The organism is Dawidia soli (genome assembly GCF_018598185.1).
Classification (GTDB): Bacteria; Bacteroidota; Bacteroidia; order Cytophagales; family Cyclobacteriaceae; genus Ohtaekwangia; species Ohtaekwangia soli.
In genome coordinates this window covers 1-57,671 of sequence record NZ_JAHESC010000013.1, presented here as the reverse complement: position 1 = coordinate 57,671, position 57,671 = coordinate 1, and the positions used below count along the sequence as shown (strand labels likewise).

Here is a 57,671-nt window from a genome sequence, read left to right as displayed (position 1 = left end):
TACACGCGCACAAGAAGACTGCTTCGTTTTTGCAGGAAGTGAATAGCACGGATTTCGACACAGCAGAGCGATTTCATATAATCCAAAGCTGGTTGCAGGCATTTCTTCAAACACAGTCTGTTGCCGTCGATGCGCAATACGTCGATGAGGCGGGTTGCCTGCTTCTTTTTAAGAATCATGCTTACAGAGAGCGGGCGGCGGCGGATAGCATGGACCTGACCGGACTAAAGGGCACGCATGCGGTGATTCACGGTGATGGGATATATTCCCTGAGCTTTCATCACTTCGTAAAGAAGATGCGAGACTATTTTGATGCGGTCGTCCCGGCATTCATCTCGTTCAACCAGCTCAAGGAGCAGCTGGCGCGGGACTATCGTCAGCAGTTAAAGATCAGTGAATTGGAGCCGAAAGTATTGAGCTCGTTTGTTCGTAACCGTCTGATCAACGAAGTATACTTTCCCCTGATCGGCGCCAATCTTGCCAAACAGATCGGCGCTGCCGGTGATGACAAGCGCACGGCACGCATGGGCATGTTATTGCTGGTCTCGCCGCCGGGCTATGGAAAGACAACGTTGATGGAGTACCTGGCGAAAGCAATGGGCCTTCACTTTGTGAAAATTAATGGCCCTACCATCGGACACAGGATCACGTCCATTGACCCCCAGGAAGCGACCACATCGGGCGCGCGGGCGGAGCTGCAGAAGGTAAACCTTTCGTTTGAAATGGCCGACAACGTGATGTTATATGTCGACGACATTCAGCATTGTAGTCCCGAGTTTCTGCAGAAGTTCATTTCGCTGGCCGACGGTCAGCGGAAAATGGATGGTATTTTTGAAGGCGAAAGCAAAACCTATGATCTGCGGGGCAAACGCTTTTGCGTGGTGATGGCCGGCAACCCGTATACCGAGAGTGGTGAGCAGTTTAAGATCCCGGACATGTTGGCAAACCGCGCAGATGTCTATAACCTCGGCGATGTGATCGGAAGCTCCGATCAGCTGTTCAAACTCAGTTTGATCGAAAACTGTGTCGCCGAGAGCCGATACCTGCAGCGCATCAGTAGCCGGAGCTTCGACGACCTGTACAAGCTCATCGGTCATGTCGAGACGGGCAGCGACATGTTGCCTGAATTGGAGGGGAATTATAGCCGGCAGGAAATAGATGATGCCGTGGCAGTCCTCCGGAGCATCGTACGGATCCGGGATGTGGTGATGCTCGTGAATCAGCAGTACATTGCGAGTGCCGCCATGAAAGATGCCTACCGCACCGAACCAGCCTTTAAGTTGCAGGGGTCATACCGGAATATGAATAAGATGGCGGGCAAAGTGGTTCCGCTGATGAATCTCGAGGAAGTGAATACCTTGATTCTTGCCCATTACGAAGGGGAGTCTCAAACCCTGACATCGGATGCAGAAGCCAATCTGCTTCGACTAAAAGAGATTGCAGGTTTTCAGAACGACCAGGAGAGAAAACGCTGGACGCAGATCAAGGAAATCTTCATAAAGAATAATAAGTTTGGAATGCTGAGCGAAAACGACACGTCGGGTCAGATGCTCGTCCAGTTGAGCTCGTTTAATGAACACCTCGAGGCGATTGCAAAAGCAATTCAGAGAAAACCATAACAGTCAGGACGATTTGGCCGCATGTTGATAAAGGAACATACACTTCAATACTGGCTCGATAACTTTTACGGATTCGGATCCTGGAACTCGCCCGTATGGTTTATCGGGTATGAAGAAGGTGGAGGCGATCTGCCGGAAGAAGTGGCCGAGAAGTTCGATTATTTCCATAACCTGAGGGCAGTCGAACCTCCCGCGCTTTGCGACCTCCGCGACCTGTACCGGCATGTAGCATTCCGAACGGATGGGCCACGCGCCAGCATGTTCGCTACGCTCTACGACTACAGGTTTGGCGACCATGCCATTTTGCACGGCATCTGGAAGAACCTGATTGCTTTTGCGCACGGCGGCCAGGGCAGAGCGCTGCCGGACCTTCTCGACTATCAAAAGAACGATTTCACCCGTACCTCCGAAGCGTTGATCGCATTGTATCCACTCCCCAGCCCGCACAACCACGCCTGGTACTATAGCTGGCTGGACCTCCCGCAGAAGAGCATGCTCAAAACACGGAAGTTATACGAGGAGCAGGTATATCCGCACCGCATACAAACCATCCTGGCCAAAATTCAGGAACACAAGCCCCCGGTGGTCCTCTTCTACGGCATGAATAATATTAACCAGTTGAAACGATCCATCCAGGAGTTTTTCGGGCAGGCCGAATTCGCCATGGTGAAAGGAACAAAACAGGAGATCCCGCAGCACCACAGGGCCGAGATCCCCGGCACGACCATAATCGTGACCACGCAGATTCCCGCGCTGAAGCATAATCGCGCGGACAGCGGTTTTGATTGGGCGAGGTTTGGAAGAAGCCTCTAATGACCGGTGTTACTTCAACAACCACCCGATCACGTCTCCCATAAACTCGGCGCACTGGTAGTCGTTCACGCCCTCCCAGCTGGTCATGTACAACGATACCATGCCTTCGCCCATGGCAATGATCTTGCCGCCCCCGGTTGTTTCTGCGTATACTCCGAACGGATTCTCCTCGGTCGCGTTGTTATAGGCGAAAGGTTTACCACCTTCTACAAGACGCGCACCGTGCGCCGGGATGGAATACTTCGTCTTCGTGACCACTCCGGGTTGGGAATGCCCGCCAGACGCTTTGTCGGGGTTGTCGGTTTTAAACGTGATACCAAAGGGGGTAACGATGTCGTTTACGTTGACCTGTGCCAGCGTGCCCCAATAGTCCTCGTCCATCACGATAAACAACGAGCCACCTTTCTTGATAAATCGTTCGATCGCCTTGCATTCGTCAGCGGTATACTTCACGGAAGGGGCGTGGATGAAAAGCAGATCGCCTTCGGCGAGCGCATCCGTAGAAATGTTTTTTTTCAGATAACCGATCGATGCGTCGTGGGCGGAGCCGTTCCTGGTGAGCTCTCCGGTCATGTAGTTCAGCCGGTCGGTAGGGACAAGCTCCGTAGAGATCTTGTCGGCAGGGTCGCTGTAGAATCGCTGGCCATGGCCGACGTCGACCAGGATCTTTTTGTTCTGCGCCAATAGGTTCGTGCAGGCGAAGATCAACGCCGCTACGGTAAGGATGGACGGGGCAAGGGATTTCATGGTAATTGGTTTTGAGAGGACAGTCAAGAACCATACCGTAGATCTATACAGTTTTTCAGGCGTAGACAGTGTTTAGCACGTCCGGCTTGTTCGGAATCGGGCGGAGATCATCCGCTGGCGGGCAGATGAAGTATGCCCTAGAGCTGTTCCAGTATATGCAGTACCCCGCGGTCGTCGTTGCTACGGGTCGTGAATTTAGCGGCGCTCTTTACTTCCGGATGGGCATTTTCCATGGCAAAACTAAAGCGGGCCTCGCGCATCATTTCGAGGTCGTTGAGGTAGTCGCCAAAGACCATGGTGTGCTCGGGCGCGATTCCGAATTTTTTCTGAACGACATCCAGCGCCTTGCCTTTGTGCGCCAGCTTGTGCGAAAGATCCAGCCATACGTTGCCCGACACTTTTACCTGCAACGCATCCCTGTATTGCGCGAAGTGTGGGTACGTGTTCTGCTCGGTGCCGGAGAGGTCGCAAATAGCGATCTTCAGGAATTCATCGCCCTCGACGTTTAGGAGGTTGTCGACGACCGCGTATTTGTCGTAATACATGGATAACCGTGCGACAAAGGCCGGGTCGTTGTTGTCTATATAGGCGCTGTTCTTGCCGCAGAGGATCGTCAGTACGTTCGGAAGCTCTTTTGTGCGCCGTAGGAGATCCCGGGTAAGGTCCGCATCCATCGGCTGGACGTGAAGCTCTTTTCCCCGATGCATCACATAGCTGCCGTTCTCGGCAATAAAGATGATGTCGTCCTGGATGCCCGGAAAGCAATTATACAGGTTGTGATACTGCCGTCCGCTGGCCGCGGAGAATAAAATGCCCCGGGACCGCATGCGATCGAAGATCGTAAAGAAATCGGGGCTGAGTTCGTGTTTGGTGTTGAGCAGGGTGCCATCCATATCGGAGGCGACCAGTCTTACGGATGAATAGTCCATACGTGCTTATGCCGCTACTGCCTTGGCTACTTTGCGATACGTGAAGGCGTGGTAGACGTGTCTTCTGGCGAAACGATCGGGGGAATCAGCGTTCAGGAATTTCAGATAGATACTGCGGGGCACACCGAAGTATTCGAAGGCGCTGCCATCCGCGAAAGAGACTTGAAGTGTCTGGCCCTTGTATTGAAAATCCACCATCTTTGAAGAGGTGATAACCGCTGTATACTCCTCCAGGTTCTGCGCTTGCGTTTCGGGGGCCACGCTCACTAAAAAATGATATGCCTCAATGAATGTCTTGCTTTTTTCTTCGGCCGCGGCTTTCTCTTCGTCGGACTGGAATTTATCCGGATGCCAGTCTTTCATGAAATTGCGGTAAACAGTCTTCAATTCCTTCAAATCGGCCGATTTATCAACGCCCAAAAGCCGCCTGTATTCGATTATACGTTTCATTGCGGCGCGAAAATAAGACATTTTTCATTACCATCAATCGGCGTGTTCCGGCGGTGGAATGCTGCCGACGGGTATTTCCCTGGCAACACGGAAGGAAACCAACCTGGATTCCAAACGACCCGGCGAAACGTTTGTATTTAACGGAGAATGTTTGCTTTTCTACCGCGGCAAAAATAGCTTGGAGGATATTTGTGCCGCAATGGATTTATCCAGATTCTATTTCATTAACAATTCAATAGGGGAGCTGCTCAGCGGAAATGAGATCGATTTTTTGAAACAGTCGGTAGTGCAAAAGCACTATTCCAAAGGGCAGAACATTTATCGCGAAGGTGTGTACCCGAAGGGCGTTTTTATCCTGAACAAAGGGAAGATCAAGATCTACCAGGAAACTTTCGAGGGAACACAACAGATCATGAATATCCATGTACAGGGTGAGATCATTGGGTATCGCCCGCTCTTATGTGGAGACAGATATCCTGTGACCGCCACGGCCATTGAAGATTGTAAGATATCGTTCATTCCCAAAAAACAATTTTTGCAGGCACTCGGCAAATCCTCCCTGCTTTCCAATATGCTGCTCAAATTTCTAAGCAATGAATTTACCGTTTGGGTAAATACCATTTCGAATTTGAAGCATCGAACCGTGAAAGAAAGATTGTTTTTGAATCTGTTGATATTGATTGAGAAATACCGGGGAAAGAAAAAGTGGCCCGTGGAAGTCACATTGTCGCGTGCTGATCTGGCTGCGTTGATCGGAACGTCAAACGAGACCCTGGCCAGGCTGCTGAAAATCCTTAAAGATGAAAAGTATATCTCCGTAAGAGGCCGGACCATTGTTATACAAGGCCAGCCTCAGGAAGATAGGATCCGGAAATCCTTGAGCGGGCTGTTTTAGCCGCATGCCGGCGTCAGCTCTTTTTCCGGAGTAGATTGACGCCATTGCGTAATACCGATCGCGCCTTTGCACTCATATAAATGTGCTTCTCTTTGTTATTCTCTTCTTTAAGCCGTTGCTCAAAAACATGCAGTATATCCCGGCTCGATACAACACCCAGGAACTTGCGTGACGCCCGGTCTTCGATCGATAACGTATCCTGGCCGGTTTTTAGGATAAACTCGACCGCCAGTTGCAGGGAATTGTCGCTATACAAAGAAGGAAGCTTGTGCCGGATCAACGACTGAACCGGATTTGCGTCGTCGGACGTCGGCCTAAATAGCGCCTCTTTTGAAATGACACCGATCTTTTCCTGGGTTATATCGTCCACCACGATAAATACGTTGTGGGCATACGCCGCTCTATTCTCCTGAAACAACGCCTTAACATTTCCGATCGTTAACGCCCCCGAAACCAGGGGAGTCTTGTTTTCAAGGACCATGATATCGCGGATGGATTGCGTTTCCAGGAGATCGGGATAATAGCTATCCGGTAGCCTGATCCCCCTGCGATGGATCTTCTCGGTCATAATGGTTGTCTTCATGAAAATGAAAGAAACCAGGTACGAGGCAACACAGCCGGCGATGAGGGGAAGCAAGGTGCTCTCCTGCATGGTCGTTTCCATGGCAAATACGATGGACGTTAACAATGCCCGGGCGGCACCGGCAAAAAGGGCGGCCATACCCACCAGCGCGGCCAGGGGAAGCATGATATTGACCTCGGGGAAGTAGTATTGGCCCAGCATGCCCAACAGGCATCCCAGGGAACTTCCAATGGTCAGTAACGGTGCCAGCGTACCGCCCGATGTTCCGCTGCCCAGGGCGATCGCCCACGAAATAAATTTCCAAAAGCAAAGAGAAACGAGTAAGCTGATGGAAAGCTGACCGGACAATGAATGTGTTATGTTTTGATACCCCACACCGAGCGTATCGGGCGCAAATATCCCGATGGCGCCAACGGCAATTCCGCCGAGGGCCGGCCACCACATCCAGTGTATGGGCAGGCGTTCGAACAGATCTTCAACGATGTAGATCGCTTTTGTAACAATAACGGAAGCAAAGCCGATGATCAAACCGATGATAGAGTAGGCCACAATGGCCCCCGTTGACGCCTGCCCGATCTCGGGCATGGGGAATGTAGGTGTAACCTCAAAGAGCAGAAAATGCATGCATGCTCCCGTGACGCACGCAATCATCACCGGAATAAAGCTCCGCGAGGAAAATTCAAACAGGAGTAGTTCGATCGCCAGGAGGATGGCCGCGAACGGAGTTCCGAAAATGGCGGTCATCCCCGCCGTTGCGCCGGCCGCGAGTAAGACCTTTCGCTCTTGCGCAGTGATATGAAGCGTTTGTCCACAGAATGAACCCAGCGCACCGCCGGTCGAAATAATAGGCCCCTCTGCGCCGAAGGGCCCGCCCGTGCCGATGGAGACAGCGGCGGAAAGCGGCTTTAGAATAGTGATCAGTGGATGGATTTTGCTTTCTCCCTTCGCTATTTTTTCCAACGCTTCCGGAATGCCGTGTCCGCGAATAGCGGGAGATCCGAATCGCGCCATGATGCCAACAATTAATCCACCGAGTGACGGGATCAGAACGATCCAATACCCCAGCGAATTTTCGGATGGCGAAACCTCGTGAAAGGAAAAACGACCGAAGAAGGAAAGTTGCGTAAAAAGCGCGATCAGCAACACCAGCCCTTTTGCAATAAACCCGACAATGATCGCATTGACCAGCGCCAATCCTGAAATGTATAGGGTGCGTCTTACCTTTTTTCGATATTCAAATGCATCGATATGGGCTTTGGTAGTTTCTGTAGCCAATGAAAAGATTGATTAAGCTCGTACTGGGGTGAATGAATTGACAAAGTTATTCCGCGTTGGAAGTCTTAAATTTGACATAAGTCAAAATTGATAAAATATAGTGTACGCCTCGACCCAGCGAGGCTGTTCCTGCCGTTATTGGAAAGATTTCGTTAATTTTCCTCAAACAGATAGCAATGAACAAACCGAAAATGCAGTCATGGCGGCAGATTCATTAGATCCGCTCCTGACCCGGCGTCAAATGCTGGGAATAGCCGGCATGGCCGGTTTGGCATCGTTGACGGGTATCGCGGCCGATGCTGCTCCACAACTCGCGCAAAAAAGACCGCGCATCGCCTGTCTCGTTACCTATTGGGGCGCGACCCGATCGCATGCAGACTGGATCATCACCAAGCTGCTCGACGGCTACTGGTGGCAGGGAGCGCACACGCCCTCCCGCGTAGACGTCGCGTCGGTGTATATTCACCAACTCCCCGAAAGCGGACTGGGACAGAAAGTATGCAGATCGAAGAACATTCCGATCTTCCAGACGGTGGGCGAAGCCGTAACGCTCGGCGGGAAAGAGCTTGCCGTAGACGGTGTTGTCATTGTCGCGGAACACGGCGAATATCCCACCAATCTCAAAGGACAGTGGATGTTGCCGCGCTGGTGGATCTACCAGCAGGTGATCCGGGTCTTTGAGCAGAGCAAGCGATCGGTGCCGGTATTCAACGACAAGCACCTCTCCATCAGTTGGGACGAAGCAAAGTGGATGTTCGACAAATCCCGCGCGCTGGGTTTTCCACTGACCGGTGGCTCGTCCATTCCTACCTATTTCCGTAAGCCCGACATCGAACTGGAGATCGATACACCGCTAAAGGCATCGGTCGTGGTGGGAGACACGGCGGATGAGGGAGCCCTGTTCCACTGCGTGGATGTATTACAGGCATTTGTAGAACGCCGCAAGGACGGTGAGACAGGCGTCAAAGCAGTGCAGTGTATCCGCGGACCGGAAACGTGGACGTGGACCGAACGCAACCCCTGGGCGGCGCGGTTGCTGGACGCCGTACGGACGAGCTTTAACCTCAAGCCCGGGCACTTTCAGGAAATAGCGACACCCAACGTGTGCATCGTGGAGTATAATGACGGCACAAAGGCAGCCGTGTATTTCGGCCGCGATGTAGGGTGGACCTATGCCGGCGAGATCGAAGGACGCAAAGACCCGGCAATCGTTTCGATGCTGGGCTGGGCCGGGCCATTCTCGCAATACCACGCCTCCAATTCCCAACCGCACTGGATCACCGAAATGATGGTGACCCGGCAGGAACCGTTCAACGCTGAGCGACTGTTGCTGTCCACCGGCATTGTGGCCTACAACATGGAATCCAACTGGGAGAACGGTCGCTATTCCGCCGTCGGTCGCCGCATAGAGACACCGTTCATGAATATGAAGTACCGATCCACACGCGGCGCGCAACACAGCCAGGGCGAGCGGCCGCCGGATACGCCCTATATCCGGGGCTTTACAGAGTAGACCCCCGCGTCATCACAGAAATAGAAACGATAAAAGCATGAAACGCAGAGACGTTATTAAAAGCTTAACCCTGCTGCCGGTAGCCGGCAGTGTTTTTCCCGTACAATCGCTGGTGGCGGCCCCGGTCGCCGGAAAAAGTCTTCCGTTGGATCCGCAGGATAAACCCATGCCGGCGCTGCATCGCGAAGCGTTTGTCATGGATGGCCACATCCACGTCATGACCCGCGAGCTGCTGATGAAAACCGACATCGGCAAGCGTTATCCCGACGGCAACATCGATCTGCCCCGGGCCAAAGAAGGTGGTATAGATGCGATGTTCTTTTCGGTATATACGCCCGAGCACTATTATCCCGGCAGGTTCGAGATCAAGAATACATTCCGCGTGGTCGAGCTGGCGCTGGATCAGATCCGGAAAAACAACAATGCCGTAGAGCTGGCGCTCAACGCCACGGACATCCAACGGATCAACAAAAAAGGAAAGATCGCTGTATTCCTGGACCTGGAGGGCGGCTATGATCTTCACGGCGACCTGAATCTGCTGCGGGCCCTGTACCGACTCGGCCTGCGCTCCCTGCAATTAACAGCCCACAATACCACGAACGCGTTTATCGATGCCTGCAACGACGTCTATACCTGGGGTGGCATCAACGAGCACGGCAAAGCGGTGATCAAAGAAATGAACGACCTGGGCATGGTCATCAACGTAGCGCACGCATCCAACGATGCCATTCTTCAGTCGGTCGCCGCCAGCCGTCACCCCGTGATCTATAGTCACGGCGGCTTTTACAAGATCGTGGATCATCCCCGTTGCATTACAGACGAAGCGGCAAAAGCGATTGCCGCAAAGGGTGGTGTGATCGGTATTCACTTCGGCAGCCTGTTTAACAATCCCAAATACTGGGAGTGGCAAAAACCGAACAATCCCATCAAAGTACAACCTGTACCGCAGCCGGCCACCCCGCGGATCTTCATGTCGCAGGCTACCGACAAGACCATTGAAGACATCGATCAGGAACTGTTGAAAGAAGTTCCTCTGAATTTCAGAGGAACCATCCCCGACGAATACTGGATGCACGTAGACCAGCTGGCAAAGGTGATCGACTATGGCGTGAACCTGGTGGGAGAGGACCACATCGCGCTGGGTTCCGACCTGGACGGCGGGCCGGAACTACCCCGGGAGATGAAAGACATCAGCGACTATCCGCAGATTACCATCGCCCTGCAAAAGCTGGGGTACAGCGACCAGCGGATCAAAAAGATCCTGGGCTTAAACTGGCTCCGGGTCATTCGCCAGGTAACAGAAGGCAGGTAACGACACTTTTTCGACAGGCCGAATTGAGCCAAAGAGGGGGTCTTTAAAGCATTTCACGGTAATTACCCTTATTTTCGTACAATATTCTCTGAACTTTGGCCTAAAATCGAACAAAAAATTACTAAACTTGGGCCTAAAATCAAACAAAAAACGGCTAAAATTGCACCTAAAATCGAACAAAAAATAATATATTTGGGCCTGGATCCGAACAGGATTCATATAAATCAGGCCGGTTTTCCAAACCATGTTTTCTCGAAATATTCAGCATCAGCTTAAAAATTGGAAAGGCAACCCCGATCGGAAACCTTTACTCTTGCGGGGTGCCCGTCAGGTTGGGAAGACTACGGCGGTCAGGCTTTTTGCCGAATCATTCGACCAATTTATTTACTTGAATCTCGAGAAGCCGGAAGATGCTAAGCCATTTCGTGATTTTGACAACATCGAAAAGCTCATCGAAGCGCTCTTCTTTTTGAAGGATAAGGATCGGAGTATTAAGGACACACTGATTTTTATAGATGAGATCCAGGAGGAGCCCAGGGCCATCGGATTGCTCCGGTATTTCTACGAGGAGTTCCCCGATTTATACGTTATCGGTGCCGGATCGCTCCTCGAAACCGTCCTGGATGAATCGGTTAATATACCGGTAGGTCGTGTTGAGTACCTGGTTGTTCGCCCGGCGTCGTTCAATGAGTTCCTCGGGGCGATGGGCGAGTCAGCCGCCGCGAGCCAGTTTGATATCGTGCCGCTGAATGACTTCGCGCATGATAAGTTGTTACAGCTGTTTCACACGTATGCGTTGATCGGTGGCATGCCTCAGATTGTACGTCATTATGCAGAGAACAGAGATCTTGGGGCGTTGACGAGAATTTACGAATCGCTCATCGTGTCCTATATCAACGACGTTGAGAAGTATGCCCGAAATGCGACCCTCACCCAGATCATTCGCCACTGTATTACAGCCGTCTATATCGAGGCAGGTTCGCGGATCAAATTCCAGGGCTTTGGAAATTCGCTGTATGGCCGCCGGGAAGTGGGAGAGGCTTTGCGAACGCTCGAGAAAGCGATGCTCATTCATTTGGTATATCCGACGGTCCACACCGAATTGCCGATACGCCCTGACCTAAAAAAATCGCCTCGCCTTCAGGTCCTGGACACGGGTATGCTCAACCATTTTGCCGGTCTGCAAAAATCTGTGCTGGGGGCTACCGACCTGGAGGTGGTGTACAAGGGCATGATCGCCGAGCATATTGTGGGGCAGGAAATCCTGGCCTCACGGTTCGAAGTGCTTCGTGGACTGAGCTTTTGGGTGCGTGACAAGGCAGCCAGCACGGCGGAGGTCGACTACGTTGTAGCGTATGAAGATATGTTGATTCCGGTGGAAGTGAAATCGACTCCGACAGGCGCACTACGTTCGCTTCACCTTTTTATGGACCATGTCGATCATCGTTTCGCTGTGAGATGTTACCCGGGACAACTTCGCATTGATAAAATACAAACACAAAATAGCAAAGAGTATTTTTTACTTAATCTTCCGTATTATCTGTCGTTTAAACTTGATGCGTACATTGAATGGTTTGTTAATAGTGATCCGGAATCAGTAACGGGGAAATGACGCCCCGGGGATACACTGTCTTCTGTTTAAATATTCTCCAGGCATTGATGGGCAATGAGTTGCGCGGGGTTGGGAACGTTGATATTTATCAGTATTTGTTTTGAACGTGTTTTCTTAGCTTTGTGCAATGCCTGCCATGGAAGAGAAGATAGAACACGCCACAATTACCTACGATGTAGAAAAGCTCCGGGCCGCACTGGCCACGCATTTACGCAATCAGTTGCCCGCGGACGCCTGGACCTGGTTAGAGGAACGCGCATCGCTGGTTTCAAAAGCCGGGAACATCCAACAATTTGTGATAGGCTTTTCAGCCATGCCACGCAAGACGGGCAAGAAACCCCTGACCCTTTCTGAAGCTGAACAGTCCGCGCTGCAAGTGATCCGGCCCGGATTAACGATCCGTCACTGGACCATCGACCGGCTTAGCCGCGTGTGGCTGATGCTGCACCTCGATACCACCGACAAAGAGCAGTATATCGCCACCATCGAAAATCTCTTCCCCACCGCCGAGATGAACGAGCTGGTAGCACTATATTCGGCCTTGCCGCTGCTGGCCTATCCCGCCGCGTGGCGTGCGCGTTGCGCCGAAGGCATTCGCAACAACATCGGCGACGTGCTGGAGTCGATCATGTGCGACAATCCCTATGCCTCCGAAAACCTCGACGAGCCGGCGTGGAACCAACTGGTATTGAAAGCCATCTTTACCGAAAAGCCCATCCACCGCATCGTCGGTCTCGACGCCCGCGCCAATCAAACACTGGCCCATACGCTGTCGGACTTTGCGCATGAACGCTGGGCCGCACACCGCCCGGTGCCACCCATGCTGTGGCGTTGCATCGGCAATTTCATCGACGAGCGGATCTTCCCCGACATACAACGCATTGCGTATTCCGAAGTCAATGCCGAGCGCGAAGCCGCAGCCCTTGCCTGTGCACAGAGTAACTATAAGCCTGCCCGTGAGCTCGTAGACAAAGCTGTCGATCTCAAAGCCATCCTCGACAGCGGCGCGACGTGGGACAAACTCGCGCAATGAACCTTGAATATTCGATCCTGAATCCTGAACTTTGAATCTTTAAACCACATCCTTATGTGCAGCAGTCACGAACTATCCGAAAGAAATCTGGAGCCTCGCGTCGACATGCCCCTGTACCTCGAGAGCATCAAAGGCATGAAATTCTTCGACCCGCACGTGCACATGACCTCGCGCACAACCGACGACTACCAGGCCATGGCCGACGCCGGCGTGGTGGGGCTGATCGAGCCCGCCTTCTGGCTGGGGCAGCCGCGCACCGGGGTGGCGACGTTTAAAGATTATTATAGCAGCCTCATCGGCTGGGAGCGCTTCCGCTCGTCACAGTTCGGGATCAAACATTATTGCACCATCGGCCTCAATTCACGCGAAGCCAACAACGAACCGCTCGCCGAGCAGGTCATGGAGATCCTGCCGCTGTTTATTTACAAAGAAGGCGTGGTGGGCATAGGCGAGATCGGCTTTGACGATCAGACCGCCGCCGAAGAAAAATTCTACCGCGCGCAACTGTTGCTAGCAAAAGAAGCGTCGTTGCCGGTACAAGTACATACACCGCACCGCGATAAAAAACGCGGCACCCAACGCAGCATGGACATCGCCCTGGATTGCGGGCTCGCCCCCGGCATAGTCATCATCGATCACAACAACGAAGAGACGGTACAAGAGGTGCTGGAGCGCGGCTTCTGGGCAGCGTTCACCATTTACCCCTTTACCAAGATGGGCAACGAACGCATGGTAGAGGTTGTAAAGAAATATGGCCCCGAGCGCATCATGATCAACTCCGCCGCCGACTGGGGCATCAGCGATCCGCTGGCCGTGCCCAAGACCGCCGCGCTGATGAAACAACACGGCATCTCCGACGAGGCCATTCAACTTGTTACCTATAAAAATGCCATCGCAGCCTTTGGTCAGAGCGGTCAGCTGAACGAAGCTGATTTTGCCGGCGCGCAACAGATCGATCAAAGCCAGAAGTTCGAAGGCAACACCGTACTGCGCGGCGGCCAGCAGCCCCGGGTAGACAAAGATTCGCTCATCATCCGCTGACATGAAAAAACCTACGGGCTATTTGCGCCTCATGCGCCCGGCCAATATCGTTACCGCCGTGTCGGATATCCTGGCCGGTGCGGCCCTCGTGGGATATGCCGGAATGGGTGACCAGCACCCGTCTTCATCGCTGTCGCTGGGCTGGCTGATCCTTTCCACCATCGGGCTGTATGGCGGCGGCGTAGTGTTCAACGATGTGTTTGACGCCGCGCTCGACCGGGTAGAACGTCCCGAGCGGCCCATCCCCAGCGGGTTGATCTCCGTGAAGGAAGGCGCGTTGCTCGGCAGCATCCTGCTGATCGGCGGCATCGGAGCGGCCTTTATGTTTTCGCCTCTTTCGGGAGCCATTGCCGTTGCCATTGCAACGGCGGCGCTGGTGTATGACAAGTGGGGCAAACACCACAACGTTCTGGGGCCGTTGAACATGGGCCTCTGCCGGGGCCTCAACCTCTTGCTGGGCATGACCCTGCTACCGGAAACGATCACACACGTGGGCTTCCTGACCATCGTTCCCCTTTTTCCAATACTGTATATTGCCGCCATCACCATGATCAGCCGTGGCGAAGTACACGGCGGCAAAAGCAACACCATTCTTGCTGCAGCCGGTTTATACGCGGTTGTCATCGTAGCCATCGCCACCTTGTCGATCACCCACCAGGCCTATTACGCCCTCGCATTCCTTGCGCTGTTCATCGCATTGATCTTTCCGCCGTTGGTTCGTGCCTTTCACGAGCCCATCGGCCCCAACATCGGCAAGGCCGTCAAAGCCGGCGTGCTGGCATTGATCATCATGAATGCCAGTTGGGCCGCCGCGATGGGAGCCATTTTCCTGGCCATAGGCATTGCTTTGCTGCTGCCGGTGTCGATTGTACTGGCCAGGCTGTTTGCCGTTACATAAGCCCAAAGGCCTCTTTTTGACGGCAAATACGCCCTTTCTGTGCCGTTGGCCGTGGGTCGCTGGATTTTGCCGTGGACGGTAAATCGGGGGACGCTGATTTTTCCTATTTTTAGCGCCTCATTAAGGGAGGGGGACCTATCTATGGAGTTTTTGCAGCAGTCGTTCAGTGTCCGGTTCGATTACAAAGTATTTTTTACCACACATCTTTTCAGCACCGAAAATCCCGGCTTCCGGGACTTTCTAACCGTCGAAAAACGATCCGAGATCCCACCCAAGGTACTCGTTGTGCTCGACGACCAGGTACTCGCGCATCACCCGCGCCTGATCGAAGACATCAAAGCCTATTTCAAGACCGTTGCCAACGTGCACCTGGTGGAGGACGTAGTCATCATCCCCGGTGGTGAAGCAGCCAAGAACGACGAGAAATTGTTTTACAAGATCGTCGATGCCGTAAACGATTATAAGATCGACCGGCATTCATACCTCGTCGCCATCGGCGGAGGCTCTATCCTCGACCTGGCCGGTTACGCCGCCGCGGTATCGCACCGCGGCATACGCCACATCCGTATACCCACTACGGTGCTGTCGCAAAACGACTCCGGGGTGGGCGTGAAGAACGGTATCAACTTTTATACGAAGAAAAATTTCCTCGGCACGTTTGCTCCACCCGTCGCCGTGTTTAACGACTATCATTTTCTGACGACGCTCAGCGACGTGGACTGGCGTTCCGGCATCTCCGAAGCCATCAAGGTGGCGCTCATCAAGGATGCCACGTTCTTTCACTGGCTGGTAGACAATGCCGCGAAGCTCGCCCAACGCGATATGCCCGCCATGCAATACCTGGTAAAGCATTGCGCCGACCTGCACATGCAGCACATCCGCAGCAGCGACCCGTTTGAGCAGGGCTCGTCACGCCCGCTCGACTTTGGCCACTGGAGTGCACACAAGCTTGAGCAGCTCGCGAAGTTCAACATCCGCCACGGCGAGGCGGTGGCCATCGGCATCGCCCTCGACACAGTATACTCACACCTGAGCGGACGACTCACGCGCGAGGCAATGGATCAGATCCTGCAGGTGATTGAAACGCTGGGGCTGCCCATCACGCACCCGCTGCTGGAAGTGACCGGCGACAACAGCCCGCTGCTCAAAGGCCTCGAAGAATTCCGCGAGCACCTCGGCGGCAAGCTCACCATCACACTCCTCAAGGGCATCGGCCAAGGCGAAGAAGTACACGAAATGGATGGCGCGCTGATACAACAAGCCAGCGAATGGCTGAAGAATAAAAAGTAACGATCATGCAGACATCGGCGGGACATCTGACCTACTGTACCAATATACATGCCGGCGAAAGCTGGGAAGATCACTTCGCAGCGCTCCGGCAGAATATACCCGGCATCAAAAAACGCATCCGCGCCGACGCCCCCTTCGGCATCGGGCTGCGCTTGTCACATCAGGCCAGCCTTACGTTGCAGCAGCCCGACGCCTTGCGTGCGTTCCAGGATTGGCTGCGCCAGGAAGACTGCTACGTGTTTACCATGAACGGTTTTCCCTACGGAGGCTTTCACCACACCCACGTAAAAGACCAGGTACATGCGCCCGATTGGACCACGCCCGAACGCCTGGCCTACACGATACGGCTGTTTGATATCCTGAAAGAGCTCGTCCCTGCTGGCATGGAAGGTGGTATCTCTACTTCGCCGCTGTCCTACAAATACTGGCATCCTGCCACGCAATATCCCGAAGTCTTTAAAAAGACCACGGGACAGATCCTGGACGTTGTTCGTCACCTGGTCGGTATCCGCCGCGACACCGGCAAGCTGCTGCACCTGGACATCGAGCCAGAACCCGATGGACTGCTGGAAAGCGGCCCGGAGTTCTTTGACTGGTACGATCAATACCTGCTGCCGATGGGCAAGACGTATCTGCAGGCGCACGCCGGCATGGACGCCGCCGCGGCAGAAACAGCCATCCGCGACCACCTGCAGCTCTGCTACGACGTGTGTCACTTTGCCGTAGGATATGAAGATCACGCCACCGTCGTGCGGCAACTGCGCGAAAAGAAGATCAAAACAGGCAAGATCCAGATCAGCGCGGCGCTGAAAGCCGACATGCCAGCCGATAAAGACAAACGAGCCGCCGTCATACAGGCCTTCCGCCAGTTTAACGAATCGACATATTTACACCAGGTGGTGGCCCGCCAGGACGACGGCACGCTCAGGCGTTATCCCGACTTGCCCGAAGCGCTGGCCGATGCCGGCAACGCCGGTACACGCGCCTGGCGCTCGCACTTTCACGTACCCCTGTTCATCCAGGATTACGGGCTGCTGCGTTCCACACAAGAAGATATCCGGCAGGTGCTGACGATCCAGGGGGCTACACCCTTTACAGGCCACCTGGAAGTAGAAACCTATACCTGGGAAGTATTACCCGAGGCACTCAAAGCGCCCTTGTCCGAATCCATCCTGCGCGAAATGGAGTGGGTGATCAGTTTTATCAATAAAGCGTAAAGACATGCAGAAAACCGTAGTGATCGATATCGTGGGGCTGTCCACCGGCCTGATCGGCGACCACACCCCGTTCCTCAAAAAATATACACAAGCCAACTTCGTACAGACCATCGCGCCGATGCTGCCCGCGGTGACTACGGCGGTGCAGTCTACCTACGTGACTGGCAAATGGCCCAGCGAGCACGGCATCGTAGGCAATGGCTGGTACGATCACACCGACTCGGAAATCAAGTTCTGGAAGCAGTCTAACAAGCTGGTGCAGGCCGAGAAGATCTGGGACAAGGCCAGGCGTCTCGATCCCACGTTCACCACTTCCAAAATGTTCTGGTGGTATAATATGTACTCCACCGCCGATTACTCCGTCACACCACGGCCCAACTACCTGGCCGACGGCCGCAAGATGCCCGACTGCTATTCGGAACCAGCCGCGCTGCGCGATGAGCTGCAAAAAGAGCTCGGCACCTTCCCGCTGTTCCAATTCTGGGGACCCGGTGCCAACATCAAGTCCACGCAATGGATCGCCGACGCCTCGGTGATCACCGACAAAAAGTATAATCCCACGCTCACACTGGTCTACCTGCCACACCTCGACTACTGCTTGCAGAAGTTTGGACAGGATTTCCACCGCATCGCCAAAGAGCTCGGGGAAATAGACCGGGTAGTGGAACAGCTCGTGACGCATTATACCAAAGCAGGGGCACGCATCATGCTGCTGTCCGAGTATGGCATTACCAACGTCGATCAACCTGTGTACATCAACCGCGTACTGCGCGAAAATAACTGGCTGGGTATCCGCGTAGAGCGTGGCCTGGAGCTGCTCGATGCAGGGGCCTCTAAAGCCTTTGCCGTAGCCGACCACCAGATCGCGCATATTTATATAAAGGACTCCGCGTTGGTCGGCAAAGTTAAAAGCGTGGTGGAAAAGATCCCCGGTGTAGAGCTCGTGCTGGACAAGCAGGAACAAAAGGCTTACCACATCGATCACGAACGCTCCGGCGACCTGGTGCTCATGGCCGATGCCCGCAGCTGGTTTTGCTACTATTATTGGATGGACGACAGCAAAGCACCGGATTTCGCGCGGTCGGTCGAAATCTTTAAGAAACCTGGCTACGACCCCGTAGAAATGTTCATGTCCTCCAAGCTGCGCGCAGCCTACAAGTTGCTGCGTAAAAAAGCGGCACTGCGCTACGTCATGGATGTAATTCCCCTGGATGCCACGCTCATCAAAGGCTCGCACGGCCGGGTAAATACACCCGTCTCGGCGCACCCGGTGCTGATCACCGACAAAGCCCTGGCTAAAAAGGAACTGATGCCCGTAGAAGTATACGACGTCATCGGCGATTATCTGGGCATATAGCGTCTTTATTTGTTATAGCGATAGATCCATTCCGTCGCGGGCCGTCCTGGGCCCTGCGACCTGAACTCGTGGTATTAAATCTTAATGAGCGTATGCAGGAGATTAGTATCGAATTTTTGAAAACCGTGCTTTTGTCAGATTTTCCTTCAGGGTCTTCCATTAACTATCATACGGGAAGATTTTTTGTTGTCGGAGACGACTCGACAAATCTGCTCGTGTTGGACCATGCTTATCAGAAGATGGGTTCCGTTCATCTCTTCGACCACACCGAAAAACGTATTCCGAAGGCCGACAAGATCGATCTGGAGGGCTCAACCATCATCACCAGCGAAGGGGTTCCCCATGTATTGGTCATTGGTTCAGCCTCGCGCAAGAACAGAAGACGCATATTGCTCATTCCGTTGTCTGCATCCGACACACCGTCAGTAGAGCACACGATCTACAAGACAAAAACATTTGTGAAACGATTGGAGTCTTTAGGGATCGAAGAAACAAACCTGGAAGGCGTAACCGTTGTCGAAGATCATCTCTTGCTGGCGAACCGGGGTAATCACGAGCATCCCGAAAATCACCTGATCAGAACACGTCCCAATTTTTGGGAAGATCAGGAACAGGTATTTATTTCCGCGCGCCCCATATCGTTCCCCACCAAAACTGCCGGCCAGTTCGTAGGCGTCTCCGAACTATGTTACGTGCACGAGCTGGACCTGCTGCTCCTGACATTATCGACCGAAAACACATCCAACAGCTTTGATGACGGCGCCATTGGCGATAGTTTTATCGGCCTGCTGTCAGGAGCAACCGCCATGCTACGGGAAGAATGCCCGGTCCAGCTTGATCAACTAATAAATCTCAGCGACGTTAATACTTGTTTTAAAAACGAAAAAGTGGAGGGCATCTGTGTCGAGTCGGTAGCGCCAGATGGCCTGCTGATACACCTCGTTTCCGACAATGACAAAGGCGAAAGCAGGTTATTCAAGATCAGGCTACACCTGACCCTATGAGCTGCCACGTACTGTGTCCGCCCGCATCTGGCGCCGGTGTTAAGCACCGATCCGCCAGCTGGCGGAGTGGGTGCGTCACCGGTGCCACGTATGGTGGCGGTCTCCGACCGCCTTTCCGCCCCGCTTATTTTATCAGGTACCGCTCCGTCCACGTACGGCTGGAATCATTCACCCGTATCAAATACAATCCAGGCGACACCGCCGGCAATGTTACCGAGATCTTTGAATCAGTAACACGATATTCATCACTCATCATGCGCTTGCCCTGACCATCCAGGAAAGACAGCGAAACCTTCTGCGCGGTAGGATTCACCCGGATGGTAACATCGTTCGGCTCCCCACTCTTCCCCGGAACGGGATACATCACCACATGACCTTCCTCCGAAGAGAGAATTTCCGTCCCTGCCACCCGCGCCAAAGGAGCACCGGGATAAAGCTGCGACGCCGGTACAACCTCTCTCACCTGCAGTACGCCTGACCATTCCAGCTTGGCTTTCGCTCCGTACGCATTCTCATAATACTCCATCCGGATATCATACTTTTGTCCGGCGTTGAGCAAGATGGTTCCATATACGGTAGAGCCGCCATCATCCTTCCATTTATTGATAATAAGCTGATTGTTTACCCAAAGCCTTCCGCCGTCATCGTTTGTGATGTAGAAAGTATACTCCCCGGAATAGCGCGGTTGAACCTGCCCCGTCCACCGGGCAGAGAACTGGTCGGCATTGACCCCCGTGGCAGGCGACCCGGACGCCCAGTCAAAATTGACCACGGCATCGGTACGCGTGAGCACCGGCGTTTCGAAATTCATCCCATTGAAATAATTGCCCGTCAGGCCGGTCCCATTGCCATTCACCGGGGCGACATCGGGCATGAGGTCCATTTTCCAGCGTTGGGCGTCGTTGTTCGGACCGTCGTGCCACTGGCCTACGTTGGTGCCGGGCTCTGCGCTGTTATTCGATACATCCAGGCACTGCGTGGTGCCCTTGTGCGTCAGCTTAACATAGCTGCCGATCAGGTCGATCTTCCACCGTTGCGCGTCACCGCCCAGGTCGTTGTACTGCTGTACATTGGCACCGGCGGTGCTGCTGTTGCCGTCGACATCCAATACCATCGGCGTACCTTTATGACGCAACTTATAATGACCGTCCGACTCCAGCGTAACATACCAGCGCTGGGCATCGTTCGTGTTGTCTGTCCATTGATGTACATTGGCACCGGCGGCGCCGCTGTTGCCCGCCACATCCAGGCACTGATTAGTGCCCTTGTGCGTGAACCGGTATAAACCACCCGACACGATCGGAACCTCGATCAGGTCCAGCCTCCAGCGCTGCGCATCGCTGTTGTTATCCAGGTGCTGCTGCACATTGGCATTGGGCTGATTGCTGTTGTTGACCACGTCCAGACATTGGTTGGTACCTTTGTGTGTGATCTTGAAATATCCGTCCGACATAGCCTCCAGTTTCCAGCGCTGGGCATCGTTCCCCAGATCGGTATACTGCTGCACGTTCGCATTGGATTGATTGCTGTTGTTGACCACGTCCAGGCATTGATTGGTGCCCTTGTGTTTCAGCTTATAAAATCCATCGGACTCTAACGTTATCACCCACCGCTGTGCATCATTGTTACTGTCCGTATACTGCTGCACATTCGCACCGGGCTGACTGCTGTTGTTGACCACATCCAGACACTGGTTGGTGCCCTTGTGCGTCAGTTTATAGATCCCGCCCGAGACGATGGATAACGGCGGGCAGGAATTATCGGGTATTCTCGGCACCACACCATAGTTTGTCATGTTGACATTATCGATCAACCCCGCGTCGTTAAAATACATCCGGTCGATACAAACCTTCCGCTCGCCACCGAGGCCGTTTTCATAACGATGGTAGATGATATAATATTCGTCGCAGTTCCCGATCTTCAGAACCGAATGATGGCCAGGTCCTTTGTCTTCGCTGTTGGATTGTAAAATAACGCCGCGATAGGTCCATGGGCCGGTAGGAGAGGACGCCGTAGAATAGCGAACATTGTAGGTGTCGTTATACCAGGCACCGTTGGAGTACATCATATAGTAGATGCCGTTTCGTTTCACCAGGAACGGAGCTTCCGTATAGCCCTGCGGCGTGATGTTCGTCGGCCCCGTAGCCAGTGAGATCATGTCGGGATTCAGTCTTCGAACCACCATCTGCGCCCCGGACGATCCCCCGTAGTAGATATAGGCCTGTCCGTCATCGTCCACGAACACCATGGCATCGATGATGTCGTTCGTGTAGGGGTCGGTTCCGATGAGGGGAGACCCCAGGTCGGTAAAGGGCCCGATCGGCGTATTCCCCACCGCGACACCTATTTTTACTTCCGCGGTATAGTAGAAATAATACTGGTTGTTCCTAAACGCGACACCCGGCGCCCAGCCATTGTTCTCAGCCCAGGTACATTGTGGACCGATGTCGAAGATCACCCCCTCATCCTTCCAGTTTGTCAGATCGAGGGACGAATAGGCATGAAACTTTTTCGTGTCCACGGACGTCGTGTAGATATAGTAGAGGCCGTTGAAATAATGGATTTCGGGGTCAGCCCCGTTGATGAGCGGGTTGCCTGTAAATTGAGGTTGAGATTGTACTTGCGCCCAAACAAGGAGTAATGCAAGCAACATAAAGATATTTCTGGCTTTCATCGGTGGTCATTTGGTTTTAGGAAGCAGTATTTTGTACCGGAATTTTCCGATCCGGGCCTGTGGATAAATCCGTGGGCTCTTATCACAAGTGCACGGAAGGAGTTGTTTTTACTCTTGATTAATGTGTTTTTTTTTCCAAAGAGCTCATTCATGCGGGAAAAAAGACATTTTTATGGAGTCTTTCGGATAGGATATATTTTTGTATGGATAAAGATGATTTTAATGATGCTGCTAAAAAGACTGCTCGTTTTCTTTGGGTTTGTTACGGCTTCCTGCGCGTCCGGATCAACGACGCAGGATATTGACGATATTCTCGCGGGGCATAACTATACATTTGAATTTGCGTATGAAGGTTGCTTTGGCGGAGGAACGGAAACCATCGTCATACAAGACAAGAACATCGCGATCTATACTTTCCCGGTATTTGGTGAAGCGGACCGGATAAAAGAAAAGGTGGATACTTTTTTCTGGACAGGCGAAAAGGAAGCCCTCTTACGCGAAATATGCCTGGCCGGAATCCAATTTTCGGACACGCTGGGATCCTGCACCACCACTACCCAATATGAGTTAACAGGTTCGTCGAAATCCATAACCTTCACGGATCGTAATTGCGCGCTGACCGACGCGATTGAAAGGTTAGTAAAATAGTTGAAACGGGATGACAAAGCGCACGGGTTAGCGTTAAAAAAAGCGAATTTGGCGATGTTCGCCCAGTAGGATTCACATCAGAGCCCGGAGGCCCTGCATGGTTCGTGCGCCCACACGAAGAATCTTCAGAATGCATGACTGATCACCTCAAACTATCCGGAAAATTCCGGTATGCAGTCATTCAATTGATTAGATATTCAATAGATATAGGATATTTAACAAAGGGATTATGAATAGATATTCAATAGTTATATAACTATTGGATATCTTCTTCTTAAACTTCTCTTTTAAAAAATATATTTATTCAGAATATAGTAACATGGCTGGCTTTTCGTAGATTCGGTCTGGACACCGTTAGAACATTTGATGTTGTCTGAAAAACCCTCGTTACCCTAAAACCCATGAACTATGCCTTTTCTGGAAGGACCATTCGCCTTTACCGGCAAGCTGGACATGCTCAGCGCGTATCGCATGCGCGGCGTCGACAAGATCGTTGTTCGACGAAAAGGCGGTCCAAGCGCGGAAAAAATAAAAACAAGCAAAAGCTTTGAAAATACGCGCCGGACGATGTCAGAGTTCGGTGGCTGCTCGCGTCACGGCAGCTATGTACGCAAGGCCATGAATCAAGTCCGTCGGCTGTCGGACTATAATTTTGGCAGCGATATCAACAGTGTGATGCGCCAGGTACAACTGCGTGACGGCACCAGCGAATGGGGCCGCCGTCGTATCGCACTTTCGGAACATACGCGTCTGCTCGAAGGTTTCTCGACGACACAAAAAGCGCCCGCCTTTGATTCCATCGTGCGCGCCCCGGTATACTATACCCTGGATCGTCATGATCGTTCTGTGCGCGTGGACCTTCCCGAGCTGCTCCGCGATATTAATTATTTTCCTCGGAACAACCATGCGATGTTTCGTCTGACGATCACGCTCGGCATCGTGCCCGACCTAACATTCGATGTTCCCTCGAAGGAGTACTTACCGCCCTGGTGGTATAGCTCCGCCTATCATTCGATCAGTACATCTACGGATTGGAGCCCATCCCTGGAAGGGATGCCCGGTTCGACACTCGAGCTCGCCATGGAGGCACTCCCTCCGGGCGACGATGCGTGGACGCTGATGCTGTCGATCGGAATCGAGTATGGCGCGGTGCGCCAGAATGGAACGATCGGAGAAGTACGGCGATTTGGCGCTGCGAAGATCATGGGGCTGCAGGGAAAAGATGGCGAGTCAGAAGAAAGCGGCGGCGAAATGATCGAGGACAGTGGCGAGCGCAATGGCGAAACCGGGATCGTGAGAGAAGACGTGCCTGCCAGAGACCCCCAGGATGAACCAAGGGCTATGGCTGCTCCGGATATGCAGTACGTATATACCATGAAAGAGCCGGCGACAGAGAAAAAAGAAGTCCGCGTCTATACTTATACCATTCCGGTATCCGCGCGGGAAGAGCTGGACGACATCTGCGCGACGCGCACAGCGGAACCAGAACAAATTGCATTAACCCCTCCCGAAACTCGCGATAGCGGACAACGCTCGACGGACTCAGGAAAGTTCTTTTTTGCTGAAAATACTTCCGTCGCGAGTTTCTTTCCACGGATGAGCAAATCCTCTCCAGGTTTCCAACCTCGATGGATACTGTCCGGTCCGCCGGGCTGATGAAACCGGCGTCGCCAGCTCATGCCCGATGAGAAGAACGACGGCGAGCCTACTGGCCCTGGCGGTAGCGGATAGACCCCTGCCGTAGTGAAATTTAACGGGCAACAATTCTGTGCAAAATTCTCCGGTGTCTTTTAATGGAAGACATCCGGGAAGCTTTTTGTCAAATTTACCGTTCGACCGGACACAACCAGCGTTTTGTCTTGTTACCCTTTACTCAACAGATTTTCACGTTAAAACAGATGCCATGAAACAACATTTGTTCATTTTCTTCTTTCTGCTGATCGGTCCGTGTGGCTTCTCACAAGCAGATCAGCCGGCCGTCAAAGAGGACTTCAAGCCTTCGACGCTGAATCAACCCGGGCAGGAATATCCGCAAGTCAATTCGCAGGGGTATGCCCGGTTCAGGATCCAGGCAGTGGCTGCCGATAGTGTCGGGGTCAGCCTGGGCCTGGGCGGAAAGGGCGGCACGAAGCTTGCAAAAACGGAAGACGGTTACTGGATGGGCACAACGGCGGGCCCGATGGACGAAGGATTTCATTATTACAATGTCAATATCGACGGCGGTAAGTTTAATGATCCCGGGGCATTGAATTTTTATGGTTCGGTGCGATGGGAGAGCGGGATTGAAATTCCCGCGCATGACCAGGACTTTTATGCGTTGAAGGATGTGCCGCATGGAAGCGTTCACCAGGTCCTTTTTCCCTCTGAAAGCACGCATACATCGCGCAGGGCGTTCGTATATACACCTCCCGGGTATGAAAAGGATCAGTCAGTCCGATACCCGGTATTGTATCTGCAGCACGGATGGGGCGAAGACGAAACAGCCTGGACGAACCAGGGACGCGCTAACCTGATCATGGACAACCTGATCGCCGAGGGTCAGATCAAGCCGTTTCTTATTGTCATGACATACGGAATGACCAACGACGTTAAGTTCGGTCGGATCAGAGAGTTCGATGTCAAATATTTCCAGGCTGTCCTGGTCGACGAGCTGATCCCGTATGTGGAGAGCAATTTCCGGACGATAGCCGACCAGCAACATCGTGCGATGGCCGGCCTGTCTATGGGAGGGATGGAAACCCGTATGATCACCATGAACAGACCCGAGGTATTTTCGCACTACGCCTTGTTGAGCGGAGGCACCTACAAACCAGAAGATATCCGCGACAAGTCAAAAGTAAAGCTGGTCTTTCTGAGCTGCGGCAGCAAAGAACGACCTGACGGTGTTAAAAGCGCTGCTGCCGCCTTGAAAGATGCTGGGTTCAATTCCGTGTCCTATATTTCTGAGGGTACTGCGCACGAATTCCAGACATGGCGAAGAAGCTTGCGGGAGCTCGCGCCACTGTTGTTTAGGAACTAAACGAATGTGTAGCGGTGGTGCGATAGGGTATAATATGCGGTAAAAGACAGGGCCCTGACGGTATGTGCGTCAAGGCCCAGGGGATTAAAGCCTCCAGAAAAAAGGATCGTCTGTTATCAGGCGGTGATGCGCAGGAACAGGTTGATGCCGAGCGGTTCCTGCTCTACGTGAATGTTTTCTTCCCGGGCGCCGGCTAAAAGCGCGAGGCGTGTCAGCTCTTCTTTGCTGCGATGGATCAGGTTCCATTCGCCGAACATTTCCATGTACCCGCGGGTGCTGTTGTCTTCGGAGAAATTGCCGACGATTATCTCGCCGCCAGGCTTGAGCCAGGTCAGGAACTTTTTGATGGACGTAACAAAGATCCTGTCTTCGAAATAGTCGAATAGTCCGGCGGACCAGATCACGTCGAACTTCTCCGGTGTAGAGAATCGAAGAATGTTCTTGTGGACAAACCGGATCTGCCCGGTGTGTGCTTTGCAAAGGTCGGTGGCATAATCAATGGCGCGGGCGTCTACATCGACACACGTGGTCGACAATGTTTTCGGGTCGATCGTCCCGTAAAGCTCCTGTACATCCCGTGCCGGACCGCTGGCCACATCCAGAAGCTGTAGCGGTGTGGTGGCCGCGCTCAATTTTTTCAGCATGAGCTTTTTGAAGTATTCTTTCCTGTTGCGGACAGCTTCGGTCGCTTCGCAGTAATGGAAATACCGATCCCATTTTTTGTATTCGGCCAGTCTGGCGTGATGATGCGTATAGATCTTATCGATCAATAAAAAATCACCGGCATAGCCGAAAGGTTTGAGGTATGCGTGGCCGTGTATCGTAGCGTTCAGGAAGCTGTCATGGAACACGCTTTTCAGATCTTCTATTTCCCGCTGCGAGAGGCGTCCGTACTGCCAGTGCGCATATAGCGTCGCCATGGTCTGATCGAGTTTGGTATAATCTTTTAGATCGGGGCCTCCTTTTTCGACAAGCGCTTGCAGTTGCGCCTTGATCTCCGATGCTGATCCAACGGTCGGGAAGCTCTCGGTGATGTATACGCCCAACGAGTCGTTTGCGCTCTCGCGCGAAATGAAAGGATTTACTTGTAATTCCATTTTATTGAGGGGGTTTATTATTGAATTTTATTTTCTAAGGCATGGCGGTGCCGATGCAACGATACACATCGTCGCACATGCCGTTCAACTGGGTAAAATATCAGAGGATGGGTTCGGCTACACGCTGTTGTTTTGTTTCGAGGTACCGTTGGGCGGCGTCTGCATCGGCCAGCCACGGGAAGAGCGACGGCGGGTGGTTAAAACCGTTGACGATGTCTGATGCTATTGCCTTGTTCTGCACCGCTGCACCGAGGAGATCGACGATATGCGGTTCGGGGGGTGACAGAATGATATCGCAAAACTTATTGACATACTTCGAATACTGCCAGAATTTGTCGAAGGTATCGTTCATCCAATCGGCATCGAAAGGCCGGTGGCCGTGCTCGAGGATGGCATTGCCATAGGTGTTTGCCATTTTCGATGCATTGTTCCCGCCCTGTCCGACGATGGGGTCGTTTAAGATCACGGTGTCGCCCAGGCCTAACACCCGCGCGGTGGAGTTGAGCTGGACAACCGGCTTCCGTACCGTGGGCACGAATGCTCCCTTGAGGTAAGCATCGTTGCTGATGAGGGCCGCGTTGTCAAACGACTGGTATTGCCACGGCATAAACTGCTTGATCACTTCTTTGGTGCGCTGCAGCAACGCCGGTCCGCCCTGCACGTCGTCGAATACATCCATGGGCCCTCCGGGAACGATCTCCAGCAGCACCCACGCACATTGTATATCGTCTTTATGATAAAACGCGCTCGTAATGATCTCGGCCGCGCCCATCACCTTGCACAGCGTGATCGAATTGAACCGGGTCTTTTCACGGTCGGCAAAATCATTGATGTGCAGTTGTACGAGCTTGCGCGCGGGTTTGTCCCAGGTCGACTTTTCGGCATCCCGCTCAAACAGCTTCGCCAGCGGGCCTTTGCCGGTGGAAACGATGACCAGGTCGAATGCCTCCGTGCAGGCCAGCAGGTCGGACGGCGTGGTGGGACTCACGATAAACTTCCCGCCCTGCTTCTCGAAATATTTGATCCATTGATAGAACTTCAGACGCTGATCGATCGATACACCCGGCCGGTCCAGTTTGGACTGGATGCCAAAGGCAAATTGCCCGTCGGGCGTGCCGAAGTTCATATTGAAGCCGGTGGAATGATAGGCGGTGTCGCGCCACATGTCGATGCCGAGCTCTTTCTCCAGTGTGATGCTGTCGTTGAAAAGGTAGGTGCCGCCGGTGGGCGGGCCGTTGAAGATCTCTTCGGCCGTGCGCTCGGAGATGACGGTAACCTGGTAGCCGTGCTTCAACAACCGGATCGCGAGGTGCAGACCCGATTGGCCCGCGCCCATAATGGCAATTTTTCTCATATACCTGAAGGGTTTTTTTCTGATTATGCTACAAAGATAAAGCACGCCGGAGAGACGAATTTTTAACGATCCCTTAAAAAGTATAAAAAGATATAAAAATGGAATCACGCGTTTGGTCTGAGAGTATCTTTGGTTGTCGCACGGCCCGATTGGGCCGGTGGCAGGGGTAATAAGTATTCTATTTTAGTATAGACATCGTGACATCCATTCAAGGCTACAAGTGTTTAGAAGTGCTTTTCAAGGATCCCTCAAAGGCATTATTCCGGGCAGAACGCACGGCTGACGGCGTCAGCGTGCTCTTAAAGCTGCCGTCGTATACGTCCTCCGACGCTGTGCGCGAGCTCGATAACGAGCTCTCCCTCCGGCCCGGGTTTACGTCCGACTGCATGGTGCCCATCCTCGACAAGTTGAATGTCGATAATCTGGTGCTGTTGGAAATGGCGTGCGTGCGCGGTGTTACATTGGAAAGCTACCTGGCCCACCACCGGCCGTCGCTTGCGGATGCGCTGCAGATCAGTGTGCAGCTGGCCCGGCTGGTGGAGGAGCTCCACAGCCATGTAATACTGCATCGCGACATCCGGCCGGCCAATGTTCTGATCGATACCGATACGTTGTCGGTAACGCTTTGGGATCTTGGTGTGGCGGTCCATGCATTGTCCGCCGGCAAGCCCCCGAACCTGGCGCGCAAATTCGAAACGGCGCTTGAATATATTTCTCCGGAGCAGTCGGGCCGGACAGAAATGGCGGAAGACCATCGCTCGGATCTTTATTCGCTGGGCATCACGCTGTACCGTATGTTCACGGGCAAACTGCCTTTCGAGCAGACCGATATCAACGAGCTGGTCCATGCGCATATCGCCAAGCAGCCCGCCGCCGCTGCCGCTGTAAATGCCGCATTACCGGCTGTCGTCTCGGAGATCATCGCGAAGCTCCTGCAAAAGAAGCCGGACGACCGGTATAAAAATGCGAGAAGCCTGAGGCTCGATCTTCAGGAATGTTACAGGCAATACACGATCGAGGGGCATGTTCGCCTGTTCACGCCCGATGCGCATGTGCTTACGGATGCGATCCGGATCAACACACACCTCTACGGGCGTGAAACGGAAATAAACAAAGCCCTGGCGGCGTTCGACCGGATCGGTCAGCACAGCGAGTTTATACTGCTGTATGGAAATTCGGGCATCGGAAAGTCGGCGGTGATGAAAGAAATACACCAACGCCTGCGTCAGAAGGACAAGCTTGTTCTGTCGGGGAAGTGCGATGAACGGAACCGGCATACACCGTTCGGCATCCTGGTGCTGGCGTTCCGCGAGTTGATCACAGCGCTGCGTGAAGATCAGCCAGCGTTCCAGGCGTGGCGGGATGCAGTGGCTTCACAGCTGGGGCCGGAGGTCGGTATCCTCACCGACATTATCCCCGAGCTGGCGTCACTCTTTGGCGAGCGCCAACGTGCCGCTGGCTTCGCCCCGGCAGATGCGCAAAAGCGGGTAACGGCCACGTTCGCGAAATTTATAGAAGCGACGGCTACGCGCCAACGGCCGCTGGTCATTCTTCTCGACGACCTGCAATGGGCCGACGCGGCCAGTCTCGACCTGCTTCAGATGCTTGTTTGCACGTCCTGTACGCGGCATGTGCTGGTGGTAGGAACCTATCGCGATAACGAAGTGCACGCCAACGGTCCGCTGGCAGTGATGTTACAGACAATAACCCAGCATGCGCCGGAAAATTTTCAGCACCTCCGGCTCTTGCCACTTACGCTGGAGGAAGTGTGCCGTTTGCTGGCCGACACGCTCGCCAGCAATACCCACCTTACCCGCCCGCTGGCCGATTACCTGCTGACGGGTACGCTGGGCAACCCGCTGTTTATTTCCGAGCGGTTGCAGGAGCTCCGCAAGAAATCGCTCATCACGTTCAATCCGGATACACAACGTTGGACGTGGTGTATGGAAAACATCATGCATCACTCCCGCGCGAGCACGTCGCTGGAGCTGATCACGGAACGCATCCTGCGGCTGCCGCGGGTAACACAGCAGGCGCTTGTATATGGTGCCTGCATCGGCCGCCAGTTCGACCTGTCGATGCTCGCCGCGCTGATGGACAAGACCGACCATGAAGCGGCGGATGACCTGAAGGAAGCCTTGCAGGAAAACCTGATCCTGCCGGCCCCGGCGACCAGGAGCCCCGACACCCTGCTGCCCAGAACGCGGTACATATTCTTTCACGACCAGGTGCAGCAGGCGGCCTGTGCGCTGATACCACCCCGCGAGCAACAGGAGCTTCACCTGACTATTGGATATTTCCTGCTCGACAAGCTGCGCGACGACGAAGTGGATCGTCAGCTTTTTGACATCGTCCATCACCTCAACCTGGGGAGCGCGCTGATCACCGAGGCCGCGGCGCGATGTACCCTGGCCGGCATCAACCTGCGGGCGGGCCGGAAAGCAAAGCAGACCACGGCATACCGCGCAGCGTATACCTACTACGATGCAGGCCTGGCGCTGTTGAACCATACCGCCTGGGCTACGGATTATACGCTCTGCCTTTCCCTGCATGTAGGCGGGGGAGAAGCGGCCTACCTGGCGCACGATCGTGAAGCATCGGAGGCGCTGCTCGGGCGTGCGCTCGGTCAGGTAAAAACGGAGGGCGAAAAGATCCGGATACAGGAAATACAGATCCAGGCGCTCGTATTTCAATGCCGGAACAGCGAAGCGATCGCTCTTGGGCTGCAGGTACTGCGGTCGTTGAAGGTAACGTTTCCCGCTTCGTATTCCACCGCTCGTTTATTGCTGGCCTATGCCGGTATCAAATGGACGTTGCGCCGCCACACCGTGGAGGACCTGCCGCGCTTGCCTGCGATGGTGGATGAGGGTATGCTGGCGGCCATGCGGATCATGCAAAGCATCAGTGCCGTGGCCTACCACAATGCGCCCGGTCTCTATCCGCTGCTGGTGCTCAAGATGATGCGTCTTTCGGTAACGTACGGCAGCGCGACCGAGTCGCCGCTGGCCTACGCTACGTACGGAGCGATGGTGAACGGCATCGAAACAAACAACGGTGTTTGCTACCGGTTCGGCAAAGCGGCGCTTACGTTGCTCGAAAAGAACACGGATGCCGGCATTGGCGCGCGCACGTTGCTGATCTATAACCTGATCAACCGGCCGTCGCACGAGCATGTGCACGAGTCGCTGGACGAGCTGAAACGGTGTTTTAAGAATGCCAGCGACCTGGGCGACGTGGAGTACGCCACGTACGCGTCCAACGGCTACTGTATGCTTTTGTGCCTGTCGGGCAAGAGCCTGTGGTGGGTAAAAGAAGAAATGCTGCGGTGTAACATCCTGCCCCCTGCGTTGCGAATGAACGACGCCTCGTACGGCAACGACGCGCTTATTCAACTCGTGGCCAACCTGGGGAATGAGAATGACGACCCGACGGTGCTGACGGGAAAGTATTTCGACGAGGGAACCGGCTTTGCCGAGATCCTCCGCGCCAACAAACCTTCCAAGCTCTTTGCCTGCTATGTCTTTAAGATGATGCTGTGCTATTTTGTCGGGGATTACGCCGGCGGCAAGAACCACATCGCCCATGCCAGGCGGTACCTCCATTATTCCCGGGGGCAGATCCTGGAAGCGATGTTCTACTTCTACGCCGCCCTGCTGCGCTTCGCGGCCTACCGTCAATCGGCCCAGGCCAGGGATCTGCGACAGGGCAAAGCCTATACGCGCAAGATCAACAAGTGGGCGAGCCAGGTGCCTGTCAATTGCGCGCATCTGTCGTTGCTGGCAGAAGCCGAGCATGCCCGCGTGACGGGGAAAAAAGACCAGGCGCTGACACTGTATGATCAGGCCATTCAGGCCGCACAACGCAGCAACTATATACAACACGAGGCGCTGGCGCACGAGCTGGCGGCAGCGTGCTGGAAAGAAAAAGGGCAAAAACATATGGAGCGGATCTACCTGACCAGCGCCCTCGACGCCTATAAAAAATGGGGCTGCACGCTGAAGGTGAAACACCTGGAAGAGCAAAGGGAAAGGTACAATCTTGCGGACGAACAGACGTCGTCAGGCCATGTCATGCCTTCGCTGGACATTGCCACGATCATGAAAGCCTCTACCGCGCTTTCGAGCGAGGTGGTGTTCGATCAGTTGCTGGATAAGCTCATGAAGTTCGTGATTGAGAACGCCGGTGCCCAGGCCGGATATTTTATACTCGACTGGAGCGGCAAGCTCTATATCGAGGCCAGGCAGAGTGTGAACGATCAGAAAAGCGCCAGGCTTCAAATCCCCCTGGCGGAGTCGGACCTTATCCCCCAACAGATCGTGGAGCATGTGTTCCGGTCGAAGGAAGACGTGGTGCTGGCCGATGCGCAGCTCGACCCGGTGTTCGCGCACGATGCCGCCGTGATGAAGCATCGTGTTCGTTCAGCGCTCTGTATCCCGGCCCTGAACCAGGGCAAGCTCGTGGGCGCGTTGTACCTCGAGAATAACCTCACGACCGGCGTATTTACCAAAGACCGGGTGGAGCTGCTCAAGCTCCTTTCCGGCCAGATCGCGGTATCGATAGAGAATTCCATTCTGTATGAAAACCTCGAGCAAAAGGTGCAGGAGCGCACGGCGGAGATACAGGTGCAAAAGGAGGAGATCGAAAGACAGAAGCAACTGGTGGAACAGAAGTCTAAATTCAAGGAGCAGTTCTTTGCCAACATGAGTCACGAGATCAGAACGCCCATGACGGCCATCGTCGGCATGTCCGAGCTGATCTTCGACACGCCGCTGACGCTGCAACAGATGGAATATGCAAAGGGCATTAAATACTCTTCTGAAAATCTGCTTGCCATCATCAACGACATCCTGGATTTCTCCAAGATCGAGGCCGGTAAATTTTCGTTTGTGCAGAAGCCGTTCCAGCTCCGGGAGCGGATACACAGGCTGCACGCGATGGTGGGGGTATTGGCGGATGAAAAGAATATAGCGCTGTCGATGGAGGTGGACGCTTCCATACCGCAGCAGCTGATCGGCGATCCGCTGCGGCTGCACCAGATCCTGCTCAACCTCGTCGGCAACGCCATCAAATTTACCGAGAAGGGACATGTGTCGGTGACCGTGAGCCCGGTGGAATCGAACGAAAGCCACGTGGTCCTGTCGTTTGCCGTGCGCGACTCCGGCATCGGCATCGCCGAGGATAAGCTGCACTATATTTTCGAGACCTTCTCGCGCATCGAAGACGAGCTGAACCTCCAGCACGCCGGCACAGGCCTGGGGTTGTTCATTGCCAAAAAGCTGGTGGAAGAACAGGGTGGCTCCATGACCGTGACCAGTAAGCTCCAGGAGGGAACCACGTTCCGGTTTACGCTACCTTTTCAGCGATGCGATGCGTCTGTACAGGAAGAGGACAAAGATACCGTGAGCCTGAGCGACCTGCGCATATTGCTGGTGGAAGACACGTTGTTCAACCAGGTGGTGGCCGAAGAGATACTCAAGAAGATCATTACCAACGCACAGGTTATTGTGGCGGACAACGGGCAGGTCGCGCTCGAAAAGCTGGAGCACCATGTGGTGGATATCATTTTAATGGATATTAAAATGCCGGTGATGGATGGCTATACGGCCAGCCGGCATATCCGCGCAATGCAGGGATTGGAACGCGTGCCCATTCTTGCGTTTACCAGCAACGCCAACCCCGGCGAAGCCGACAAGTGCAAAGCGGCGGGAATGGATGATTACATTACAAAACCGATCGAGTCCAGGAAGCTGAAGCAGAAGATCGCCAGGTTGATGCAGGGTGCGGGTACACCGGTGGAAGAATCAGGATGGTAGCCGCGCGTCGTTCAACAGATCGTGCAGCTCCGTTTCGAACAGCCGGATCAGGCTGCCCAGCTCATCGATCTGCGCTGCTGTGGCCGGGGGTTCTTCGGCACGTGTTTCGATTTCGTAGACCTGCGCGGCCAGCGTCTCTATACTTAAATACTTGAACTGTGTTTTTAAACTATGCGCTACGGTGGAGAGCTCCGGCCAGTGGTGTGCGGCATAGTGCTCTTTGAGCTCCTGCAGCTGCCGGGGGCATTGGTCTTTAAAAATGGTCAGGAACCGTTGAACAACCTTTTCGTCGTTGCCCATCATTTGCCGGATAAAGGTGAGGTCGAGTGTTGAGCTCATGCGTTTTTGGTGATGAGCTTATACCCCTCGCCGTGCAGGTTGAGGATCTCGACCGCGGCCTCATCTTTCAGCAGTTTACGGATCTTACTGACGTACACGTTCAGGCTATACCCGCGCGAATACTCTTCGTCGCCCCAGATGTTGCGCATCGCGACATCACGCGCCAGTACCTTGTTTTCATGCTCGCAGAGCAGCTTCAGCAATTTTGCTTCGGTAGAGGTGAGCTTGACCTGCTGATCGGCCATGTGCAGCTCGCGCTGGTCCACATGGAAGGATGCCCCGCCCAGGCGGAACATCTCGGGTGTCCGCGTCTTTTCCTGGACTTTTACACGCTTCAGGATCGCCGTAATGCGCAGGTACAGCTCCTCCATGCTGAAGGGCTTTGTGAGGTAATCGTCCGCGCCCAGGCGCAGGCCTTTGATCTTATCCTCTTTGGTCGACTGGCCGGTGAGAAAGATCACGGGCACAAACTCGTTGATGGCCCGGATCTCTTCCACCAGCGTGAAGCCGTCTTTCCTGGGCATTTTTATATCGATGATGCACAGGTCTATGGCAGACGACCGAAAAGCGGCCAGGCCGGAATCGGCATCGTGCTTCAACGTAACCTGGAAGCCCTGCATCTCCAGGTATTCTTTGGTCAGCTGGCTGTACTGTTCTTCGTCGTCAATGTGTAACAGGTGCGTTGTGTTCATTCGGAGGGGGTAGCGAATGGACCGAAGTTACGATTAATCGCCGAGGATTTAAACCTGGTTTTTCCCCTTGGCTGGGAAGACCGGAGCGCCTGGACGTCCAGCTGGTGCCCCGGAGCGTGGAAGACGTCATCGCGACACCTGCAGGATAAACGCCGGTGTGTACGGCACCGGCGTTTTGTCCATCACTGCTGGTCAGGGGTAAAGTCCATCATCCATTGGATACCATATTTGTCGGTAAACATTCCAAAGTATGCACCGAACGGGCCGTCCGCCAGGGGCATGTCAATTTTTCCACCCGCGGAAAGGCCGCTGAATAATTGGTCTGCTTCGTGGCGGCTTTCGGCACTAATGGAAATGGTATTCCTGTTGTCGGTTTCCGTAACACGCCCCATCATTTCCATCACGTCACTGCCCAGGAGTACATTACTTTTGCCGATGGGCAGGGCCACGTGCATAAGCCTGTCGGCATCATGTTCAGCGATCGGATATTCCGGGCCCGACAGGTCTTTGTAACGCATGAGCCGGGTGAATTCGCCGCCAAATACTGACTTGTAGAATATAAAAGCCTCTTCGGCATTGCCGTTAAAGTGAATGTAGGGATTGATACGTGCCATGATGTTGTTTTTAATGGTTATTCCAGTTCTTCGCAATGAAATTTGTGAATTGTCAATAACGCCGTGATCCTCAAAACTATATTTTCGTCGCTGTCGATACGCAGGATCTTGTCGCAGTCCTCCAGGTCGAAACTCCATTTTTCCGTTGGAAGCACAGTATTAATATGCGGTTTCAGTTTCTCTACCTGACTTTTTGTTTCGACAGAAGTTTTAAAGACGTAGATCATTTTTTTGATCGTGTGGCCAACAGGTCTCTCAGGTTTTCGAACGTCGCCTTCATGCCCAGTTTGAAGCCTTCGAGCAACATCTCCAACCGTTCCAGGGATTCATTATAGACGCTGATACTGACGGTGGTCGCCCCGTTCTGTTCGCTGAAATTCAAGTCCCAGTCGGAGCCCGGCGGTTTTGGATTTTCATTTTCATCCGCAAAGACGTTAAACATCTTGAAATTGGTTTTGGGACTGATGGATGTGTATTTCTGAATGGCCCAGTTTTCTTTTCCATCGGGACTAACCATGGCATAGAATCTCCGGCCGCCTACTTTGAAGTCCATGAATTTTGTTTTTGATACAAAAGGCTTGGGAGCATACCACTGATCGAGAATCTCGGGTACTGTAAAAGCATCCCATACGAGTTCCAGTTCGGCATCAAATTCCATGGTGATGGATACCGTTTTTGCGGATTTGTCGAGGGTAAAGTCGAATAGTGCTGTGTTGTTCATTTTTTTGTTTTTTTCATGGTTGATAATACGTGTCCAAGTTGATTAAATCGGGCTTCCCAGATCTTCCTTAACTGGTTCATCCAAATGTCAATCTCTTTCATTTTTTCAATTTCAAGTGAGTAATAGATCTCTCTTCCTTGCTGTTCCTGTTTTACCAGTTCGCATTCCGTGAGGATGCGCAGATGCTTTGAAATCGCCTGTCGCGTGGTATTAAAATTGTCGGCAATGGCGTTTGGTGTCATGGCCTGTAATGCAATTAAGGTGATGATGGCCCGTCGTGTCGGGTCTGCGATCGCCTGGAAAATGTCTCGTCTCATATAGTGGTGCGTTATGTTTAGCAACTGATCGGTTGCAAATATACGTGCAACTGATCGGTTGCTCAAAGTAAAATGATAAGTTTTTTCTGAATGGCCGTAAATGGATCAGAAACAGCGTTTATTCAGATGGACAGCAAACACTCCATGATTTGAAGAACCCTAGGGCGGTCGCCCCAGGTGTACGACGGACGGTGGACGAGCCCGTGAAACGGAATTGTGACCGCTTGCACAAACGTTCTTTTAGTTGCACGTTTTAGCAAAGATGCGCTTCTTTGCGAGAACGTCATAACTGTTAATTCTACATGCTCAAACTAAACAAATCAGGAGTTCTGTGTCTGTTTGCTTGCGTCCTGTCGATGGGCGCGCTGGCACAGGGCCGGAAAGCGCCAGCCTATCCGCTGGTCACACACAACCCCAATTTCAGTATCTGGTCGAACACAGACGATCTGAATGCCTCGACCACCACACACTGGACCGGTGCGGAACATTCGCTGTTGGGACTCATCAGCGTAGACGGCGAGATCTATCGTTTCCTTGGCAAGGAGGAGACAAACTATAGCACGGTGTTGAATGCGTCCGATGAAGCGGCGTATACCGTGGCGTATACGGAAACGGCGCCACAAGGAAACTGGTCCGCCCCGGAATACAAAGCCGACGGTTGGAAGTCCGGTTCGGCGCCGATCGGCGATGACGAGAAAACGGCCAAGACGGTCTGGAAGTCTCATGACATTTGGGTGAGGCGGTCGTTCAACGTCAGCAAGCCTGCCAGCATTAACGAATTGTTTTTGAAGCTGAACCACGATGACAACGTTACAGTGTTCCTGAACGGTGAGAAGGTATACGAGAAAACGGGCTGGACGAATAACTTCCAGTATCAGCCGATCAGCAAGAAGAGCCTGAAGGCCGGTCAGAATGTTATCGCGATCCACCTGGTCAATACCGCGGGTGGCAGATTCCTGGATTTCGGTCTGGTCGACAAGGTGAAAGACAATTCCGCCAACACGCAGCTGGCCGCACAAAAGAGCGTGGAGGTAACGGCGACACGGACTATCTATAATTTCACCGCCGGAAAGGTTGACCTGCAGGTGACGTTCACGTCGCCGCTGTTACTGGACGATCTGAACCTGTTGTCCCGGCCGGTATCCTACATCACGTATAGTGTAAAAGCGAACGATGGCAAACAGCATGCTGTCAAGGCATTTCTCGGCGCGTCGTCGAATATCGCGGTATACCAGCCGTCGCAGCCTGTTACGGCGCAGAAATATGCGACCGATAAACTGTCGATCCTGAAAACCGGCACGGTTGAGCAACCGACGCTGCAAAAGGGTGCTGACGATATGCGTATCGATTGGGGCTACTTCTATGTAGCGGCTCCTGCATCCAGCGGTGCCGTGCAGTTTATCAGCAAAAGCGCTGAAGCGTCTGGCGCTTTTAAAAAGGGCGCGGTGACATCGACCGAGTCAAAAGGCAAATCCTTGTCGCTGAATACCGTGATCCCCTTCGGAACCGTCGGTAACGCAACGGTGGAGCGCTACGTCGAGCTGGGGTACGATGAGATCTATTCCATCCAGTACTTCAATACAAACCTGCGGCCTTACTGGAACAACTCGGGCAAAGAAACAATAGAGGGGCAGTTGACCAGGGCGTCTGACGAATACAGCGCGGTGATGCAAAAATGCATGGCTTTTGATAAGGCTGTTGCCAGAGAAGCATTGAACTCCGGGGGCGAGCAATACGCACATTTGTGCATCCTGGCCTATCGTCAAAGCATTGCGGCGCATACGCTGGTCAGGAGTCCCCAGGATGAGATCCTGTGGTTGTCGAAAGAGAATAACAGCGGCGGGTTTATCAATACGGTCGATGTGACCTATCCTTCGGCGCCGCTTTACCTGCTCTACAATCCGGAATTGATGCAGGGCATGCTCACCGGTATTTTCTATTTCAGCGAATCCGGAAAATATCCTCACCCGTGGGCCGCGCACGACCTGGGCACGTACCCCAAGGCGAATGGGCAGACGTATGGTGAACCGATGCCGGTAGAAGAGTCCGGCAATATGATCATCCTCACGGCGGCCATTGCAAAGGTGCAGGGCAACGCGGGCTACGCAAAAAAGCATTGGAAATCGCTTACCACGTGGGTGGACTATCTTGTCAAGGATGGCTTTGACCCAAAGACCCAGTTATGCACGGACGACTTCGCCGGGCACCTTGCCCGTAATGCCAACCTGTCGGTTAAAGCCATTGTAGGGATCGCCTGCTATGCGCAGCTGGCCGAGGCGCTGGGTGAGCAGGAGACTGCAAAAAAATACCGGGCGATTGCCGAAAGCATGGTGCCGAAATGGATGGAGATGGCAGATGCCGGCGACCATTACGCCCTGACGTTTGACGACAAGAATACCTGGAGCCAGAAGTATAACCTGGTTTGGGACAAAGTGTTGCAGCTGAACCTGTTCCCGCAGAAGGTTTACGAAACGGAGACCCGGTATTACCTGACGAAGAACAACAAGTTCGGTATACCGCTGGACAGCCGTAAAGCGTATACCAAAAATGACTGGATTGCGTGGACGGCCACATTTGCGCCGACACAGGCGCAGTTCGACGCCCTGATCAAACCGCTCTATGTACATGCCCTCGAGACGCCGTCACGTGTTCCGCTCAATGACTTTTATGATTCGAACACCGGGGTCCGTGAAAACTTCAAAGCACGGAGCGTGGTTGGCGGATTCTATATGAAGATCTTATCGGATAAGTTACTGCGCAAAGACTAGGCTTTACAGGCAGGATGAAATAAAAGGCCGCTCCACGTTGGGGCGGCCTTTGTGTTTTATGCGTGCTCCCGACCAGGTCGTAACAATCACTTAATAATAATTTAACGAGGTGGTCGCGTCTAAATACCCGTTCGATCGGATCTTGCCTGCTAAATTTAATCCGGGTATTGCCCATTCAATCCATTACTTAATTCACTTAGTCTATGCAAAAACTCTTTACGTGCGCGCTCCTGGCAGCGACGTTGTTTATGGCTGCTTGTAGCGATGACGACAGCCCGAGCACTCCCGAGCCGGAGATCTCCGAGGACCCGTCGGCATTTAAATCTGTTAGCGAAATTACACTGGTGGGTGGCGAGACTGCCGCCGAAATATCCGCTTATGACCCGGCCACGAAGAAATTATTTGTCGTCAATGCCGTGAGCTCCGCCATCGACGTCATCGATATGACCGATCCTGCGGCGCCGAAGAAACAAGACACTCCATTGAGCATTAGCGCTTATGGCGCGGGCGTGAACAGCGTGGCGGTAAAGAATGGTCTGCTGGCAGCGGCGATCGAATCGGATCCGAAAACCGATCCCGGCAAAGTGGTGGTATGGAACACGGCCGACATGACCGTTAAGGCCAGCCCGACCGTTGGTTCCCTGCCGGACATGGTGGCGTTCAGTGCCGACGGCAACTATATTCTTTCGGCCAACGAAGGTGAACCGGACGAAGCCTACGAGATCGACCCGGTGGGCTCTGTCTCCATTATCGATGTCAAGAACGGCTATAGTGTCACGAACCTGGACTTCAGCGGTTTTGAGAGCCAGGCCGACGCGCTTCGCGAGAAGGGCTTCCGCCTGCCCGGCCAGCGCCGTGAAACCAATACCCTGGCCAGGGACGTGGAGCCCGAGTATATCACCGTCTCGGCCGATTCGAAGACCGCGTGGGTGACGCTCCAGGAGAATAACGCAATTGCGCGGATCAACATTACCGGCAAAACGATCGAGAACATCTTTCCGCTGGGCTTCAAGGATCACAGCAAGGCCGGCAACGAGCTTGACGCGAGCGATGAGGACGGCGCGGTATCGTTTACCACGCGCCCGGTGTGGGGTGTTTACATGCCCGACGGTATTGCCTCTTTTACCGTTGGCGCCACGACGTACCTCATTACAGCCAACGAGGGTGACAGCCGCATTCGTCCGACCAGCGACGATGCGCTGGACGGCTACGAGGAAGGTGACCTTTACAACGAAGAGAGCCGTATTAAAAGCGTCGACCTGGACCCGGCGGTCTTCACAGACGAAGCCCTGCAAGACGACGAGGTGATGGGACGGCTAAAGATTACCAACACGATGGGTGACCTGAACGCTGACGGCTTGTACGATAAACTGTATACGTTCGGCACGCGTTCTTTCTCGATCTGGAACGGCACCACCGGCGAGCTCGTGTTCGATAGCGGCAGCCAGCTGGAAAAATTCGTGGTAGAGAAGTTACCGGCCCAGTACGACGATGGCCGCAGCGACGACAAAGGTGTAGAGCCCGAGAACGTCACTGTCGGTAAGATCGGCGAGAAGACACTGGCCTTTGTCGGCCTGGAGCGTGCCGACGTGGTGGTCGTGGTGGATGTCACCAATCCTGCCGCGCCACAGTTGCTGCAAGCCCTGCATACCGGCGACGCGCCGGAGGGCGTATTGTTCATCCCGGCGGCAGACAGCCCGACCGGGCACAGTCTCCTCGTTTCAAGCTGCGAGGGTGACGGCAAAGTGAACGTATTCCAGCCGGAAGAGCTATAAAAAATACGGGCATATGCCGTGAAAGACTCCTGCTTTGGCAGGGGTCTTTTTTTTGTCCGGGAGGGTTCGGTGAAGACGGTTCGGCCTGCTGTATATTTTCGGATATAGGTTGCCGGCGACCGGCTGTTACGGAGGTGTACCATCTTACGCTGTGTTGTGTTGCGTCAGGTCACGGGCTTGGAAATAGCAGAATTTCATTAATTTCCGCTATGGTAAAAGACCGTGAACAACTCGCTGCTGAATGGGAAAAGTTCAGGCATTTTTTTAAACGTGAAGAAATGCCGGCCAGAACAATTTTATTGAACGAAGGGCAGATCTCGGAAAGGATGTTTTACATAGAAAAGGGATGTATCAGGCTATCGTTTAACAAGGACGGAAAGGATATTACGTTTCAATTTTTCTTCGAAGGGGAAGGAGTTTCCTCCGCGGAAAGCTTTCGTGGCGGTGAGCCGAGTCTGTTCTCGATCGAAACGATCGAGCCGTCCATTCTCCACATCTTACATAAAAGGGATTATGAGACCATGATAGAAAGCTCGTCGCTCATCAAACAGGAATTGGAAGATCAGATTTTTCAGCGGTTAATGTGTTACCAGAAGCTGTTTCTTTCGAGGATCAAGAATAGTCCCGAAGAGCGGTATCAGGAATTATTGGAACAAAGTCCGCATATCCTGCAAAGAGTGCCCCAACACTATATCGCCTCGTTCCTGGGGATCACGTCCGTCTCGCTCAGCCGGATCAGAAACAGAAGGTGACATTTCTTAACATTTGTTATCGCTTTCGGGGTGGGTCTCAGGCCAACTTTGTCTTAAACAAAAACCAAAAAGCGATGAAACAATTCAAAATTCAAATTTCCGAGCAAGAGATCGACGACCTGAACCAGCGATTGTCAAAAACGCGCTGGCCGGGCGCAACGATTAACGAAGGATGGAAAAAAGGAGCGCCGACGGATTATTTAAAAAAACTGGTGGATCATTGGCAGCACAAATTTGACTGGAAAAAGCAGGAAGCGTTATTGAATGAGTATCCCCAGTTCATCACGGAAATCGATGGTCAGGATATCCACTTCCTTCACGTGAGATCGGGTGATCCGAACGCCACTCCGCTGATGTTGATCCACGGATGGCCGGGGTCCTTTGCAGATTTCGTCAACGTAATTGAGCCGCTTACCAATTCCCCTTCGGGCGAAGCGAACGGCCCCGGTTCGTTCCATTTAGTGATCCCTTCTATTCCCGGGTTTGGTTTTTCAACGCCGGTGAAAGAGAAGGGGTGGAATATGTTTCGCATTGCGGCTGCCTTTACCACGCTGATGGAGCAACTGGGATATGCAAAATTTGCTGTACACGGCGGTGACATGGGCGCAGGGATCACCGGTATCATGTCGGCGATATCGGCCCATAAACTGATCGGAACACATGTGAACACCGATTTCTACTCCGTGGCCGGGCTGGGGATGTTCCCATCGGATACTTCATTTTTATCGGACGAGGAGAAGGCAGGGCTGGAGCGGATGAAGGAATACAAGAAGACCGGCACGGCGTATCTGGAGATACAATCGACGAGGCCACAAACCGTCGCTTATTCCTTGTCGGACAGCCCGGTGGCCCAGCTGGCCTGGATGGTTGAAAAGTATAAAGAATGGACCGATGCGGACAAGGAATTACCGGAAGACGCCATGGATATCGATCAGATCCTGACGAATGTCTCGTTGTATTGGTTTAACAAGATCGGGGCTTCGAGCGCGGAGGCGCTTTATGAAAACATGAGCATGGCCTTTCACTGGGGCGGTGATGGTAGCGCGCAGGATTCCGGTCAATGGACACCGCCGAAGGTACCTTCTGCCATGACGGTATTCGGCAAAAACGCCGACAGATCGCTCTTTCAGAAACTTTTATCTTTCACCGGTGAGCCGGATCATTATATCTTTCATGAAAAGGGCGGTCATTTTCCCGCCATGGAGGTTCCGGAACTGTTCGTGAAAGACTTACGGGAATTTTTCGGCCCAAGCAGATCTTAGTATGAAGGTTAAAGAATTGATACAACTACGGTTGCTAAATCAGCGGTTAGCCGCTACGGAGTTTGAATCTTGCGTCGACGTTGTGTCTCATTTCGGCGCCATGCAGTCACAGGACTATGCCATGGCGAAATGGGCCGTGGGGATGCGCATGCAAAGGGCTTCCGACCCGGACGTCGAAATGTGTATCAATTCCGGTGAGATCATCCGCACGCATGTTCTTCGGCCCACGTGGCACTTTGTGAGCCGCAAAGATATCCGCTGGATGATGGAGCTATCGGCGCCGTATGTCAGGAAGGCAACACAATATGTCGATCGGCAGGTGGGGCTTACGGATGAGATCTTTAAAAAGATCTGGAAGATCATCGAGGTTGAATTGCAACGCGAGGACAATCTGTCGAAAGAGGATTTGATGGAGCGACTCGCGAAAAAGAAAATCGACGTAGAGAATCTAATGGCTACGCAGATCCTGATCCGGGCCGAGCTTGAAATGCGCGTGTGCAACGGAGTACGAAAGAAAAATAAAATTACGTATGCTCTCTTTGACAGGAGAGTGCCGCCGTCGGAAAAGATCTCCCGGAAGGACTCGCTGGTGAAGCTGGCGGCGGTTTATTTCGGTTCCAGGAGTCCCGCCACCGTAAAAGATTTTATGTGGTGGAGTGGCCTGAACCTGTCGGATGCAACATTCGGAATATCGGGACTGGGTGGGAGCCTCAAGCGGGCCTCGCTGGGCGGCCTGGAGTATTTGTACTTCGAGAACACGCCTGATCAAAAAAAGAAAACATCGGTGCTGCTCCCTGCTTACGATGAATATATGGTCGGTTATTCTGAAGGGAGAGACATTGCTTTTCCGCCGGATGTTGATAAAACCCTTTTGGGTAATGGGGTATTCAAGCCGATCGTTTTAGTTGATAACGCGATAGCCGGCACGTGGAAAAAGACGGGCAAGGAGCCTTTTGTGGAAATGCAATTCCTGCAGGACAACAAAAAGAAGAGGAGTGTGAGGCCGAAGCTCGAAGCGCTCAAGTTTTTTTTGGGGAAATAATAATGATGCTTTGTCAGTTAAGCCTTGCCGTTGGGATTCCAAATGGTACATTGGAGCCGGAAAAGTAAGCCATGAAAACACCTTTGATTACCCCGGAAGGTTTAGAAAAGTTAAAAGCGGAGCTGGATCATTTGTGGCGCGTTGAACGGCCTGACACCACGCAAAAGGTGGCCTGGGCCGCAAGCCTGGGGGACCGTTCTGAAAACGCGGATTATCACTACAATAAAAAGCGCCTGCGCGAGATCGACCGGCGCTTGCTCTATCTACGCAAATGTATCGATGATCTGAAAGTCGTGCATTATTCACCTGCCCAGGAAGGCAAAGTGCTGTTTGGCGCATGGGTAGAAGTTGAAAATGACCGGGGGGATCGAAAGCGCTTCCGCATAGTGGGTTATGATGAAATTTTCGAGACCAAAGATTACATCTCGATCGACTCGCCGATGGCACACGCGCTGATGAAAAAAGAAGCAGGTGACCAGGCAGTGGTTAAAACCGGGGCGGGTGAGTTTGTCTGGCGGATTGTTAAAATTGAATATCAGAAATAACGGCTGGATTATCCGTTTAACACGGGGCTGAGTTTCTGCGTTGGGAGCATTTTTCTTAATTTCCAATGTGAAATATCGCGAACTGGAAGTCGAAGGATTCCTGAAGAATTTTATCCACAGTTTCTGGGAATATGAAACCGGCGACGAGGCGGTTGAGCATACGATTATTCCGGATGGTTATTTTGATCTGATCGCTGAATTTGAATGCGATACATTGCAACGGATAAAGCTTACCGGCGTATGGGCGAAGCCTGTACATGTGGTAGTCTGTGCGTCGACAACCCTGTTTGCCATCCGATTCAAGCTATTGGCAGCGGAGTATCTTTTCCAACGGGAGATGAAGTCGATACTCAATTCGACCCAGCACTTGCCGTTGGATTTTTGGAATATAAACGGATATACACGGGGCGACTTCGACACCTTCGCGCAAGACACGGTGAGCCGGCTGGAGCATTGCCTCAAGCACCTGCGTGAAATCGATAGTCGAAAACTGAGGCTTTTTGAGCTGGCCTATAGCAACCCGGGTCTGGGGGTTGAACAGCTGGCCGCCGGTGTGTACTGGAGCAGCCGGCAGATCAACCGGTACCTTAATAACCAGTTTGGTTTCCCGCTGAAGACGTTTCTGAATATCGTGCGTTGTAACGCTGCTTACACAGGCATTGCAAATGGGGACCTGGCTCCGGACGACAGTTTCTTCGATCAGGCACATTTCATCAAGGAGATCAAAAAGCATACGGGAGCTACACCCGGCGAGTTGGCTGAGAACGAAAACGTCCGATTTTTACAATTAGCGACGAGAGCTTGAACGTAGTTTGCATTTATTAATCACTAAACGATTTATGATGAAAATTACAAAGCTCACCCCCAACTTTGAAGTGACGGACGTAAAGGAAACAGTTGCGTTCTACGAAGAGAATTTCGGTTTCAGATTGGTGATGTGTGTTCCGGAAACGCAGGATGGCATTGAGCAATTCCTGGCAGAGGGCACATCGTATGTATATGCCATGATGCAACATGGAAGTGTAGAAGTTTTTTTTCAGCGTTCCGATACATTCAAAGAGGATGTTGTGTTTTCCCGTGGTTTGCCGATAGGAGCATCCGTATCTTTTTATGTGGAAATAGAAGGCATTGAAGAATTTTACAGGGCCATGAAACAGAAACATTTGCCCATGACCGAGCTGAGAACAACCTGGTACGGCATGCAGGAGTTTTACGTAACGGATCTGAATGGTTACATCCTCGGATTTGCCGAGAAAGCAGGGTAGCATGGCTCTCCGGAGTACGTCGAGGGGAGGAGTGCCGTCGAACTCATGCTATGTCCAAGGTCGTAACTGCTCGCCGTTTAGACGGTCTGCAGTTTTTTTTTAATTTTTTCGGAGTGGGAGAGTAAAATCGATCCGTTTTGTACACTATGTGTTTGAAAGCGCTTAGCAAGCGGAGCTGTAATAGACCGAATGGCCTCTGGTATTAACGGCGCCTGCAGTGTTTATGTTTCAATCCTTTTTCTGTGCGGTAGCCACCTCAGCACAACGGGCGATTGATATCAGTTTATGGAAGGGTAGGTCGATGGATCTGCCTAGCCGTTCACTCGAGCCGGTGAAACCGGTATTGTATGGCTATTTTTAACATTACCCAAAACCTTAATTCTATGAAAAAAAATGAATGGAGTGTTGTGGGCGCGCTTCGGCAGACCGGCCGGCGCATGTGCGGTAGAGAAAAACTTATTTCAGTAAAAAATCTTACGGTATTTATCCTGGTGCTCTGCAGCTGTAGCGTGTTCGCGCAGGCAAACGATCCACGCGCCGAGAACATGCAAAACGGCTTGTTCAATATCTTCATGTCGGCAGACCGAAGCTATTTCAAGCACAACAGTGCTTCGGACAACGATCCCTACGGCTACGGCTATTGGGTAACGGCGCACGGACTGGAAACCATGGCCGACGCGTATCAGCGTACACGCAACACCGTTTATCGCGACCGGATGAAAAGCATTCTGGCAGGCATCCGGAAATACAACCTGTATGGTGCCGGCACGTATCACAACGATTATTACGATGATCTGGAATGGCTGGGCCTGGCGTGCTTCAATGCCTATAACGCTACAAAAGATCCGGAATACCTGGATGCGGTCCACCAGATCTGGACCGAAATAAAAACAGGATACAGCGGCGGCAAGATGTCGTGGCGGAAAGGGTGCACGACGCCTTGTAACAATGCGATCGGCAACAGCCCGGCCATTGTTCTGGCGGTCAGGCTTTATAAGCTCGAGAACGATCCGGCGAATTTACAGATGGCAAAAGATATCCATGCCTGGATGAAGGCCAACTTACTCAATGCCAACGGCGGTATATGGGATAGTCCCGGTAATTTTGACCCCGACTGGCAGTTCTCTTATAACTCCGGGCTTTTCATTGGCGCCAGCCTCGAGCTGAATATTGTTACCGGCACGCAGTCCTACCTGGATGATGCCATTAAAGCCGCCGAGTTTATGATGAATTTCAGGAACTATAATGGCGGTGTGTTCTTCCTGAACGAAGTCGGCCAGGGCGACGGCGGGTTGTTCAAAGGGATCTTTGCGAAGTACTTCTCTGAATTGATCCGGAAGGGCAACCTGACAAGCGGCCAACGGGATCGCTATTTAACGATACTCAACTACACCGGTAATTCGGTGTGGAACAATGCGGTCAATAAATCGAACTATCTGATCAGCCCGGTGTGGTCGTCCATGCCGAGCGGAACGATCGATCTGTCAACAGAGATCAGCGGTGTCCACCTGTTTGAATCATTGGCGGGCATGACGAAAGTGCATGTCTACCAGGACATCAACTACAGCGGATTTTATTCGCAGTTGCCCGTGGGGGCCTACACGTTGGCGCAGCTTCAGGCCCGGGGCGTGACGGATAACGACATCACCTCGCTGACGGTTCCGGGGGGATATTCGGTGACGGTTTATGAGAACGATAATTTTACGGGCGCGTCCAAAACGTTTACCGCCAATGCGACGTGGCTAGCCGATTGGAACGACCGGATCTCTTCGGTGAAGATCGCCTACATTGGCGGGCCCGTGAGCGTGTACCAGGATATCAACTTCGGCGGCTATGCGGGGGGATTGGAGGTCGGTGATTATACAAGAGCCCAGCTGCAGGCGAAGGGTATTGCCGACAATGATATTACTTCCCTGAAGGTTGCGCAGGGCTATACGGTGACGGTGTATGACGGTGATAACTTCAGCGGAGCCTCCAGCGTCTATACGGCGAACACCAGCTGGGTGGCGGACTGGAACGACCGGGTGACGTCGCTGCGCGTCAGCACCACCGGCGATCAGACCCTGAGCGGAATTTATCTGCTGCAAAATCGCAACAGCAATTTATACATGGATATTGCGGGGGGCACCGGTTCAACCGGCGACGGCATAAATGTTCATCAATGGAGCCTGACGGCGGCGACCAACCAACAATTCTTATTCGAGCATGCCGGCAACGGGGCGTATAAGATCACGGCTGTAAACAGCGGCAAAGCGTTGGATGTGGATTCGAACGGCAAGGACAACGGCATCAATGTACAGCAATGGAGTTATTTCGGTTATTTCAATCAGCAGTTTATAGCGGTTTCCACCGGCGACGGTTTTTATAAGCTGATCGCGAAGCACAGCGGGAAATTGATGGAGGTAGCCGGATTCAGTACCGCCAATGGCGGGAATGTGCAGCAATGGGAGAACCTCAACCAGAATAGCGGCATGTGGAAGCTGATCCGACCGACAGCCGTGGCAGGTGGTGGTGGTGAAGGACCGGCCACGCATATCTATCCCAACCCGGGCAGGAGCGGGCAAAGTAATGAAGTGATCATTACGGTGACGAGCCCGACGGACCATGTACGGCTGACGCTGCTCAATGATCAGGGACACATGATCATGAACGGTGAGCATAAAGTCGTGGATTCGAAGGTGTCTGTTTCCATTCCTCCCGTTTCGGCGGGGTTGTATCTGATCAGGCTGCGCGATTCGGCGCACACCTGGACGGAGAAATATTTGGTGAAATAATATATAAGCTCGTCGGTGGTTCAAGTCTGCCGACGAGCTCCGTTCAAATAGCCTTCTTGCCCTTCCTATCGTGACAGCCTGAAAGCGAAGCTGAATGCGTTATATTTGGCTGCTTACTAAAGAGGCTGGAACATGTTAAGAAATCTGTTATTAATAGGCGCGGGGCATTGCCTGCTATACGCGGCGCCATGGACATTGCAGGCACAACAAGGTGAGACTGCCTGGTTCAAAGACGTTACGGCAACGCATGTGCCCATGGACGGCAGGGAGCATGCGCTGGATGTGGCTTTCCTGGATGTGGACGGTGATCATGACCTGGACGCCATCCTGGCGTTGGAATCGGAACCCAACCGCTTATACCTGAATGATGGTAAGGGAAGATTTACATGGAAGAAAGGCGCCTTTGCGGAGAAGGATCATGATTCAGAGCATGTACGTATAGCCGATTTTAACAAGGATGGTATAGCCGACATCATTTTTGTGGCGGAAGATGATCAGACACACCAGTATTATACCGGCAAAGGCGACGGTACGTTTGTTGACGTAAGCGATCGTCTTCTGGCGAAAAGCGAGGCGAACGGCCTGGACGTGGGAGATGTGAATGGCGACGGATTGCCTGATATTGTCATCGGTAATTCGGGCGGCAAGGCACAGGATTTTTTATGGATCAACAATCCCGAAAAGCCTGGTCACTTTATGGACTATACAACCCGGGGGCTGCCCGCAATAGAAGACCAAACCCAGGCGGTAAAACTGGTCGATCTGAATGGTGACGGCACGCTGGATCTGATAGTAGGGAATGAAGTGCCGCCGAATCGTTTATTCTTTAACGATGGCACGGGGCGGTTTACAGAACACCCGGGAAGCCTTGAGCTCCTGGTGCCCTTGCATACCCGCGATGTATTGGCGTTTGACGCCAACCGGGACGGGCATACCGATATTCTATTTGTTAATCTTACCAATAACGGTGGTGAATGGGATAAAGATCCTACCGCGCGTTTACTGATAAACGACGGCAAGGGGAATCTTAAAGATGAGACCGCCAGCAGAATCCCTGCACAGAAATTATCCAGCTATTCGGGTACGATTATAGATTTTAATCACGACGGTTATGCGGACATTGTTCTGAGTGCTGTTAAAACGCCGCCCTTTGAAGCCGCACAGGTGCAGGCGCTACAGAATAATGGTAAAGGTGTATTTACGAATGTAACCAGGAACGTAATTCCCGGTATAACGGTAGGCCGTGGTTGGGGTATTGCCGTGGGAGATGTAAACGGCGATGCTGTATTGGATATGATGATTGGAGGGTGGGGATCGCAGGTTCGTTTATTGTTCGGGAAGAAATGAGGTGACCAGCTCACGCCCGTAAAAACACGCCCACCGGAATTTCTCCCAGTGGGACATGTTTCATTTGGCACAAACTACAAATCAGGTTCCCAACCTTTTTCGTATCGTCTTGAAAAAATCAGTTTTCTGATTCTTATTCTCTTGTTGCTGTATTTTATTATTCAACATAGAATGTGGAGATCTCGGCCAGTCCGGGTTGTTGGTTGGCATCGTGACCGGAGATGGGTTTCAGCTGGAAATACCGGAATGACTTTCGGGCCGGCAGATCAAAATACAGCTCCACACCCTGTGTGTTGGGGAGGTTGAAAGTTCCCAGGCTTTCCCAGTTCTCGTTATCGTTGCTGCTGAGCAGCTCCAGCACTTTGATCTTCCGGTCGCCTTCCTTTTGTAATATGACAAAGCCGTCTACGTCGTGTTCGGATTTCATGTCTATTGTTACCCAGTGGCCTTGTGCATACGACGTGGCGTTGGTGGAGTAGCGGGCGATCCACCAGGTTTTGTTGTTCCCGTCGATGATCCTGGCGGCCAGCCTGTCGTTAGAGGTTTCTTCGGAGCTAAAGCCGATCACGCTCCAGACGCCTTTGGGGTAGGGTATTTTTTCAGGGCGTATGGCGGGCGTAACAGACTGCCATTTGGTGTAGAACGAATCTATGGCAAGTTTGCTGGGTGTAAAGACCGTTCTGTGCCGCATCGTGCTTCCTTCTTTGAAGCTTGGCAGCCTGGCCCTGAGCTCTTCCACGGGCACAAACAAGGTTTGAAGCACGCCGTATTCATCTTCGTATTCAAATTGGGTGCCGATGGCCTCCGGGCCGGTTGTGCCGAAACGCGCGGTGCCGCGATTATTCCAGGTGGTTGCTTCGAGTATCGGCCGGATCAGCAGCGACTTCTCGTAGTCGTCGCCATAAGCGCTTCCTACAACCTCGGTCACCATGGAAGCGTGTCCTTTGTCATCGTAGGTGATGATCTCGAATACATAGGACGATTCCGCGAGATCATTCAGCATTACTTTTACGGTATCGACAGACGATGTCTTTTTGATCTCTACCGCGATCGAGTCCTTTCGGTTGTTCCAGTATACTTTTGCCCGTTTTACTTTCGGGTCGGCCAGGATCAGCCAGGTTAGCTGCAGGCGGTTCCTGCCGGGGTGCACCTTCGCAGAGTCTGCCTTGGCGGGGTATATTTTCTCGCCGCCTTCCAGGAATTCTCTGTAGTGCTCGTCCATTTCCCCGCACGAGGCGATCCATACAATGATTGCCGGCAGGATAAGAAGAAGTAGATGACGCTTCATGACGTTGTCGTTAAAATTATTGGGAGACCTGCCCCCAGAAGGTTAATTCTGATATGTGGAAATAATCGGTTTGCCCCCAGGTTTGCGTGATCCTGAACCGGAGGTATTGATAGGGCGGCAGATCGTCGGGAAAGTTGAAGTCTTCGCCATTGATAATACCGTACTGCACATCCTCGTTGGTATAGGTACCCAACGCGACGTCGGAGGGTTTGAACGAAGTACAGTCCGTGATCCTGGTCCAGTTCACCCAGCCGCCGTCTTTGTCGGGCTCGTTACTGCCCCAGATCTCCCAGATCTTTACCGCTGCGCCCGAGTAGATATTTTCACCGGCCCTGTGATACAATTTGAAACGGCTCAGGTGCGCTTTTACGCCCAGGTTGATGGTAAAGCTGCTGGGAACACCACTGCCTATTACGGTCTGGAATATATTGTCCCGGTTGTTCCAGGCATCGTCCCACATTTTTTCCATACCCCATTGTGTGAAGTGTGGCGTGGTGTTATCGCCGCCCAGCGTTTTAAGCGCCTGGAATTTCTTTTTGTCCAGCAGCTCCTCGTAGATGGGTGTCAGCTCCCGGGTAATGGTGTCGGACACATTGCCCCACCGGTCTTTGACATACACGCCGAACGTACGCGCTACGGGCTCGAAGCCCCGCGAATAAAAGGTGGCCGCTTTGGACTTGCTGTAGAAGGTTTCCACCGGCCGCACTTCGCCGTTTTCGCTGGGGGTGATGACCGTAATGGACACGGCGGCTTCGCCGCTGTTCTGAAAAGAAAGGCTCAGGCCGCCGTAGGTCTCCTTGATGTCCAGGGTTTGAAAGACTTCCTGTACGGGGGGCGTAAGCGGGCTGACGCTTACCGTTACCGGCGCCGACATTTTTTCGCCCCGGCTCACGGCGTACAACGTTACCTCGTAGTCGTCAGCTTTGGGAAATCCGTCTACCGTCAGGTTATTGACGTAGAAGGAAGATTTTACTTCGCGCGTAAGCCCATCGCGGACAGTAAAGACGGCCTTCACATAGAGCAGGTTTTCACTGTCGGGCAGGTCGTAGGTGATCGTTGCGCCGCCGGCAAGATTTTCTACATGCGTCACGCTTACCGGGCCCGGTGTGCCGTCGTTGCCGTTCAGGGGTGAGATCAATCGTTCTTCGCCGCAGGCTGTTGCGAGCAGCAGCAACGTGTATGGCAATAGGTTCTTGAAAAGTTTCATGGCGTTTTTATTTTGAGGTACCACATCTGGCGGAGGATCACCAGCCATAAGTTTGCACTACGTTGAGGTTGGTGAGCAGCTCATTCTCTTTGATGGGCCACAGATAATCGCGTGTTCTGAAGACCTGCTTGTAGAGGTGCTTCTCGCGATAATAGTTTTCTGCGGTTTCCTGCTCGATGTCCCAACCGGTGATCGGTTTGTTCAACTCGGTGATGGCCGTTTTCCATCGGCGCAGATCCCAAAAGCGTTGTCCTTCAAACATCAGCTCGATGGTCCTTTCCTGTTGAATGATCTTGCGGAGTCCCTCCAGTGTATTGGGTTTGTTGGGGTCGATGGAGTGGTTCGTCCACGCTTCGATCACGCCCGGCAGTCCGGCTCTTTCGCGGATGCGGTCAAGATAGGGGATCGCCTCTGCGCCTCTGCCGGCTTCGTTCAATGCTTCCGCATATAACAAGTACAGGTCGGCCAGGCGTATGACGGGCCAGGGATATACCTCCAGCGTATAGCCACTGTCGTTGATCAGGCTGGCAATGTTGACCAATTTTTTGGGCCAGTAGCCCGTGACCGAATACGAATCCTGGGTGGCGTAATTGTGCACTTGTGTCTTCTTGGCCTGGATGATCCAGGGATCTTTATCGTTGTATCGGCCATGTCCATACCAGACGGCGCCATCGAATCCCAGCGAGGCGTAAAAGCGCGGCTCGCGGTTGAAATGCATCTGGGCCGTGGTGTAGTCTTGTTTTATATAGAACCGGTCGTCTACGGTGGCGGCTCTCAGGTCGAACCGGGCGTCATAGCTCCAGTTCTTGTCTTCGGTGATCGGTACGCCGTTTTCGGTGTAGAACATTTCCACCATCTTGATCGGCACGGCCAGGTTGCCACGCGCATCGGTATTGGATTTTTTGGAGGGATCGAGACCCCGGGGTGTCGCTTGTCGCTGAATGGTTTCCGCGCGGCTGGTGGTATTGGCCCAGATCACCTCGGCGTTCCACTTCGCGGTAACGGCGTTGCGGATATTCATTTGCGTACGGATCGTGTCAGACACGGCATATTGCTGTACGCTCTGGCTGTAGTAATACAGTCTGTTGCCCATGGCTTCGCAGCGCTGTATCGCTTGGAAGCACGCATCGGCGGCGGCGGTCCACTTGGTAGCGTCGGCATCGGGAAACAGCCGTGTGCCATCTTTGTTTGTAAACTGGTTGTAATCGTCATTGCCGTTGTATAAGGGGCTCGCCGCGGTTACGAGCACATACGCTTTGATGGATAACGCGATAGGCCGGGTGATGCGACCCAGCTCGGAGGTTTCGTCGATGATCCTGTCCGGCAGGTACGGAGCGGCTTCGTCCAGCAGGCTTACAATATAGTCCACACATTCGTCAACCGTTGATCGCGTGGCTTTCACGTCTTCGGTGGGTACGGATACCGGCAGGTTTTCCCGGATCAGCGGAATGGGACCATACATTCTGAACAGCCAGAAGTGGTAGTAGGCTTTCATAAACTTAGCTTCGGCGATCCACCGGTTCCGTTCGTCTTCGGTCAGGTCTGGTACCTTGGCGACGCCTTCGATGAAGATGTTGCACTGCCGGATTCCCTCATAGGTGTCCCGGCCTTCGCGTTCGCCTTGCCAGTAGTTCAGGAACGGGTCCACCACGTTTTGATTTCCCAGGGCGATCTGCCGGCCGGGCGTGGCGAAGTCCGTAAAGTTTTGCCTGAACCAGAATTCGTCTGCGGAGATAAAGCCGGGGTTGGCCGAAAGGCTGGCATGCTGGGGCATATACGAATAGCAGGTGAACAGGTATTTTTCCGCCGTGGCGCGCATGGCGAAGGCGTTGTCTATCGTGGCGATGTTGTCCGGCACGATGTCCAGGAAGTCGCCACAGGAAGCGGAGACGGCTACAAGTGAAGCGATGATCAATGTTTTCAGGATTCTCATTCCAGGTAGATTAAAATGTCACATTCAGACCCATGTTGACGACGCGCTGTACGGGATAGCCGAGACCATTGCCGGCCATTTCAATATCCCAGAGCTTGAACTGCGACCAGCATAACAGGTTGGTGGCGTTCACGTATATGCGCAGATTCTTCAGCCTCCATTTGCTGAGGTTTTCGTCGGAGACCGTATACCCCAACTCTACTTGTTTCAATCGCAGGAAGGCGCCGTTGCGCATAAACCAGGTGCTCCGCTGTGTGTTGTTGCCGCTCAGGGTAGGGCTCAGGCGCGGCCAAAGCGCGTACAGGTTCCTGTTCTCTTCCGACCAATGGTCGTCCGCATACGCTTTCAGTAGTTGCGTATTTCCTATTTCTCCATAGTTGTTATTCGGATCATAGTCGATGAAGGGAGCAGTCGCACCGGCGTCGATCCAGAACGTTTCGCGACCCAGGCCCTGGAAGAACGTAGAGAAGTCGAGTCGCTTATACCCCACGGAGAATCCGAAGCCGTATACGATCTCCGGTCTGTCGGGGAATCCGATCGGTACCTGATCGAGGTTGGTGATCTGTCCGTCGCCGTTCACATCCCGGAACTTGATGTCGCCGCCGCCGTATTCACCAAAGTTCTGCTTCGGCGAGTTGGAAGCTTCATAGTCGTCTACGAAGAGGCGTTCGGCAATGAGCCCCCACTGCTGAGACAACGGGTAGCCCACATGCGATTTCCAGGGTTCATTTTCGTAGACAGGTTCTTCATAGGCCGTGTATTTACTGGTGGCGTAGGTAAAATTCACGCGGCCCTGGATCCAGAAGTCCCGGCGGAAATTGCGACTGAAATCAAGCGAGAGATCTACGCCGCTGGCTTCGGCCTTGCCCACGTTGGCCTGTGGCTGCGATTCCAGCCCCATCGTGGCGGGCGTGCCCATGCGGGTCATGAGGATATTGTTGCGTTTCTCGGTGTAGTATTCTCCAATGAAGTTCACGTTTTCGAACAGACCGAGCTCGATCGCATAGTTCGCCTTATGGGCGGTTTCCCAGGTGATGGTAGGATCGGAGTAACGCGAAACAGAAATACCGTTGCGGGTATAGGTGAAATCCCTGCCGAAGGTGGCGAAGCGGTCGGTCGCGTTCATATTGACATTGGAAAGGTACAGGAAGCGATCCCGTTCATTGCCGATCGCATCGTTGCCCACCAGGCCGTAGGTGGCACGGAAGCGCAGGTTGTTGACGGTGCGTCTGAGCGGTTCGAAGAATTTTTCGTTCGACACCGTCCAGGCAACGCCGGCGGAAGGGAAGAATCCGTAACGTTTTGATTTATAAAAACGCTCTGTGCCATTATACCCAAAGTTGAACTCGGTGAAGTAGCGGTTGTCATAGGAGTAGGTCGCTCTTCCGGACAGGCCCAGGTTTCGGAAGGGCAGTGAAGCCTGCAGATCGCCGGCGTTGGCGTTTTGGGCTTCGCGCATAATGAATACCAGCAGCCCGTTTACGTTGTGTTTCTCGCCAAGCTGGCGGGTATAGTTCAACGTGGACTGCAGGTAAAGCACCGAGTTGACGGTCTTAGGACCTTCAAAGTACCCCAGGTATTCCGTGCCGCCGTTGGGGTTGATGACACCCACGTTGTACTCGCCCGACCGGGTGTCATAATTCTGCAACTGATACCAGAAGGGATTGTAAAAGCGATTCACATCGAAATACGTATACCGTGATGTGTTCGCCATGGTATTAAAGGTCAATCCTTTGACGAGCGATGACAGATCCTGCTTGATCTCGAACTGGGCGATCATGTTGGAGCGCGAGTATTCCTTATACCCTCTCACCAGGTCGGCGTAGGGATTGGTATAGTTTCCGGCATCGTAATTTCCGAACATGATGTGCTTGACATACATATGCTCGTCGTCTTTCGGATAGTAGGCAGGGAACCGCACGGGGTTGGCCCGCATGACCCTCCTGTACATATCCGCGCCGCCCCATACCGGCCCTTTGTAGTCGTCAAAGGCACCGCTCAGGCGGATGATCAGCTCGGTGCTCCGGGATAGGTTTACGTTCACGTTGGAGCGCAGGGAGTAGGTACGCAGCCTGATGTTGCTGTTGAAATTGTTTCGCTTGTCCACCTTCAGAATGCCGTTGTCCTGCGTAAATGCGCCGGCGACATAGTAGCGGGCTGCTGTTCCGCCGCCGCTTACGTTCAGGTTGGCTCGCTGGTTCATGGTATAGTCTCGCATGAGCTCCTGGCGCCAGTCGGTCGCGGGGTAGATCATGGAGCCTGATCCCGGTACGGTGTTGTCGATCTGATCTTGCGAATAGGGAAGGGGCTGCAGCGGGTCGCGGGTGAGCACCGCTTCGTTTTGCAGCTTCATATAGGTTACGGGGTCGGCCAGTTCTACGTTGCGTGTTGGGGCGGATATGGAATTTTCCAGTCGCAGCTTGATGATGGGCGTACCGGTTTTACCTTCCTTGGTCTTGACCAGGATCACACCGTTGGCGGCCCGCGTGCCGTAGAGCGCGGAGGCGGTTGCGTCTTTCAGGATGGAGAAGCTTTCGATGTCGTCGGGCTGCAGCCGCGCCAGGTCCTGGGTGGTAAGCTCTACGCCATCGATCAGGATCAGCGGGTCTTTTTTATATCCAAACGAAGTAACGCCCCGGATAAAGAAGTCGGCATTGTCCTGGCCGGGTTCGCCGCTGCGTTGGTAGGCGATAACACCGGCTACGCGGCCGGCAAGTGCTGTCGTCAGGTTGCTGGAGGGTACTTTCAGCTCGGAGGGCCTGACGGTCGTGGCCTGGGGCGTATACCCAGCGCCCCGCCCCCGCGCCGGGGGCGGGTGGGGGGGGGGGGGGGGGGGG

44 protein-coding genes (1 of these 44 running past the window's edge) are annotated in these 57,671 nt (G+C 53.1%); 27 read left to right on the top strand and 17 right to left on the bottom strand.

The window, feature by feature from the left end; all coding sequences use genetic code 11:
• Both KK078_RS10835 and KK078_RS10830 read left to right on the top strand, forming a co-directional pair.
• Nucleotides 1-1,619, top strand: partial view of a DNA repair ATPase gene (locus KK078_RS10835; RefSeq protein ID WP_254090291.1) — the end only. Its footprint begins 3,223 nt before the window's first position; 1,619 of the gene's 4,842 nt are visible here — the last part of the coding sequence; its start codon lies off the left edge, out of view; it ends in the stop codon at nt 1,617-1,619.
• A gap of 21 nt (nt 1,620-1,640) precedes the next feature.
• Entirely contained in the window at nt 1,641-2,432 is a 792-nt protein-coding gene (locus KK078_RS10830; protein ID WP_254090290.1) for a hypothetical protein, read from the top strand.
• Nucleotides 2,433-2,441: 9 nt separating this feature from the next.
• Here the strand turns inward: KK078_RS10830 and KK078_RS10825 are convergent, their stop codons facing one another.
• The 3 genes from KK078_RS10825 to KK078_RS10815 form a co-directional block, all read right to left on the bottom strand.
• A complete protein-coding gene (locus KK078_RS10825) occupies nt 2,442-3,179 on the bottom strand; it encodes a GldG family protein (protein ID WP_254090289.1) in 738 nt (245 codons plus the stop codon).
• A gap of 137 nt (nt 3,180-3,316) precedes the next feature.
• Entirely contained in the window at nt 3,317-4,108 is a 792-nt protein-coding gene (locus tag KK078_RS10820; protein WP_254090288.1) for an HAD family hydrolase, read from the bottom strand.
• Nucleotides 4,109-4,114: 6 nt separating this feature from the next.
• A complete protein-coding gene (locus KK078_RS10815; protein ID WP_254090287.1) occupies nt 4,115-4,558 on the bottom strand; it encodes a KTSC domain-containing protein in 444 nt (147 codons plus the stop codon).
• Between the two features lie 151 nt (nt 4,559-4,709).
• Here KK078_RS10815 and KK078_RS10810 point away from each other — a divergent pair, with 151 nt between their 5' ends.
• Nucleotides 4,710-5,453 carry a Crp/Fnr family transcriptional regulator gene (locus tag KK078_RS10810; RefSeq protein WP_254090286.1) on the top strand — a complete coding sequence of 248 codons (744 nt, stop codon included), beginning with the start codon at nt 4,710-4,712 and terminating at the stop codon, nt 5,451-5,453.
• A gap of 13 nt (nt 5,454-5,466) precedes the next feature.
• Here KK078_RS10810 and KK078_RS10805 read toward each other — a convergent pair whose 3' ends face one another.
• Nucleotides 5,467-7,311: a chloride channel protein gene (locus KK078_RS10805; protein ID WP_254090285.1), complete on the bottom strand. Its 1,845-nt coding sequence runs from the start codon at nt 7,309-7,311 to the stop codon at nt 5,467-5,469.
• A gap of 199 nt (nt 7,312-7,510) precedes the next feature.
• Between KK078_RS10805 and KK078_RS10800 the strand changes: the two genes are divergently transcribed.
• The 10 genes from KK078_RS10800 to KK078_RS10755 all read left to right on the top strand — a co-directional run bounded on the left by KK078_RS10800 (nt 7,511) and on the right by KK078_RS10755 (nt 19,588).
• The gene (locus KK078_RS10800) at nt 7,511-8,824 is read left to right on the top strand and encodes a hypothetical protein (protein WP_254090284.1); all 1,314 of its coding nucleotides are present in this window, start codon (nt 7,511-7,513) and stop codon (nt 8,822-8,824) included.
• A 37-nt stretch (nt 8,825-8,861) separates the two neighbouring features.
• Complete coding sequence (locus tag KK078_RS10795; protein WP_254090283.1) at nt 8,862-10,136, top strand: dipeptidase; 1,275 nt, start codon at nt 8,862-8,864, stop codon at nt 10,134-10,136.
• A 244-nt stretch (nt 10,137-10,380) separates the two neighbouring features.
• On the top strand, nt 10,381-11,748 hold the full coding sequence (locus KK078_RS10790) for an ATP-binding protein (RefSeq protein ID WP_254090282.1): 1,368 nt from the start codon (nt 10,381-10,383) through the stop codon (nt 11,746-11,748).
• Between the two features lie 136 nt (nt 11,749-11,884).
• Nucleotides 11,885-12,781, top strand: coding sequence for an EboA domain-containing protein (locus KK078_RS10785; protein ID WP_254090281.1), 897 nt, complete (start codon nt 11,885-11,887; stop codon nt 12,779-12,781).
• 105 nt (nt 12,782-12,886) lie between these two features.
• Nucleotides 12,887-13,822, top strand: coding sequence for a TatD family hydrolase (locus tag KK078_RS10780; RefSeq protein WP_254090353.1), 936 nt, complete (start codon nt 12,887-12,889; stop codon nt 13,820-13,822).
• 1 nt (nt 13,823) lies between these two features.
• A complete protein-coding gene (gene eboC, locus KK078_RS10775; RefSeq protein ID WP_254090280.1) occupies nt 13,824-14,720 on the top strand; it encodes a UbiA-like protein EboC in 897 nt (298 codons plus the stop codon).
• Nucleotides 14,721-14,861: 141 nt separating this feature from the next.
• Nucleotides 14,862-16,010: a 3-dehydroquinate synthase gene (locus KK078_RS10770; protein WP_254090279.1), complete on the top strand. Its 1,149-nt coding sequence runs from the start codon at nt 14,862-14,864 to the stop codon at nt 16,008-16,010.
• Nucleotides 16,011-16,015: 5 nt separating this feature from the next.
• Nucleotides 16,016-17,227, top strand: coding sequence for a metabolite traffic protein EboE (gene eboE / locus KK078_RS10765; protein WP_254090278.1), 1,212 nt, complete (start codon nt 16,016-16,018; stop codon nt 17,225-17,227).
• A 4-nt stretch (nt 17,228-17,231) separates the two neighbouring features.
• Nucleotides 17,232-18,584, top strand: coding sequence for an alkaline phosphatase family protein (locus KK078_RS10760; protein WP_254090277.1), 1,353 nt, complete (start codon nt 17,232-17,234; stop codon nt 18,582-18,584).
• Between the two features lie 92 nt (nt 18,585-18,676).
• Nucleotides 18,677-19,588 (top strand): DUF6929 family protein, encoded by a 912-nt coding sequence (locus KK078_RS10755; RefSeq protein ID WP_254090276.1) that lies wholly within the window; start codon nt 18,677-18,679, stop codon nt 19,586-19,588.
• 124 nt (nt 19,589-19,712) lie between these two features.
• On the opposite strand, the gene KK078_RS10750 is transcribed toward KK078_RS10755, so the two are convergent.
• Nucleotides 19,713-22,262 carry an RICIN domain-containing protein gene (locus tag KK078_RS10750; RefSeq protein ID WP_254090275.1) on the bottom strand — a complete coding sequence of 850 codons (2,550 nt, stop codon included), beginning with the start codon at nt 22,260-22,262 and terminating at the stop codon, nt 19,713-19,715.
• A 222-nt stretch (nt 22,263-22,484) separates the two neighbouring features.
• Between KK078_RS10750 and KK078_RS10745 the strand changes: the two genes are divergently transcribed.
• From KK078_RS10745 to KK078_RS10735, 3 genes are all read left to right on the top strand, one after another.
• A complete protein-coding gene (locus tag KK078_RS10745; protein ID WP_254090274.1) occupies nt 22,485-22,910 on the top strand; it encodes a hypothetical protein in 426 nt (141 codons plus the stop codon).
• A gap of 408 nt (nt 22,911-23,318) precedes the next feature.
• The gene (locus tag KK078_RS10740; protein ID WP_254090273.1) at nt 23,319-24,566 is read left to right on the top strand and encodes a hypothetical protein; all 1,248 of its coding nucleotides are present in this window, start codon (nt 23,319-23,321) and stop codon (nt 24,564-24,566) included.
• 247 nt (nt 24,567-24,813) lie between these two features.
• The gene (locus KK078_RS10735) at nt 24,814-25,929 is read left to right on the top strand and encodes an alpha/beta hydrolase (protein WP_254090272.1); all 1,116 of its coding nucleotides are present in this window, start codon (nt 24,814-24,816) and stop codon (nt 25,927-25,929) included.
• A gap of 116 nt (nt 25,930-26,045) precedes the next feature.
• Here KK078_RS10735 and KK078_RS10730 read toward each other — a convergent pair whose 3' ends face one another.
• Entirely contained in the window at nt 26,046-27,026 is a 981-nt protein-coding gene (locus KK078_RS10730) for a class I SAM-dependent methyltransferase (protein WP_254090271.1), read from the bottom strand.
• Nucleotides 27,027-27,126: 100 nt separating this feature from the next.
• A complete protein-coding gene (locus KK078_RS10725) occupies nt 27,127-28,380 on the bottom strand; it encodes a styrene monooxygenase/indole monooxygenase family protein (protein WP_254090270.1) in 1,254 nt (417 codons plus the stop codon).
• Nucleotides 28,381-28,577: 197 nt separating this feature from the next.
• On the opposite strand from KK078_RS10725, the gene KK078_RS30640 reads away from it, so the two are divergent.
• Nucleotides 28,578-34,193, top strand: coding sequence for an AAA family ATPase (locus tag KK078_RS30640; RefSeq protein WP_254090269.1), 5,616 nt, complete (start codon nt 28,578-28,580; stop codon nt 34,191-34,193).
• On the opposite strand, the gene KK078_RS10715 is transcribed toward KK078_RS30640, so the two are convergent.
• The 6 genes from KK078_RS10715 to KK078_RS10690 form a co-directional block, all read right to left on the bottom strand.
• Nucleotides 34,182-34,532 (bottom strand): Hpt domain-containing protein, encoded by a 351-nt coding sequence (locus tag KK078_RS10715; protein ID WP_254090268.1) that lies wholly within the window; start codon nt 34,530-34,532, stop codon nt 34,182-34,184. The two genes, KK078_RS30640 and KK078_RS10715, sit on opposite strands and share 12 nt — an antisense overlap.
• Nucleotides 34,529-35,224: a response regulator transcription factor gene (locus tag KK078_RS10710; RefSeq protein WP_254090267.1), complete on the bottom strand. Its 696-nt coding sequence runs from the start codon at nt 35,222-35,224 to the stop codon at nt 34,529-34,531. The genes KK078_RS10715 and KK078_RS10710 overlap by 4 nt, the downstream gene beginning before the upstream one ends.
• A 182-nt stretch (nt 35,225-35,406) precedes the next feature.
• On the bottom strand, nt 35,407-35,838 hold the full coding sequence (locus KK078_RS10705; RefSeq protein WP_254090266.1) for a VOC family protein: 432 nt from the start codon (nt 35,836-35,838) through the stop codon (nt 35,407-35,409).
• Between the two features lie 17 nt (nt 35,839-35,855).
• Nucleotides 35,856-35,993 carry a hypothetical protein gene (locus KK078_RS10700; RefSeq protein ID WP_254090265.1) on the bottom strand — a complete coding sequence of 46 codons (138 nt, stop codon included), beginning with the start codon at nt 35,991-35,993 and terminating at the stop codon, nt 35,856-35,858.
• A 68-nt stretch (nt 35,994-36,061) separates the two neighbouring features.
• Nucleotides 36,062-36,559 (bottom strand): SRPBCC family protein, encoded by a 498-nt coding sequence (locus KK078_RS10695; RefSeq protein WP_254090264.1) that lies wholly within the window; start codon nt 36,557-36,559, stop codon nt 36,062-36,064.
• Nucleotides 36,556-36,876, bottom strand: coding sequence for an ArsR/SmtB family transcription factor (locus KK078_RS10690; protein WP_254090263.1), 321 nt, complete (start codon nt 36,874-36,876; stop codon nt 36,556-36,558). The genes KK078_RS10695 and KK078_RS10690 overlap by 4 nt, the downstream gene beginning before the upstream one ends.
• A 302-nt stretch (nt 36,877-37,178) precedes the next feature.
• Here KK078_RS10690 and KK078_RS10685 point away from each other — a divergent pair, with 302 nt between their 5' ends.
• From KK078_RS10685 to KK078_RS10640, 10 genes are all read left to right on the top strand, one after another.
• Entirely contained in the window at nt 37,179-39,644 is a 2,466-nt protein-coding gene (locus KK078_RS10685) for a glutaminase family protein (RefSeq protein ID WP_254090262.1), read from the top strand.
• A 203-nt stretch (nt 39,645-39,847) separates the two neighbouring features.
• The gene (locus tag KK078_RS10680; protein WP_254090261.1) at nt 39,848-41,419 is read left to right on the top strand and encodes a choice-of-anchor I family protein; all 1,572 of its coding nucleotides are present in this window, start codon (nt 39,848-39,850) and stop codon (nt 41,417-41,419) included.
• A 278-nt stretch (nt 41,420-41,697) separates the two neighbouring features.
• Nucleotides 41,698-42,171 (top strand): Crp/Fnr family transcriptional regulator, encoded by a 474-nt coding sequence (locus tag KK078_RS10675; protein ID WP_254090260.1) that lies wholly within the window; start codon nt 41,698-41,700, stop codon nt 42,169-42,171.
• A 74-nt stretch (nt 42,172-42,245) separates the two neighbouring features.
• Entirely contained in the window at nt 42,246-43,433 is a 1,188-nt protein-coding gene (locus KK078_RS10670) for an epoxide hydrolase family protein (RefSeq protein ID WP_254090259.1), read from the top strand.
• A gap of 1 nt (nt 43,434) precedes the next feature.
• Nucleotides 43,435-44,475: a winged helix DNA-binding domain-containing protein gene (locus KK078_RS10665; RefSeq protein WP_254090258.1), complete on the top strand. Its 1,041-nt coding sequence runs from the start codon at nt 43,435-43,437 to the stop codon at nt 44,473-44,475.
• A 71-nt stretch (nt 44,476-44,546) separates the two neighbouring features.
• A complete protein-coding gene (gene greB, locus KK078_RS10660) occupies nt 44,547-45,020 on the top strand; it encodes a transcription elongation factor GreB (RefSeq protein WP_254090257.1) in 474 nt (157 codons plus the stop codon).
• A 67-nt stretch (nt 45,021-45,087) separates the two neighbouring features.
• Complete coding sequence (locus KK078_RS10655; protein WP_254090256.1) at nt 45,088-45,825, top strand: helix-turn-helix domain-containing protein; 738 nt, start codon at nt 45,088-45,090, stop codon at nt 45,823-45,825.
• A gap of 34 nt (nt 45,826-45,859) precedes the next feature.
• Nucleotides 45,860-46,285: a VOC family protein gene (locus KK078_RS10650; RefSeq protein WP_254090255.1), complete on the top strand. Its 426-nt coding sequence runs from the start codon at nt 45,860-45,862 to the stop codon at nt 46,283-46,285.
• 383 nt (nt 46,286-46,668) lie between these two features.
• A complete protein-coding gene (locus KK078_RS10645) occupies nt 46,669-49,059 on the top strand; it encodes an RICIN domain-containing protein (RefSeq protein ID WP_254090254.1) in 2,391 nt (796 codons plus the stop codon).
• 132 nt (nt 49,060-49,191) lie between these two features.
• Nucleotides 49,192-50,406: an FG-GAP repeat domain-containing protein gene (locus KK078_RS10640; RefSeq protein ID WP_254090253.1), complete on the top strand. Its 1,215-nt coding sequence runs from the start codon at nt 49,192-49,194 to the stop codon at nt 50,404-50,406.
• Between the two features lie 157 nt (nt 50,407-50,563).
• Here the strand turns inward: KK078_RS10640 and KK078_RS10635 are convergent, their stop codons facing one another.
• From KK078_RS10635 to KK078_RS10620, 4 genes are all read right to left on the bottom strand, one after another.
• The gene (locus KK078_RS10635; RefSeq protein ID WP_254090252.1) at nt 50,564-51,694 is read right to left on the bottom strand and encodes a DUF4998 domain-containing protein; all 1,131 of its coding nucleotides are present in this window, start codon (nt 51,692-51,694) and stop codon (nt 50,564-50,566) included.
• A 16-nt stretch (nt 51,695-51,710) separates the two neighbouring features.
• Nucleotides 51,711-52,901: a DUF5000 domain-containing lipoprotein gene (locus KK078_RS10630; RefSeq protein WP_254090251.1), complete on the bottom strand. Its 1,191-nt coding sequence runs from the start codon at nt 52,899-52,901 to the stop codon at nt 51,711-51,713.
• A gap of 37 nt (nt 52,902-52,938) precedes the next feature.
• Nucleotides 52,939-54,834, bottom strand: coding sequence for a RagB/SusD family nutrient uptake outer membrane protein (locus KK078_RS10625; RefSeq protein WP_254090250.1), 1,896 nt, complete (start codon nt 54,832-54,834; stop codon nt 52,939-52,941).
• Nucleotides 54,835-54,844: 10 nt separating this feature from the next.
• Nucleotides 54,845-57,671: SusC/RagA family TonB-linked outer membrane protein (locus KK078_RS10620; protein WP_254090249.1), on the bottom strand; the 2,827-nt coding region annotated here is incomplete at its 5' end.

Coding starts and splice junctions, on each gene's coding strand:
- eboC (WP_254090280.1), top strand. CDS start 13,824: ATGAAAAAACCTACGGGCTATTTGCGCCTCATGCGCCCGGCCAATATC.
- KK078_RS10725 (WP_254090270.1), bottom strand. CDS start 28,380: ATGAGAAAAATTGCCATTATGGGCGCGGGCCAATCGGGTCTGCACCTC.
- KK078_RS10760 (WP_254090277.1), top strand. CDS start 17,232: ATGCAGAAAACCGTAGTGATCGATATCGTGGGGCTGTCCACCGGCCTG.
- KK078_RS10665 (WP_254090258.1), top strand. CDS start 43,435: ATGAAGGTTAAAGAATTGATACAACTACGGTTGCTAAATCAGCGGTTA.
- greB (WP_254090257.1), top strand. CDS start 44,547: ATGAAAACACCTTTGATTACCCCGGAAGGTTTAGAAAAGTTAAAAGCG.
- KK078_RS10750 (WP_254090275.1), bottom strand. CDS start 22,262: ATGAAAGCCAGAAATATCTTTATGTTGCTTGCATTACTCCTTGTTTGG.
- KK078_RS10735 (WP_254090272.1), top strand. CDS start 24,814: ATGAAACAACATTTGTTCATTTTCTTCTTTCTGCTGATCGGTCCGTGT.
- KK078_RS10635 (WP_254090252.1), bottom strand. CDS start 51,694: ATGAAGCGTCATCTACTTCTTCTTATCCTGCCGGCAATCATTGTATGG.
- KK078_RS10640 (WP_254090253.1), top strand. CDS start 49,192: ATGTTAAGAAATCTGTTATTAATAGGCGCGGGGCATTGCCTGCTATAC.
- eboE (WP_254090278.1), top strand. CDS start 16,016: ATGCAGACATCGGCGGGACATCTGACCTACTGTACCAATATACATGCC.
- KK078_RS10685 (WP_254090262.1), top strand. CDS start 37,179: ATGCTCAAACTAAACAAATCAGGAGTTCTGTGTCTGTTTGCTTGCGTC.
- KK078_RS10730 (WP_254090271.1), bottom strand. CDS start 27,026: ATGGAATTACAAGTAAATCCTTTCATTTCGCGCGAGAGCGCAAACGAC.
- KK078_RS10675 (WP_254090260.1), top strand. CDS start 41,698: ATGCCGGCCAGAACAATTTTATTGAACGAAGGGCAGATCTCGGAAAGG.
- KK078_RS10780 (WP_254090353.1), top strand. CDS start 12,887: ATGCCCCTGTACCTCGAGAGCATCAAAGGCATGAAATTCTTCGACCCG.
- KK078_RS10755 (WP_254090276.1), top strand. CDS start 18,677: ATGCAGGAGATTAGTATCGAATTTTTGAAAACCGTGCTTTTGTCAGAT.
- KK078_RS10690 (WP_254090263.1), bottom strand. CDS start 36,876: ATGAGACGAGACATTTTCCAGGCGATCGCAGACCCGACACGACGGGCC.
- KK078_RS10670 (WP_254090259.1), top strand. CDS start 42,246: ATGAAACAATTCAAAATTCAAATTTCCGAGCAAGAGATCGACGACCTG.
- KK078_RS10710 (WP_254090267.1), bottom strand. CDS start 35,224: ATGAACACAACGCACCTGTTACACATTGACGACGAAGAACAGTACAGC.
- KK078_RS10825 (WP_254090289.1), bottom strand. CDS start 3,179: ATGAAATCCCTTGCCCCGTCCATCCTTACCGTAGCGGCGTTGATCTTC.
- KK078_RS10680 (WP_254090261.1), top strand. CDS start 39,848: ATGCAAAAACTCTTTACGTGCGCGCTCCTGGCAGCGACGTTGTTTATG.
- KK078_RS10625 (WP_254090250.1), bottom strand. CDS start 54,834: ATGAGAATCCTGAAAACATTGATCATCGCTTCACTTGTAGCCGTCTCC.
- KK078_RS10705 (WP_254090266.1), bottom strand. CDS start 35,838: ATGGCACGTATCAATCCCTACATTCACTTTAACGGCAATGCCGAAGAG.
- KK078_RS10820 (WP_254090288.1), bottom strand. CDS start 4,108: ATGGACTATTCATCCGTAAGACTGGTCGCCTCCGATATGGATGGCACC.
- KK078_RS10795 (WP_254090283.1), top strand. CDS start 8,862: ATGAAACGCAGAGACGTTATTAAAAGCTTAACCCTGCTGCCGGTAGCC.
- KK078_RS10695 (WP_254090264.1), bottom strand. CDS start 36,559: ATGAACAACACAGCACTATTCGACTTTACCCTCGACAAATCCGCAAAA.
- KK078_RS10790 (WP_254090282.1), top strand. CDS start 10,381: ATGTTTTCTCGAAATATTCAGCATCAGCTTAAAAATTGGAAAGGCAAC.
- KK078_RS10815 (WP_254090287.1), bottom strand. CDS start 4,558: ATGAAACGTATAATCGAATACAGGCGGCTTTTGGGCGTTGATAAATCG.
- KK078_RS10830 (WP_254090290.1), top strand. CDS start 1,641: ATGTTGATAAAGGAACATACACTTCAATACTGGCTCGATAACTTTTAC.
- KK078_RS10770 (WP_254090279.1), top strand. CDS start 14,862: ATGGAGTTTTTGCAGCAGTCGTTCAGTGTCCGGTTCGATTACAAAGTA.
- KK078_RS10650 (WP_254090255.1), top strand. CDS start 45,860: ATGATGAAAATTACAAAGCTCACCCCCAACTTTGAAGTGACGGACGTA.
- KK078_RS10645 (WP_254090254.1), top strand. CDS start 46,669: ATGAAAAAAAATGAATGGAGTGTTGTGGGCGCGCTTCGGCAGACCGGC.
- KK078_RS10745 (WP_254090274.1), top strand. CDS start 22,485: ATGATGCTGCTAAAAAGACTGCTCGTTTTCTTTGGGTTTGTTACGGCT.
- KK078_RS10740 (WP_254090273.1), top strand. CDS start 23,319: ATGCCTTTTCTGGAAGGACCATTCGCCTTTACCGGCAAGCTGGACATG.
- KK078_RS10800 (WP_254090284.1), top strand. CDS start 7,511: ATGGCGGCAGATTCATTAGATCCGCTCCTGACCCGGCGTCAAATGCTG.
- KK078_RS10715 (WP_254090268.1), bottom strand. CDS start 34,532: ATGAGCTCAACACTCGACCTCACCTTTATCCGGCAAATGATGGGCAAC.
- KK078_RS10630 (WP_254090251.1), bottom strand. CDS start 52,901: ATGAAACTTTTCAAGAACCTATTGCCATACACGTTGCTGCTGCTCGCA.
- KK078_RS10785 (WP_254090281.1), top strand. CDS start 11,885: ATGGAAGAGAAGATAGAACACGCCACAATTACCTACGATGTAGAAAAG.